54 protein-coding genes (1 of these 54 only partly in view) are annotated in these 57,671 nt (G+C 36.1%); 43 read left to right on the top strand and 11 right to left on the bottom strand.

Annotated features, from left to right (window positions below; all coding sequences use genetic code 11):
* The 4 genes from ACFSO7_RS16870 to ACFSO7_RS16855 form a co-directional block, all read left to right on the top strand.
* On the top strand, window positions 1–1,329 hold the 3' portion of the coding sequence (locus tag ACFSO7_RS16870) for a helix-turn-helix domain-containing protein (RefSeq protein WP_377878506.1). It extends 135 nt beyond the left edge of the window; 1,329 of the gene's 1,464 nt are visible here — the last part of the coding sequence; the start codon falls outside the window, past its left edge; it ends in the stop codon at window positions 1,327–1,329.
* Window positions 1,330–1,569: 240 nt separating this feature from the next.
* Window positions 1,570–3,231, top strand: coding sequence for a urocanate hydratase (gene hutU, locus ACFSO7_RS16865; RefSeq protein ID WP_377878505.1), 1,662 nt, complete (start codon window positions 1,570–1,572; stop codon window positions 3,229–3,231).
* A 12-nt stretch (window positions 3,232–3,243) separates the two neighbouring features.
* The gene (hutI, locus tag ACFSO7_RS16860; RefSeq protein WP_377878504.1) at window positions 3,244–4,521 is read left to right on the top strand and encodes an imidazolonepropionase; all 1,278 of its coding nucleotides are present in this window, start codon (window positions 3,244–3,246) and stop codon (window positions 4,519–4,521) included.
* Window positions 4,515–5,504 carry an agmatinase family protein gene (locus tag ACFSO7_RS16855; RefSeq protein WP_377878503.1) on the top strand — a complete coding sequence of 330 codons (990 nt, stop codon included), beginning with the start codon at window positions 4,515–4,517 and terminating at the stop codon, window positions 5,502–5,504. Before hutI ends, ACFSO7_RS16855 begins: the two co-directional genes overlap by 7 nt.
* A 43-nt stretch (window positions 5,505–5,547) precedes the next feature.
* Here the strand turns inward: ACFSO7_RS16855 and ACFSO7_RS16850 are convergent, their stop codons facing one another.
* Window positions 5,548–5,790 (bottom strand): YkuS family protein, encoded by a 243-nt coding sequence (locus ACFSO7_RS16850; RefSeq protein WP_377878502.1) that lies wholly within the window; start codon window positions 5,788–5,790, stop codon window positions 5,548–5,550.
* A gap of 114 nt (window positions 5,791–5,904) precedes the next feature.
* Here ACFSO7_RS16850 and ACFSO7_RS16845 point away from each other — a divergent pair, with 114 nt between their 5' ends.
* Window positions 5,905–6,039: a YuzL family protein gene (locus tag ACFSO7_RS16845; RefSeq protein ID WP_377878501.1), complete on the top strand. Its 135-nt coding sequence runs from the start codon at window positions 5,905–5,907 to the stop codon at window positions 6,037–6,039.
* 41 nt (window positions 6,040–6,080) lie between these two features.
* Here the strand turns inward: ACFSO7_RS16845 and ACFSO7_RS16840 are convergent, their stop codons facing one another.
* Window positions 6,081–7,700 carry an ABC-F family ATP-binding cassette domain-containing protein gene (locus ACFSO7_RS16840; RefSeq protein WP_377878500.1) on the bottom strand — a complete coding sequence of 540 codons (1,620 nt, stop codon included), beginning with the start codon at window positions 7,698–7,700 and terminating at the stop codon, window positions 6,081–6,083.
* A 203-nt stretch (window positions 7,701–7,903) separates the two neighbouring features.
* Here ACFSO7_RS16840 and ACFSO7_RS16835 point away from each other — a divergent pair, with 203 nt between their 5' ends.
* Both ACFSO7_RS16835 and ACFSO7_RS16830 read left to right on the top strand, forming a co-directional pair.
* Complete coding sequence (locus tag ACFSO7_RS16835) at window positions 7,904–10,261, top strand: penicillin acylase family protein (RefSeq protein WP_377879456.1); 2,358 nt, start codon at window positions 7,904–7,906, stop codon at window positions 10,259–10,261.
* A gap of 318 nt (window positions 10,262–10,579) precedes the next feature.
* The gene (locus tag ACFSO7_RS16830; protein ID WP_377878499.1) at window positions 10,580–10,708 is read left to right on the top strand and encodes a hypothetical protein; all 129 of its coding nucleotides are present in this window, start codon (window positions 10,580–10,582) and stop codon (window positions 10,706–10,708) included.
* 37 nt (window positions 10,709–10,745) lie between these two features.
* Here the strand turns inward: ACFSO7_RS16830 and ACFSO7_RS16825 are convergent, their stop codons facing one another.
* Together ACFSO7_RS16825 and ACFSO7_RS16820 are read right to left on the bottom strand one after the other, a co-directional pair.
* Window positions 10,746–11,348 carry an SCO family protein gene (locus ACFSO7_RS16825; protein ID WP_377878498.1) on the bottom strand — a complete coding sequence of 201 codons (603 nt, stop codon included), beginning with the start codon at window positions 11,346–11,348 and terminating at the stop codon, window positions 10,746–10,748.
* Window positions 11,349–11,438: 90 nt separating this feature from the next.
* A complete protein-coding gene (locus tag ACFSO7_RS16820) occupies window positions 11,439–12,137 on the bottom strand; it encodes a Crp/Fnr family transcriptional regulator (RefSeq protein ID WP_377878497.1) in 699 nt (232 codons plus the stop codon).
* Window positions 12,138–12,645: 508 nt separating this feature from the next.
* On the opposite strand from ACFSO7_RS16820, the gene ACFSO7_RS16815 reads away from it, so the two are divergent.
* Window positions 12,646–14,580, top strand: a complete 1,935-nt coding sequence (locus ACFSO7_RS16815; RefSeq protein WP_377878496.1) for an endonuclease MutS2 — start codon at window positions 12,646–12,648, stop codon at window positions 14,578–14,580.
* Between the two features lie 65 nt (window positions 14,581–14,645).
* Here ACFSO7_RS16815 and ACFSO7_RS16810 read toward each other — a convergent pair whose 3' ends face one another.
* On the bottom strand, window positions 14,646–14,771 hold the full coding sequence (locus ACFSO7_RS16810; protein ID WP_377878495.1) for a hypothetical protein: 126 nt from the start codon (window positions 14,769–14,771) through the stop codon (window positions 14,646–14,648).
* 115 nt (window positions 14,772–14,886) lie between these two features.
* On the opposite strand from ACFSO7_RS16810, the gene ACFSO7_RS16805 reads away from it, so the two are divergent.
* The gene (locus ACFSO7_RS16805) at window positions 14,887–15,033 is read left to right on the top strand and encodes a cold-inducible protein YdjO-related protein (protein ID WP_377878494.1); all 147 of its coding nucleotides are present in this window, start codon (window positions 14,887–14,889) and stop codon (window positions 15,031–15,033) included.
* A gap of 184 nt (window positions 15,034–15,217) precedes the next feature.
* On the opposite strand, the gene ACFSO7_RS16800 is transcribed toward ACFSO7_RS16805, so the two are convergent.
* Entirely contained in the window at window positions 15,218–15,403 is a 186-nt protein-coding gene (locus ACFSO7_RS16800) for a hypothetical protein (protein WP_377878493.1), read from the bottom strand.
* Between the two features lie 155 nt (window positions 15,404–15,558).
* Window positions 15,559–15,693, bottom strand: a complete 135-nt coding sequence (gene yhfH, locus ACFSO7_RS16795; protein ID WP_377878492.1) for a protein YhfH — start codon at window positions 15,691–15,693, stop codon at window positions 15,559–15,561.
* Window positions 15,694–15,978: 285 nt separating this feature from the next.
* On the opposite strand from yhfH, the gene ACFSO7_RS16790 reads away from it, so the two are divergent.
* From ACFSO7_RS16790 to ACFSO7_RS16775, 4 genes are all read left to right on the top strand, one after another.
* Window positions 15,979–18,129 carry a PAS domain S-box protein gene (locus tag ACFSO7_RS16790; protein WP_377879454.1) on the top strand — a complete coding sequence of 717 codons (2,151 nt, stop codon included), beginning with the start codon at window positions 15,979–15,981 and terminating at the stop codon, window positions 18,127–18,129.
* Window positions 18,130–18,272: 143 nt separating this feature from the next.
* Entirely contained in the window at window positions 18,273–20,504 is a 2,232-nt protein-coding gene (gene fdhF, locus ACFSO7_RS16785) for a formate dehydrogenase subunit alpha (RefSeq protein ID WP_377878491.1), read from the top strand.
* Window positions 20,505–20,640: 136 nt separating this feature from the next.
* A complete protein-coding gene (locus tag ACFSO7_RS16780) occupies window positions 20,641–21,183 on the top strand; it encodes a sigma-70 family RNA polymerase sigma factor (RefSeq protein WP_377878490.1) in 543 nt (180 codons plus the stop codon).
* Window positions 21,180–22,250, top strand: a complete 1,071-nt coding sequence (locus ACFSO7_RS16775) for a hypothetical protein (protein WP_377878489.1) — start codon at window positions 21,180–21,182, stop codon at window positions 22,248–22,250. Before ACFSO7_RS16780 ends, ACFSO7_RS16775 begins: the two co-directional genes overlap by 4 nt.
* Before the next feature lie 49 nt (window positions 22,251–22,299).
* On the opposite strand, the gene ACFSO7_RS16770 is transcribed toward ACFSO7_RS16775, so the two are convergent.
* From ACFSO7_RS16770 to ACFSO7_RS16760, 3 genes are all read right to left on the bottom strand, one after another.
* Window positions 22,300–22,485, bottom strand: coding sequence for a hypothetical protein (locus ACFSO7_RS16770; protein ID WP_377878488.1), 186 nt, complete (start codon window positions 22,483–22,485; stop codon window positions 22,300–22,302).
* A 169-nt stretch (window positions 22,486–22,654) separates the two neighbouring features.
* Window positions 22,655–23,941 carry a NarK family nitrate/nitrite MFS transporter gene (locus tag ACFSO7_RS16765; protein WP_377878487.1) on the bottom strand — a complete coding sequence of 429 codons (1,287 nt, stop codon included), beginning with the start codon at window positions 23,939–23,941 and terminating at the stop codon, window positions 22,655–22,657.
* 237 nt (window positions 23,942–24,178) lie between these two features.
* Window positions 24,179–24,958 (bottom strand): hypothetical protein, encoded by a 780-nt coding sequence (locus ACFSO7_RS16760; RefSeq protein WP_377878486.1) that lies wholly within the window; start codon window positions 24,956–24,958, stop codon window positions 24,179–24,181.
* 287 nt (window positions 24,959–25,245) lie between these two features.
* Here ACFSO7_RS16760 and ACFSO7_RS16755 point away from each other — a divergent pair, with 287 nt between their 5' ends.
* The 3 genes from ACFSO7_RS16755 to ACFSO7_RS16745 all read left to right on the top strand — a co-directional run bounded on the left by ACFSO7_RS16755 (window position 25,246) and on the right by ACFSO7_RS16745 (window position 28,629).
* A complete protein-coding gene (locus ACFSO7_RS16755; protein WP_377878485.1) occupies window positions 25,246–25,740 on the top strand; it encodes a hypothetical protein in 495 nt (164 codons plus the stop codon).
* A gap of 83 nt (window positions 25,741–25,823) precedes the next feature.
* On the top strand, window positions 25,824–26,840 hold the full coding sequence (ltaE, locus tag ACFSO7_RS16750; RefSeq protein ID WP_377878484.1) for a low-specificity L-threonine aldolase: 1,017 nt from the start codon (window positions 25,824–25,826) through the stop codon (window positions 26,838–26,840).
* Window positions 26,841–27,051: 211 nt separating this feature from the next.
* On the top strand, window positions 27,052–28,629 hold the full coding sequence (locus tag ACFSO7_RS16745) for a flagellar assembly protein A (protein WP_377878483.1): 1,578 nt from the start codon (window positions 27,052–27,054) through the stop codon (window positions 28,627–28,629).
* A gap of 86 nt (window positions 28,630–28,715) precedes the next feature.
* Here ACFSO7_RS16745 and ACFSO7_RS16740 read toward each other — a convergent pair whose 3' ends face one another.
* A complete protein-coding gene (locus tag ACFSO7_RS16740; protein ID WP_377878482.1) occupies window positions 28,716–29,495 on the bottom strand; it encodes a GNAT family N-acetyltransferase in 780 nt (259 codons plus the stop codon).
* Between the two features lie 92 nt (window positions 29,496–29,587).
* On the opposite strand from ACFSO7_RS16740, the gene ACFSO7_RS16735 reads away from it, so the two are divergent.
* The 27 genes from ACFSO7_RS16735 to ACFSO7_RS16605 all read left to right on the top strand — a co-directional run bounded on the left by ACFSO7_RS16735 (window position 29,588) and on the right by ACFSO7_RS16605 (window position 57,671).
* Window positions 29,588–30,928 carry a Na+/H+ antiporter NhaC family protein gene (locus tag ACFSO7_RS16735; RefSeq protein WP_377879453.1) on the top strand — a complete coding sequence of 447 codons (1,341 nt, stop codon included), beginning with the start codon at window positions 29,588–29,590 and terminating at the stop codon, window positions 30,926–30,928.
* 96 nt (window positions 30,929–31,024) lie between these two features.
* Entirely contained in the window at window positions 31,025–31,591 is a 567-nt protein-coding gene (locus ACFSO7_RS16730) for a peroxiredoxin (protein ID WP_377878481.1), read from the top strand.
* A 305-nt stretch (window positions 31,592–31,896) separates the two neighbouring features.
* Window positions 31,897–32,187 (top strand): hypothetical protein, encoded by a 291-nt coding sequence (locus ACFSO7_RS16725; RefSeq protein WP_377878480.1) that lies wholly within the window; start codon window positions 31,897–31,899, stop codon window positions 32,185–32,187.
* Between the two features lie 88 nt (window positions 32,188–32,275).
* Entirely contained in the window at window positions 32,276–32,431 is a 156-nt protein-coding gene (locus ACFSO7_RS16720) for an RAxF-45 family protein (protein WP_377878479.1), read from the top strand.
* Between the two features lie 128 nt (window positions 32,432–32,559).
* Entirely contained in the window at window positions 32,560–34,449 is a 1,890-nt protein-coding gene (gene abc-f, locus ACFSO7_RS16715; protein WP_377878478.1) for a ribosomal protection-like ABC-F family protein, read from the top strand.
* A gap of 91 nt (window positions 34,450–34,540) precedes the next feature.
* Window positions 34,541–34,909, top strand: coding sequence for a VOC family protein (locus ACFSO7_RS16710; RefSeq protein ID WP_377878477.1), 369 nt, complete (start codon window positions 34,541–34,543; stop codon window positions 34,907–34,909).
* Between the two features lie 134 nt (window positions 34,910–35,043).
* Window positions 35,044–35,238 (top strand): hypothetical protein, encoded by a 195-nt coding sequence (locus tag ACFSO7_RS16705; RefSeq protein ID WP_377878476.1) that lies wholly within the window; start codon window positions 35,044–35,046, stop codon window positions 35,236–35,238.
* 26 nt (window positions 35,239–35,264) lie between these two features.
* Complete coding sequence (locus ACFSO7_RS16700) at window positions 35,265–36,476, top strand: alanyl-tRNA editing protein (RefSeq protein ID WP_377878475.1); 1,212 nt, start codon at window positions 35,265–35,267, stop codon at window positions 36,474–36,476.
* Between the two features lie 162 nt (window positions 36,477–36,638).
* Window positions 36,639–38,147 carry a carboxypeptidase M32 gene (locus ACFSO7_RS16695; protein WP_377878474.1) on the top strand — a complete coding sequence of 503 codons (1,509 nt, stop codon included), beginning with the start codon at window positions 36,639–36,641 and terminating at the stop codon, window positions 38,145–38,147.
* A gap of 502 nt (window positions 38,148–38,649) precedes the next feature.
* Window positions 38,650–40,905 carry an AAA domain-containing protein gene (locus ACFSO7_RS16690; RefSeq protein ID WP_377878473.1) on the top strand — a complete coding sequence of 752 codons (2,256 nt, stop codon included), beginning with the start codon at window positions 38,650–38,652 and terminating at the stop codon, window positions 40,903–40,905.
* A gap of 23 nt (window positions 40,906–40,928) precedes the next feature.
* On the top strand, window positions 40,929–41,447 hold the full coding sequence (gene mug / locus ACFSO7_RS16685; RefSeq protein WP_377878472.1) for a G/U mismatch-specific DNA glycosylase: 519 nt from the start codon (window positions 40,929–40,931) through the stop codon (window positions 41,445–41,447).
* Window positions 41,448–41,521: 74 nt separating this feature from the next.
* Window positions 41,522–41,713: a YbxH family protein gene (locus tag ACFSO7_RS16680; protein WP_377878471.1), complete on the top strand. Its 192-nt coding sequence runs from the start codon at window positions 41,522–41,524 to the stop codon at window positions 41,711–41,713.
* Window positions 41,714–41,822: 109 nt separating this feature from the next.
* The gene (gene mutM / locus ACFSO7_RS16675) at window positions 41,823–42,635 is read left to right on the top strand and encodes a bifunctional DNA-formamidopyrimidine glycosylase/DNA-(apurinic or apyrimidinic site) lyase (RefSeq protein ID WP_377878469.1); all 813 of its coding nucleotides are present in this window, start codon (window positions 41,823–41,825) and stop codon (window positions 42,633–42,635) included.
* A gap of 93 nt (window positions 42,636–42,728) precedes the next feature.
* Window positions 42,729–42,863: a BA3454 family stress response protein gene (locus tag ACFSO7_RS16670; protein WP_377878468.1), complete on the top strand. Its 135-nt coding sequence runs from the start codon at window positions 42,729–42,731 to the stop codon at window positions 42,861–42,863.
* A gap of 202 nt (window positions 42,864–43,065) precedes the next feature.
* Complete coding sequence (gene ccpN / locus ACFSO7_RS16665) at window positions 43,066–43,710, top strand: transcriptional regulator CcpN (RefSeq protein ID WP_377879451.1); 645 nt, start codon at window positions 43,066–43,068, stop codon at window positions 43,708–43,710.
* A 17-nt stretch (window positions 43,711–43,727) separates the two neighbouring features.
* Window positions 43,728–44,540, top strand: a complete 813-nt coding sequence (locus ACFSO7_RS16660) for a pyruvate, water dikinase regulatory protein (RefSeq protein WP_377878467.1) — start codon at window positions 43,728–43,730, stop codon at window positions 44,538–44,540.
* 3 nt (window positions 44,541–44,543) lie between these two features.
* Window positions 44,544–47,225, top strand: a complete 2,682-nt coding sequence (gene ppdK, locus ACFSO7_RS16655) for a pyruvate, phosphate dikinase (RefSeq protein ID WP_377878466.1) — start codon at window positions 44,544–44,546, stop codon at window positions 47,223–47,225.
* 137 nt (window positions 47,226–47,362) lie between these two features.
* On the top strand, window positions 47,363–47,641 hold the full coding sequence (locus tag ACFSO7_RS16650) for a hypothetical protein (RefSeq protein WP_377878465.1): 279 nt from the start codon (window positions 47,363–47,365) through the stop codon (window positions 47,639–47,641).
* Between the two features lie 54 nt (window positions 47,642–47,695).
* Entirely contained in the window at window positions 47,696–48,208 is a 513-nt protein-coding gene (locus ACFSO7_RS16645) for a GrpB family protein (protein WP_377878464.1), read from the top strand.
* 117 nt (window positions 48,209–48,325) lie between these two features.
* Window positions 48,326–49,033 carry a DNA alkylation repair protein gene (locus tag ACFSO7_RS16640; protein WP_377878463.1) on the top strand — a complete coding sequence of 236 codons (708 nt, stop codon included), beginning with the start codon at window positions 48,326–48,328 and terminating at the stop codon, window positions 49,031–49,033.
* A gap of 284 nt (window positions 49,034–49,317) precedes the next feature.
* Window positions 49,318–50,208, top strand: a complete 891-nt coding sequence (locus tag ACFSO7_RS16635; protein WP_377878462.1) for a nitrilase-related carbon-nitrogen hydrolase — start codon at window positions 49,318–49,320, stop codon at window positions 50,206–50,208.
* 82 nt (window positions 50,209–50,290) lie between these two features.
* A complete protein-coding gene (locus ACFSO7_RS16630; protein WP_377879450.1) occupies window positions 50,291–51,643 on the top strand; it encodes an NAD(P)-dependent oxidoreductase in 1,353 nt (450 codons plus the stop codon).
* 24 nt (window positions 51,644–51,667) lie between these two features.
* The gene (gene preA, locus ACFSO7_RS16625; RefSeq protein ID WP_377878461.1) at window positions 51,668–52,951 is read left to right on the top strand and encodes an NAD-dependent dihydropyrimidine dehydrogenase subunit PreA; all 1,284 of its coding nucleotides are present in this window, start codon (window positions 51,668–51,670) and stop codon (window positions 52,949–52,951) included.
* 17 nt (window positions 52,952–52,968) lie between these two features.
* On the top strand, window positions 52,969–54,387 hold the full coding sequence (gene hydA / locus ACFSO7_RS16620; protein ID WP_377878459.1) for a dihydropyrimidinase: 1,419 nt from the start codon (window positions 52,969–52,971) through the stop codon (window positions 54,385–54,387).
* 111 nt (window positions 54,388–54,498) lie between these two features.
* Window positions 54,499–55,947, top strand: coding sequence for an NCS1 family transporter (locus tag ACFSO7_RS16615; RefSeq protein ID WP_377878458.1), 1,449 nt, complete (start codon window positions 54,499–54,501; stop codon window positions 55,945–55,947).
* Window positions 55,948–55,960: 13 nt separating this feature from the next.
* Window positions 55,961–56,182, top strand: coding sequence for a hypothetical protein (locus ACFSO7_RS16610; protein WP_377878457.1), 222 nt, complete (start codon window positions 55,961–55,963; stop codon window positions 56,180–56,182).
* A gap of 22 nt (window positions 56,183–56,204) precedes the next feature.
* Window positions 56,205–57,671, top strand: coding sequence for a CoA-acylating methylmalonate-semialdehyde dehydrogenase (locus ACFSO7_RS16605; protein WP_377878456.1), 1,467 nt, complete (start codon window positions 56,205–56,207; stop codon window positions 57,669–57,671).

Genomic DNA, 57,671 nt, shown 5'->3' with positions numbered 1-57,671 from the left:
TTTCCAGTAGATATTTTAATCCTTGAAATCGAGATATTAGCTCAAAGTGATCAAGAAAAAATTTTGAAATGGATTAAGGTATTAAGACCAAGGGTTATTGGGATAACTTTGGAATCAACATTTGAAACTGCGATGAAGGCAATTGACATAGGGGTGGATCAATTATTGTTAAAACCAGTATCCCCTGAGCAACTGCAACGAAGTGTTCAAACTATAGTAAGGGAAATAAAATCAAATCAGCTTTTTAGTCCAGTGATGAAAAAGCAGAAAAGTAAAATCGAATTAACTCAACTTTTCAATGATGATGAAACAACTGCAAAAGAATTTGTTTTTTTAGGTTTTAAAGTCGAAATACCTTCGGAAATAAATAAATTGTTTTCCTTTTTAAAAGATTACTCCTTTCAAAAGGAAATTGAATTTTTCTCCTTATCCGATTGTATTATTGGGATTGCAATGGAGGAGAAATTGCCCTGGTATGAGGAATGCCAACGATTATTACGGGATTGGCAGTTATATGAGTCCCAACCACTTTCCATCGTCATTTCTCTACCGACAGATAGAAATATAACCATACATGGTCGTTATCTAGAAATAAATAAACTTCTCGACGCAACGTTTTTTACAGGTTTCAACCGGGTAATACAATATGAAGAGGAAATAAAATGGAAGGTGATCGATCCATTTTTAACTCCGAGTGATCAAAAGCTTTGGATTGATTTCCTCAATCAGTCGAATTTATCAGGAATCAAAGAGTGGTTGTATATGGAATTTCTTCATTTGGGAGTGCCGTATCCAGATCCAGGGTTAATTAGAATTCGGTTGACAAGCATTCTAGCGCAAATTCGAAGATACATGAAAGAGAAAACAGTTTTTTTGGAGCTTGAAGAAGATTATTTAAATTTATTTAATCAGGTTTTATATTCAACGATTATTTATCGAAATGTTCAAGAATTAATTTTGTTTACTTCGAAAATTTTTAATTTGAAAGAAATAGTTAGCGATCAAAAAAAGGATTTAATCGAAAATTGTCTTGATTATGTTTATACCCATTTTTGGAACTCCCAATTAACATTAGAAGGGATTGCAGAGATATTTAACCGTAATCCTGCTTATTTAAGTAGTTTATTTGTCCAAAAACAAGGAAAATCTTTTCGCGAAATACTAAATGATGCGAGAATCAATAATGCTAGAAAACTTTTAAGTGAAACAGACTTATCAATAAAAGAAATTTCCAATCTATGCGGATTTTCTAATCAACAATATTTCACACGAGTATTTAAGCAAAAAAATAATCAAACACCGAACCAATACAGAGGTCAAAACACATAAAAACAATTGACCTCTTTTACACTGTAAAGCACTGGGGGACTGACCCCCAGTGCTTTACAGTGTAAAAGTATTAATCTGAGTTTATTCCAAAAACCTTAAATATATATAAAAACACTATGATAATATCTTGTTTATGTACTATCAACCTAATAAAATTATAAAAAATTCAGTAAAAATATTCTACTTTTCTGATAATAGTTTCGGTAGACTATACGTATAAACATATTTGGAGGGATAGAGATGAAAGCGGATACAAAACGGGTTATTGAAAACTACAAAGGTACAGAGCTTCATACGAAAGGTTGGATTCAAGAAGCAGCATTAAGAATGTTAATGAATAATCTTGATCAAGATGTTGCAGAAAATCCAGCAGATTTAGTAGTGTATGGTGGGATCGGTAAGGCAGCACGTAACTGGGATTGCTATGATGCAATTGTTGATACTCTAAAAAATCTAGAAAGTGATGAAACACTTTTAATTCAATCTGGGAAACCAGTTGCGGTATTCCGTACGCATTCAGATGCTCCAAGAGTATTACTAGCAAACTCAAATCTAGTTCCTGCATGGGCTAATTGGGAAACATTCCATGAGTTAGATAAAAAAGGCTTAATGATGTATGGGCAAATGACTGCTGGCAGTTGGATTTATATTGGAAGCCAAGGAATTGTTCAAGGTACTTATGAAACCTTCGCGGAGTTAGCACGCCAACATTTCTCTGGAACTTTGAAGCAAACCATCACATTAACAGCAGGTCTTGGGGGAATGGGTGGAGCTCAGACCCTTGCTGTAACAATGAATGAGGGTGTGTGTATCGCTATTGATGTGAGTGAAACAAGTATTCAACGCCGTTTAGATACGAAATATTTAGATGTGAAAACTGAAAGCTTAGATGAAGCGATATTAATGGCAAAAGAAGCAAAGGCAGCTGGCAAACCTTTATCCATTGGTTTATTAGGAAATGCGGCAGAAATTTTACCACAAATGATTGAAAAAGGATTCATTCCAGATGTACTGACAGATCAAACCTCAGCTCATGATCCGTTAAATGGTTATGTTCCTGTAGGATATAGTTTAGAAAAAGCAGCAGAATTAAGAACGGCAGATCCAACTGAATATGTAAAGTTATCAAAGAAAAGTATGGCTATCCATGTTGAGGCAATGCTTGAAATGCAAAAACGTGGAGCGATTACATTTGATTACGGTAATAACATCCGACAAGTAGCTAAGGATGAAGGGGTAGAAAATGCTTTTGATTTCCCTGGTTTCGTTCCGGCGTATATTCGTCCACTTTTCTGTGAAGGTAAAGGACCATTCCGCTGGGTAGCTTTATCGGGAGACCCAGAAGATATTTATAAAACGGATGAAGTGATTTTAAGAGAATTCGCTGATAATGAGCATTTATGCAAGTGGATCAAAATGGCTCAGGAAAAAATTCAATTCCAAGGTCTACCTTCTCGTATTTGCTGGTTAGGTTATGGAGAGCGTGCTCGTTTTGGGAAGATTATTAATGATATGGTGGCAAGTGGAGAATTGAAAGCGCCAATCGTTATCGGTCGAGACCATTTAGATTCTGGTTCTGTTGCTTCGCCGAACCGTGAAACAGAAGGCATGAAGGACGGCAGTGACGCAGTATCCGATTGGCCGATATTAAATGCAATGATTAATGCAGTTGGAGGAGCAAGCTGGGTATCGGTTCACCATGGTGGTGGTGTAGGAATGGGTTATTCCTTACACGCAGGTATGGTCATCGTTGCTGATGGAACGGAAGCGGCAGAGAAAAGATTAGAGCGAGTGTTAACTTCTGACCCTGGTATGGGAATTGTTCGTCACGTGGATGCTGGCTATGATTTGGCCATTAAGACAGCGAAAGAAAAAGGCGTTCACATTCCGATGATGAAATAAGGAGGGCTAATTGTGCAGACAAAACCAATCTTCATTGAAAACGCAGAACAATTGATCACCTTAAAAGGTCAATCGGAGAAACCTGCAACCAATGATCGGATGAATGAGCTTTCGATCATCGAAAAAGGTGCCATTTGGATAGAAAATGGGAAAATCGTAGATGTTGGATCGAGTGCTGAATTAAGACAAAAATATCAGAGCCAACTAGATTTCGCGGAATACATTGATGCAACTGGAAAAATTGTGCTCCCAGGTCTAGTGGACCCACATACACATGTTGTCTATAAAGGTAGTCGAGAAGAAGAATTTAATATGAGATTAAATGGTGCTACCTACATGGAAATTATGAATGCAGGTGGCGGTATCCACTCCACCACTTCTAAAACGAGAGCTGCTTCAGAAGACGAATTATTTTTTGAAAGTAACCAACGCTTAGATAAATTCCTTCTACACGGTGTAACAACGGTCGAGGCGAAAAGTGGATACGGAATGGACTGGGAGACCGAATATAAGCAATTAAAGGTTGCAAAGCGATTACATGATGAACATCCGATTGACTTAGTTAGCACCTTTATGGGAGCGCACGCAGTTCCAAAGGAATATAAGGAAAATCCAGATGCATTTGTTGATCTTGTAATAAACGAAATGCTGCCAAAAGTTGCCGCAGAAAAACTAGCTGTTTTCAATGATGTTTTCTGTGAAAGAGGTGTATTTACTCCAGAACAGTCACGAAAGATATTGGAAGCCGGCAAACAATATGGTTTGATTCCAAAAATTCATGCGGATGAAATTGAGCCATATGAAGGTGCGGAATTAGCTGCAGAAGTAGGGGCAATAAGTGCAGACCATTTATTAAAAGCGTCTGACAAAGGAATTAAGGCTATGGCAAAAAAAGGCGTGATCGGAGTGTTACTGCCGGGCACTGCATTCTTCTTAATGACAGAAGCAGCTAATGGGCGAAAAATGATTGACATGGGCTTGCCAGTTGCAATCTCAACAGATTGTAATCCAGGCTCGTCGCCAACTGTATCTACACCAGTGATTATGAATTTGGCTTGTCTTCATATGGGTTTAACGCCTGCCGAAGTGATAACGGCTACAACGATCAATGCTGCACATGCCATCAATCGGGCAAGTGAAATTGGTAGTTTAGAAGTTGGTAAGAATGCAGATGTGCTTATTGCCAATGTACCGAATTACATGCAACTTCAATATCACTTTGGTATGAACCATACTGATACAGTCATTAAAAAAGGTAAGGTAGTTGTCCAAGGAGGAAGAAGATGTTAAACCTTCCAGTAGAGTTTCCTTCGTTTTATTGGTCACAAAGTAAAACAGCGGTTGATTTAAAAGTGAAGGATTGGATTGAACAAAGAAAACCACAGGATGAGGAAGAAATTTTACAAAAAGATTGGGATATTTTGTTACTAGGTGCACCACTGTCGAGATCCTCCATAAGTGCTTCGGGGGCTTCTGAATTTCCTGAGCATTTTCGCAAGTCTTGGAAAGGATTCACCACCTACAATATTGAAACTGATCAGGATCTAAGAGATTTACAAGTTCTTGATTTGGGTGACATTGAGATGCATGTAACAGATATTAGTCGATGTCATTCCAATATCAAAAATGCAATGTCTGGACTATGTCAAGCTAAACCTAATGCACTACCTTTTACTATTGGTGGTGACCATTCCATTACGGCTATGCTTGTTTCTGGATTAAAGATGGCTGAGCCAGACAGAAAAATAGGGATTCTTCAGTTTGATACACATTTGGATTTACGGGATTTAAAAGACCAAGGTCCATCAAACGGAACTCCAATTCGAAATTTAATTGAAAATGGAGTGATAGATGGCCGGGATGTGTATAATATCGGATTACATGGTTTTTTCAATGGACCTTCTTTAATTAGCTATGCAAAAGAACAAGGGGTTAATTATATCACATTAAAGCAAGCAAGAATGAAAGGGATGGTTGAAACGGTTCAAAGGGCTGTTGAAGAATTAGAATCAAAAGTGGATTCTATTTATGTAACCATTGATATGGATGTGTTAGACATTTCTTATGCTCCAGGGGTACCTGCCTCTACACCGGGTGGAATGAGAACTGACGAGCTATTTGATGCCATATTTACAGCAGGGATGTCTTCGAAAATAAGGGCAGTCGATATCGTTTGTCTTGATCCCAATCGTGACCTTGCGGCGGCGCCAACGGTAAAGGCGGGCGTTCACACCTTTCTATCTTTTGTCTCAGGTTTTATGAACAAGAAATAAAAGCAGGGGTCTGTACAGTAATGTATCAGACCCTTTAATATTCTTACTGTAATTTACTTTCAACCTGCTGGCATACTTCATCGGCACTTAAGCCGTTTGCATCAATGACTGAACCAGAAGTAAACGTATCGTGCATTCCCATCATATTGGAGTCTAATCCAGTAACTACACAGCACGAGCAATCCTTTGCATCGGATTCATTTTTTAATGCTACAACCTCATGCCCTTTTTCACGTAAAGCCTCTTGAATGTTTGTAAGGGATTGTTCTACACCAATTTTAGCCATTATAAAAACACCTCCTCCAAAGTTTAAGATTTCCATTCAATATGGGGTTTATTCTTTTTTTTACCGAATAAATGCCAAAGCTTTATGAGAGGATATGGATATGGAGGTGACGGCATGGGTAAGAGAAAAAAGGATCCTTCAACCATTGGATTAAATTCTCCTCAAGTAGAAGGACAAGGCACAACAAACCAAGAAACTGGTCGTATGAAAGCATCTTCATCGCGTAAGAAACAGGACAAAAATTTGTAAAATGCAAACAAAAGGAGCCGATCGGATCGGCTCCTAAAAAATTATGCATACATCGCAGAAACTTGTTTTTGTAATTCAGCGTTTTCTAGATACTCATCATAAGTCATGACTTTATCAACTAATCCACTTGGTGTTAGTTCCATAATACGATTCGCAATTGTATGAACAAATTGATGGTCATGCGAAGCAAAGATCATTGAGCCTTTATAGTTAATTAAGCCATTATTTAATGCAGTAATAGATTCTAAATCAAGGTGGTTTGTCGGTTCATCTAGAAGTAAAACGTTCGAACCACTTAACATCGCTTTTGATAGCATGCAACGAACTTTCTCTCCTCCTGAAAGAACGCTTGCTTTTTTCAAAACTTCCTCACCTGAGAAAAGCATTCTTCCTAAGAATCCACGTAAAAAGCTCTCACTATCATCTTTAGGTGAGAATTGACGAAGCCAATCAACTAAATTAAGGTCACAGCCTTCGAAAAACTCTGAATTGTCCTTAGGGAAATACGCTTGTGATGTAGTAATACCCCATTTAAATGTTCCACTATCAGCTTCCATTTCACCCATTAAGATTTTAAATAATGTTGTTTTGGCGATTTCATTTTTTCCGACAAGAGCGATCTTGTCATCTTTGTTCATGATAAAACTGATGTTATCAAGTACTTTCACGCCATCAATCGTTTTCGTTAAGCCATCAACACGCAATAAATCATTTCCGATTTCTCTTTCAAGCGAAAAGCCAACATAAGGGTAGCGGCGGGAAGATGGTCTAATATCATCTAAAGAAATTTTATCTAACAATTTCTTTCTAGATGTTGCCTGCTTTGATTTAGAAGCATTGGCACTAAAGCGGGCAACGAATGCTTGAAGCTCTTTAATTTTTTCTTCCTTTTTCTTATTCGCATCTTGAGCCATTTTTTGCGCAAGTTGGCTAGACTCGTACCAGAAATCATAGTTTCCAACATAAATTTGAATCTTACTGAAATCTAAGTCTGCAATATGTGTACATACTTTATTTAAGAAGTGACGGTCATGGGAAACAACGATGACTGTATTTTCGAAGTTAATCAAAAATTCCTCTAACCATTGAATTGCTTTAATATCTAAATGGTTGGTAGGCTCATCGAGTAATAGTACATCTGGTTTACCAAAGAGCGCTTGAGCAAGCAACACTTTTACTTTTTCTCCACCTGTTAAGTCAGCCATTAATTTCGTATGCAGGTCTTCTGTAATTCCTAAACCTTTTAACAAAATAGCTGCTTCAGATTCAGCTTCCCAACCATTTAATTCGGCGAACTCACCTTCTAGTTCCGCAGCCTTCATTCCGTCTTCGTCTGTGAAATCCTCTTTCATATAAATCGCATCTTTTTCCTGCATCACTTCATATAATCTCGCATGTCCCATAATAACAACTTTTAGGACCTCTAAATCTTCGTATTCGAAGTGATTTTGCTTTAGGACTGCTAAACGTTCGTTTGGTCCTAATGAAACATTTCCAGTCTGTGCTTCGATCTCACCTGAAAGTATTTTTAAAAAGGTTGATTTACCTGCACCATTGGCACCGATTAATCCGTAGCAGTTTCCTGGTGTGAATTTTATATTAACATCTTCAAAAAGCTTGCGGTCACCATATCGTAAACTAACGTTTTGTACTGTAATCATTTTTGCTTTTCCTCCATAACAAATTATCCTTAAAAGTATAGCACATCTATGATGGAATTCCTATTTATCTAATTAGAATCTGTTAAATTGTCTTTGATTTTAAGTATTTATCGGAAATATTTATTTGAAAATTACAAAAGTGAAAAGGAAATTGAAAATGAAAGGAGAAATATATTGGGAAAGGGGTGAATGTATTGCAAACAATAGAAGTAAAAGTGAAACCAAATAATATGAGAAAAAGAAAAATCGTTATTTGGACTGTTGTTTCACTACTGGTATTTATTTATTTAATTGTTTTAGGTTCTAATATTTTTTTAGCAAGATCATTACCAAAAACAAGTGGTGAACTAAAATTATCTAGTTTAATAGAACCTGTATCGGTAGTAAGAGATTCCATGGGCGTTCCGCATATCCAAGCGGAGAACGAGCATGATCTTTATTTAGCCCAAGGTTTTATCCAGGCACAAGACCGCATGTTCCAAATGGATTTAAGTAGAAGGCAAGCTTCAGGAAGATTAAGTGAAGTTATTGGTGAAGCAACAGTCGAAAGGGATAAATATTTTCGAGCATTAGGATTGAGAAGGGCTGCAGAAGCTTCTTTTTCGCAATATTCGGAGCAAGGGAAAGATACATTAAACTGGTTTGCTGAAGGCGTAAATCTGTATATGGAGCAAGCAAAGAAATCGAATAAATTACCGATTGAATTTACGATCCTAGGTTATCAACCGGAGGAATGGGATGCAGTTGATTCGCTAACAATTGGAAAATATATGGCGTTTGATTTAGGTGGGCATTGGGAAGATCAAGCCTTTAGGCAATATTTATTGCAAAAGTTCCCGAAAGAAAAGGCTTACGATTTATTTCCATCGTATCCTAAAGACGCACCTTATATTATTGGTAAGAATGAGATTGATCTAGAAAAGTCTCTTGCTAAAGCAGTTATTCCTCATGAATTTAATGGAAGTAATAACTGGGTGGTTGCAGGTGAAAAAACTAAGTCAGGAAAACCACTTCTTGCAGATGACCCCCATTTATCATTAGGTACACCATCGATCTGGTATCAAATGCATTTAGAAGCACCAACTGTAAATGTAAGTGGCGTCATTTTTGCAGGAATACCGGGAATCATTCTTGGTCATAACGAATCAATCGCTTGGGGTGTAACGAATACTGGCCCAGATGTACAAGATTTATATATTGAAAAAAGAAATCCAGATCATCAGGACGAATTTTTATACATGGACAAATGGGAAAAGGCGAAGGTCATTAAAGAACCGATTAAAGTGAAGAAAGGGAAAACGATTGATTATGAGGTTACTGAAACACGTCATGGTCCAATCATTTCAGAATTCGCTGGTGAGACAGGTAAAGAGTTCGTTTTATCGCTTCAGTGGACCGCATTAGAACCATCATCTGAACTTGAAGCGGTATTGGAAATGAACAAAGCCAAAAATTGGGATGAATTTGAAAAGGCATTGGAAGATTTTCATACACCAACACAAAACTTTGTGTTTGCATCCAATGATGGAACGATCGCTTATAAAGCAAATGGAAAAATACCAATCCGGAAAAAAGGGGATGGCTTATTACCAGTACCTGGATGGACAGGAGAATACGATTGGATCGGCTACATTCCATATAATGAGCTTCCGAGAATCGTTAATCCGAAACAAGGCTTTATCTCAACTGCAAATAATAAAGTGATTAGTGATGAATATCCTTACCACATAAGTCATAATTGGGCACAACCATATCGACAAATGAGAATTCAAGAATTTCTAAAAGAAAAAGATAGCTTAACGCTTAAAGACATGCAAGCATTACAAATGGATCAAAAAAATTTGCAAGCGCAAGAGTTTGTTCCAATGTTATTAAGTAACCTTTCTGGGAATCTAACGGAACAACAAAAACTAATTGTTAACAATTTAAAGGATTGGAACTATCAAGACAATAAGGACATGGCAGAGCCGCTTATTTTTCATTTATGGATGAAAAATATAAAGACAAATTTATTCCAAGGAGATATTCCTGACGAGATGATGGGTTTATTTGGCGGACAAAAACAAGCAGTAGACGAATTATTGCGACGTGCAAATGAAGGAAACCCAGGACCTTGGATCACTGAAAAAGGTGGTTTAAAGGAAATAGTGCAAATTTCCTTTGAAGATACATTGAAAGAAATTAAGAGTTTATTCGGAGATAATATGGAAGATTGGAAGTGGGGGGAATTCCACCAAGTTCAATTTACACATCCGCTTTCTTCTGTAAAACCACTTAACTATTTGTTTAACTTTGATAAAAATATCCCAGTTGGCGGTAGTTCCGTAACAGTCCAAGCTGCATCCTTCCGTGAAGACGGAATCGTGAATCATGGTGGATCATGGCGTTTTGTTATTGATACATCTGACCTAACATCAGGTTATCATCTTGTAGGACCGGGTCAATCTGGCCATGTATTAAGTAAGTGGTATCATAACCAAATGGATGACTGGGCAAAAGGTGAATACCATCTAACAAGTTTAAAGGAGAAAGTAGGGAAGAAGTTAATATTAAAGCCATAAAGTGAAACTTCCATCAGTGAGGGGCTCTTCATCCCCCACTGATGGTTAGTTGAACAAATCACGCTCAGAACGGCACGTCCTGTGCCTTCGCCTGACAAGGACATCCTGTCCGTCGTCGGAACTTTACAGGCAGTTGATCCCCGACTTCTCTTCTTTATCGATCCTGAAACATGAGGTGGGGGTCTTACTGCCCGTTGTGTTGGGATAAATTGTAAATATTCAAAAAATATTCTGTAAAATTAAAAAATCTTCTCAAATTTTTCTTTTAAATCGGTTATAATGAAAATAGTTGGTTTTAAAGAGAAGGGGAAGCTTGCCATGGCAAAAAAGAAAATACTTGATTTGGTCAATCGATTAAAACAGTCTGGAATAAAAGTAAGTTTGACGAAACCAAAATCAAACTACCACTTACCATTACTTACGAATCAACATTGCTCGGCAAAATAGGAAACAGCGGTCATCGTTTATGAATGACCGCTGTTTTTTAATCGATATTTTCCATGATTTCATCAAATACTTCTTTTTTATTAAATTCTGTACCCATTGGAAATTTCTTTATAAACTTATTTTCTTCATCCACTAAGAACGTAAAGGAGCTATGAACGAAATATCCGTCGCCTGGATCACGATATTGAAATTGCAAAGCATCTGAAACTTTCCGAGTGTTTTCATGTGCTTGTTTAATATTTTTGGAATCCCCAGTTAGAAAAAGCCAACTGCCATCGTTTTCTATTTCAAATGTATTCATATATTTTTTCAGAACATCGGGTGTATCACGGTAAGGATCAATGGTAATAGTAATAAATTCGACTTTTTTTCCAAATACACCTTCATCGATTAAGTCTGCTTTTAATTGATTCATTTTTTGTGTAGTGGTAGGGCAAATATCAGGACAGTTCGTGTAAATAAATTCGACTAACTTGACATTTTTATGGTCATCGCCAAAACGGTATTCCTCTCCATTTTGGTTTAATAAAATAACATCTTTTGGGATATGGGCATTGTTATCTCTGATCAAAAAGACTGAGATTCCGGCAGTAATTCCAAATAATATTAATATGGAACTAATAATATATACTTTCTTCATGTTTAAAACCTCCTTACTAACTAAGATAATGAAATTTATAGGAAAAGGAAATGGATAATTTGTGAACAAATAAAAAGGGATAGTTAGGGTTCATTCGATTTTACAGAAAGAAACAGGACAGTTTTCACAAGCAATTTCACTTTTTAAAAAATCAAGATTATGTATTGTAATGGTTTTCCTGTTGATAGAGATTATTTTCATTTTTCTTAATTGAGATATCATTCGGCTAACATTTTCTCTTGCTGATCCAGTATAGCTTGCTAAATCTTCGTTTGTTAATGGAACGGTGATAACAATTCCATTTTCGTGGTGTTCACCATAGCTATTGCTTAAGCGAATTAATGTAGAGTACAAAGCCCCTTTTCTCCCATGTAAAACAAGATCACGAAATCTAGTAATTGTTTTTCGATAATGCGCATTCATCCATTTCATAAATTCAGTAGCTAATTTTGAATTTTTTAACAGTGACTGTTCTAATAATTCAATATTGATAGCTGCAACTTTACAATCCTCAATGGTATACGCATTAAAAAAATATTTAGGATTTTTCGTGAACAAGGTTAATTCTCCGATGATATCATTTTTTTGACATAGTCGTAGACTTAGAGCTCTTCCTTCTGCATTCAGCTTAAAAATTTGAATTTTACCAGATATTATAATAAACAATTCCTCAGCGAATTGACCTTCTCGGAAGAGATATGCCCCTTTTTTAATCGTGATTTCCTTTTGAGCTATTTTTAGGACTTCACTAATTTTATTATTTTGGGGAGAAAATCGGTCTAGCTCCATAATTACCACCCTATCCAGCTTATTAATATTAATTTATAGTTTTAGAACTGATGAGGTCAATGAATGATTTGTGACAGTTTCATAGGAGAAGGCGCAAGTCAAAAAGTATTGGATAAATTTTGTTGACATTTTTTAAATTAATGAGTAAGATATTGGTAAATTCTTTTAATAAAGGGAGTATGTTGTATGTTAGGTGTTGTTCTTAACTAACCGTTAATTAAATACGGACATTCTAGGCTAAGTCTTCCGAAACCGGAGGTCTATTTATCCATTGCCTTGGAATGATTGTTAAGAACAATGGTCATAGCAGACAAAACTATCTCTTCAATTCAAGCTATGCTTCATTTTGCATGGCTTTTTAATTTGATTAGTTAGGTATGTTTTATGTTACTCATAAATTAAACACAGGGATACCTGGGTTTGTTTTTGGGGCCTTAATGACGTTTGTTCATTAAGGCCTTTTTGTTTTTCCATTTTTTATTGATATCAGAAAAAGGAGCTATTAACATTGAATAATCAAACTTTTGAAGTATTGGAATTTACTCGAATTAAGGAAATGATTGCAAGCTATGCATTAACAAATGAAGGGAAAAATCAAGTTCTAGGTTTATTGCCGTCAGTAAATAAAAGACAAATTGAAGGCTGGCTAGCTGAACTTTCGGAAGCTGTCGCTATTTTAAAAATGAGTAGCAGCGTTCCGGTTCATGGATTGGATGGAATGGAACAAATTTTAAAAGGATTGAATAAGGGGGTAGCCTTAAAAACAGATCAATTAATGAAATTACAACATTTTTTAGATTCCTGTAGTAAGATGAGGAGGTTCATGAAAGATAAAGAATATGTTGCACCTACTGTAGCCTCTTATGTTCAATCTATATCGGATTTACCTAATTTAGAGGCGGAAATCATCAGATGCATTCGAAATGGGGCTATTGATGATTATGCGAGCAAAGAATTATTAAAAGTTAGGAAGCAAAAATCTATTCTTGAGGATCGATTGAAAGAAAAAGTAATGCAAGTTTTAAAATCTTCGAAATATAAGACATATTTACAAGAAGCAGTGGTAAGCCAGCGGGAAGGACGATTTGTTATCCCGATTAAAAAAGAATATCGAAATAAAATAAAAGGGAATGTTATTGATACGTCAGCATCCGGTTCGACTATTTTTCTAGAACCAGAGGAAATTGCACTCGGTCAGGAGCAACTGAATTGGGTCATCATGGAAGAGGAGCAAGAAGTAGAAAAAATCCTATATTATTTAACGGGGTTAGTGGAAAGTCACGAAGCAGAGATCCGTTTAGCAATGGAAGTCATGATTCATTATGATTTTTTATTTGCCAAAGCAAAATATAGCCGATTGATTAGTGGTTTACCAGTAGGAATGAATGAAGAACATCATATCCATTTAATTAATGCAAAACATCCTTTATTAGGTTCAAACGCGATTCCATTAAATGTGGAACTAGGAAATGGCTGTCACTCACTGGTCATAACAGGACCAAATACAGGTGGTAAAACAGTTACGATTAAAACAGTTGGATTGCTCACACTGATGTTCCAATCCGGTCTCCATGTACCAGTAGCAGAAGGCTCGCAAATGAGTATTTTTCATAAAATCCTTGTGGATATTGGTGATGGGCAGAGTATTGAACAAAATTTAAGTACATTCAGTTCAAGGATAGTTAACATTGTTGATATTTTAAAAGAAGCGAATGATCGTACACTAGTATTATTAGATGAATTAGGTTCGGGCACAGACCCTGGGGAAGGGATGGGCTTAGCAACAGCTATATTAGAACAATTATATTTGAAGGGCTGTACGATCTTTGCTACCACTCATTATAGTGAGATTAAGGAATTTGCTCACCATCATGATGGGTTTATAAATGGATCAATGGAATTTGATTTAAATACTTTAAGACCTACGTACAGATTAATTATTGGTCGCGGTGGAGATAGTCAAGCATTTGCGATTGCACTTAAGCTCGGCTTACACCCTAAAATAATCGAAAAAGCACATTTTATTACTTACAAAGAGCATAAGACTTTTGATTTTAATGAATGGGATTCTCGGTCTAAATTAGAAATGGATAAGCAAATCATTATTAATCGACATCAAAATCGTTCGAAAAAACAAAAAGAGATATTGAATGTTCAGGTATACTCGATGGGAGATAATGTGCGGGTAAGTCCTTCGGATGAAATAGGGATCGTCTATACAGGACCAGATTCCAAGGGAAACTATATTGTACAGGTAAAAGGAATAAAACATGAGGTTAACCATAGAAGGCTAAAACTATATATTTCGAAAGAAGAATTATATCCAGCTGATTACGATTTCGACATCGTGTTCGACACAAAAGATAATCGCAAGAAAAAGAAACTAATGGATAAAAGACATATCGATGGACTTACTATCCAACGCGACAATGAGAAAGCTTAATAGTTACTTTAACACACTAACGCACTGGGGGACTGACCCCCGGTGCGTTAGTGTGTTAAAGGGTTTTATTTTTTTAGATGTTTTTCCGCTAGTAATCTTTTTACTTCATTGTATGATAATCCGGATGAGGCATTTAATCTTTTTACTTCTTCAATATCCGTTCCAACTATGGTTTTCTTTTTGCTGTTCATCTAATCACTCCATTTTGAATTTTTATGTTAAAAAAGCCTAGTTTCGTTCATACTATGGTAAAAGGAGGCGATTATTATATTTTTTGGTAAGAAGTCACTTGAAGATAAAGAAGAAATGGTTTATATGAGTACAGATGTTTATTCATGTGTTGATGAAAACTGCAAAGGTTGGATGCGTAAAGAGTATGCGACCGATGATCTATTATGTCCTATTTGTGGAAATCAAACGGCCCACGAACTGAGAGAGCTGCCAAAAATCTGACCCATTTTAATGGGTCAGAGCTTTTTTAAAAGATAAGAAAACATTTTCAGACTTTGTGTATTGTCCAGCTCCAGCGCCTAGCCCCTCGAGGTCAAATGTTCGCCAGCCAAAAGTCAAAGAACGACTTTCCGGCTGGCGAAGCATTTGCTTGTCGGGGCTGATCAAGGCGCTTACGCTTTTCTCATTAAAGATTCTCATTTTGTTGTTGAATTTCATCTCCAGCAACGATGGTGTTGGCAAGTTCTAATTCCTTGTGCTGATCAACCGAATTCCCTGGAATGTTTTTTGCATTTGGAAAGGTATCTCCCGTTTGAATCGTTACTTGTTGCTTGACTGGGCTATTTGTTAAATACTGTCTATCATTCACCATTTTAACCACTCCTTCTACTAATAATTTACTGATATCAGTTTGATTATTCATCCACTTTAATCAAGTAATGAAGGTTTTTCATCCATTCATCTATAAATGCAAAAAATCTCACTGACTATTTCAGTGAGATGAATAAATCAAATTCCTTCCTAACATTATTCCTGTTTTTTAGATAAGCAACGATCACATTCCAATAAATAGGATTCTGCTTGTTCAGCAATGTGTTGCCCGCATTCAGCACAAACCTTTTTTGGTAAATTTCTAAAAAACTCAACTGGACTTTGCAACAAAATAATCCCCTCCATTTTTATAAAACAGATTTATTATTTTCGTTTTGTTATAGTACAGTATAAGCGGTTTTTTTCAATTTGTGTAGACTTTTTTCACTTTTTTATTAAATAATTAAAATTGGGTAAAATATATCATATTAACATAATCACTATAAACATTAAAGAGTTATTATCAAAAAAATATGGACATTATAAGACAATTTACTATTCCCTAGTTATATAGTTTCCTTTACAATCATCATAGGCACTTAAATTTAAATAGGGAGGCTGATTCCCGATTTGACTATGACAGTCCTAAGTTCTAATCCAGTCATGCTTTTAATTTCAATTATTTTAACAGTGATGTCCACCTACACAGCTTTAGATTTATTTACATTAATAGGAAATTCAAAAAAAAATAAGCGATTTTTATTTTTAGGTGGTACCTTCACATTTGGTATTGGAATTTGGGTTATGAATTTTATAGGCTTACTTGCTATAGATATTGACCGTTCTGCTCATTTCGATGTATTACTTACAATTTTATCGATCGTTATTGGAATATCGATTACCGGCTTTGCTTTTATTTTTCTAATTGGATCAAATGCTAGATATACCCAACTAATTTTGGGGAGTATATTTTTGACCATTTCTGTATTTTCTGTTCATTTAATTGGTATGAATTCCATGGATTTGTTGATTAAATATGATTGGCTTGTTTTATCCCTTTCATTGGCACTTATTTTTGTTTCCTTCCTTTTTTCACTTTGGATGTTATTTTTTTCAAAAAGTCTTTCGAACAGCAGCCTAGTTTGGTTAAAACCAATTAGTGCACTTATAATGACTGGTGCCATCGTTGAAGGACATTTTTTATTAATGAGAGCTTCCACGATTATTGAGAAAAAGAATTTTGAGGCATCTAATTCCCCAGACTTATTTATTTTGTATTTAATTCTACTTGTTTCTGTCGTTATTCTTACTGGATTAATTGGGACGAGTGCTTTAATCAGTAAGAGGTTGGCTAAGAGTGATTTGAATCTAAAAGATATTACAGCGGCTCTTGATGCTTCTTCAATTGTGGCGATCACAGATGAAAAAGGAATTATTACATTCGTTAATCATAAATTTGTTGAAATCTCTGGATTTGAAGAAAATGAGCTACTAGGGAAAAATCATAATATCCTTAATTCTGGATTTCATTCCCCAGCCTTTTTTAAAAATCTTTGGAAAACAATCGGTCAGGGAGAGATCTGGAAAGGTGAGATTAGGAATCGAGCTAAAGATGGATCCTACTACTGGGTTGATACAACAATTGTTCCGTTTCTAAATAGAAAAGGAAAACCATATCAATATGTTTCGATAAGAAGTGATATTACTGATCGTAAGTTAGCAGAGGAGAAAGTAACCCAAACATTAAAAGACATTAAAGATTTTAAATTCGCTTTAGATCAATCTTCAATTGTGGCGATTACGAATTCAAAAGGAATCATTACTTATGTAAATGATAAGTTTTGTGAAATCTCGAAATACTCTGAAGAAGAATTAATCGGTGAAGACCATCGGATATTGAATTCTGGGGTTCATTCCAAGGAATTTTTTAAAAACTTTTGGCGGAAGATTGGCCAAGGGGAAGTATGGAAGGGAGAAATTTGTAACCGAGCCAAGGATGGTACTCTCTATTGGGTCGATACAACAATTGTTCCTTTTTTAAATGATCAAGGAAAACCATATCAATATTTAGCGATACGAAATGATATTACAGAGCGTAAACGAACAGAAGAAATTATTCATCGACAAGATAAATTAGCAGCTGTCGGACAATTAGCGGCTGGAGTTGCTCATGAAATTAGAAATCCCTTAACCTCAATGAAAGGCTATACTGAATTTCTTACTTTAGATGAAACAGACCCGCAGCGAAAAGAGTTTTTGGATATAATTCTTGATGAAATTGAGCGGGTAAATAATATTGTTGAGGAATTTATGGTGTTAGCTAAACCGAAAATCATTGAGCTAGAGGAGAAAAATATTATTCCTGTTATTAAAAATGTTGTATCATTACTGGAATTTGAAGCGAGAAAGAAGAATGTACGTCTTCAATTAGAATGCCAGGAAGAAATCATTCAGGTCGAATGTGATGAAAATCGCCTGAAACAAGTTTTCCTCAACTTTATTAAAAACGGTATTGAAGCGATGCCTAATGGTGGAGATTTAATAGTAAGGACTTCCATTAATAAGAATAATGTACAAATTTCCATCCGAGATACTGGAATTGGTATTTCAGAAGAAAAGTTAAAAAAATTAGGTGAACCGTTTTATACAACAAAGAAAAACGGGAATGGACTAGGTCTCATGGTAAGCTTTAAAATTATTGAAAGTCATAACGGAAAAGTTTATGTGGAAAGTGAATTAAATAAAGGAACGACCTTTAATATAGTATTACCAGCAAAAATAGCATAACGTACGTAAATCAAACGAGAAGAATAGGCTTCTCGTTTTTCTTTTTAAAATTTTCTAAAAAGTTTAACATTCTTTTATCAATTTGTACTAATATGAAAGTATAAGTATTTTTTTTATGGCTAAGTAATTTTTTATTAAACAAGATGTGGTTAACTCTGGAGAAGTTTATCGTAATCCAGCTCCAGCGCCTAGCCCCTCGAGGTCAAATGTTCGAAACCCAAAAAGTCAAAGAACGACTTTCCGGGTTTCGAAGCATTTGCTTGTCGGGGCTGATCAAGGCGCTTCCGCATTTTGTTATGGGAGGGGACCTAATGGAAAATACAAAGCATGTAAAAACGGTTTGTGGGTATTGCGGGACAGGTTGTGGACTTATCGTTGAAGTGAATAATAATCGAATAACGAAAATCCGTGGCGATAAAGATGCCCCAGTAAATACTGGACAAACTTGTGTGAAAGGTGCATTTGCTTACGAATATGTTCATGCAGAAAAGAGACTGACTCATCCACTTATTCGAAAAGCTGGACAACTCGTACAAGCGACTTGGGAAGAAGCATATGAATTAATTGTGGGAAAATTAACTCATATTAAAACTCAATGGGGAACGGACGCGATTTCTTTATTTGCTTGTGCAAGGAGCACGAATGAATCGAACTATGTTACGCAGAAATTTATGAGAACGGTAATCGGAAATAATCATATTGATGGTTGTAATCGAACGTGACACGCTCCTAGTGTTGCCGGTCTGGCAACTATGTTTGGAAGCGGCTTTCCTACAAATACATTGGATGATTTTTATGAGGCAAAAGTTTTACTATTGATGGGTTCAAATACAACGGAAGCCCACCCGATTATTGCGAATCGGATCAAAAAAGCGGCAAAAGCAGGATTAAAAGTTATTGTCATCGATCCCCGAAAAATTGATATGGCAAAAATGGCCCATCGCCATTTACAAATTCAAGTTGGATCAGATATCGCACTTATTAACGCCATGATTCACGTAATCATCAAAGAAAAATTATATAACGAAAATTTTATCGAACAATTCACAGTTGATTTTGATTCGCTACAAAAGCAAGTAGAAAAATACACTCCTGATTTTGCTTCGTTGATTACGGGGTTAGCTCCAGAGGATATTATAGAAACGGCAAGGGAATATGCCACCTCAGGTAATTCCATGATTGCTTATACATTAGGAATAACAGAACATCATTGTGGGGTAAATAATGTTTTTGATATTGCCAATTTAGCTTTATTAACAGGAAATATTGGAAAAAAAGGTACTGGTATCATGCCACTTCGAGGTCAAAATAATGTTCAAGGTGCGGGTGATATGGGGTGTCTTCCAAATCAACTGCCTGGTGCGAAAAGTATTACGGATGATGACTATCGAGGCCGATTTGAAGCCGAATGGGGAGTTGAAATACCTTCTAAAGTAGGCGACACGCAAACTCGAACATTTGAGAAAATGGAAATGGGTGAAGTGAAAGCGCTTTATTGTATCGGAGAAAATCCATTACTTGCAGATGTAAATATGAATCATACCCGCAGGATCTTTGAAAATTTAGAGTTGTTAATCGTTCAAGATATTTTTCTAACAGACACAGCAGAAATTGCTGATGTTGTTTTACCTGCAAAATCATGGGGCGAAGTAGATGGAACCTATACAAATACAGATCGACGGATTCAAAGGGCTAGAAAAGCAGTCGAACCACATCCCAACACGAAAGAGGATTGGGAAATCTTATGTGAACTTTCAACTAGAATGGGATATCCATTAAGCTATGAAAATAGTGAAGAAATTTGGAATGAATTAAGAAGACTAGCACCTGAAATGTATGGTGGAATCTCATACGCTCGCTTGGAAAAGGAATATGCAATCCATTATCCTTGTCCAAGTGAAGATCATCCGGGAACACTTATTCTTCATGAGAAATTTCACCAAGAAAATAACCCATCTGGATGGAAATCTAAATTTGTTCCGGTAACCTATACCGAACCGATTGAAATGCCAGATGAGGAGTACCCATTCGTTTTGACAACGGGGAGACGTTATGAATCTTATAATACTCATTTTCAAACAAGGTACTATGCGCCTGGTGTAAAGGTGAAACAAACAGAAGAAACAATTGATATACATCCTGAAGATGCCCTGAATTTAGGCATAGAAAATGGAAGTTTAGTTGAGGTTACGTCTAGACGTGGATCGTTAAGAGTAAAAGCGAAGGTGACGGAACAGGTCGTTCCAGGTCTTGTTTTTATGAGTTTCCACTGGAGAGAAGTGCCAACGAATGTGTTAACTTTAAATGAATTTGACCCCATTTCTGGTACTGCTGAATTTAAAGCTTGTGCTGTGAAGGTTTCGATTGCTAATTAGTTAAACAAGTAGGGCTTGCTCATTCATTATGACAAGTCCTACTTTTTTTGGATTTTTTTATTAATATATCATCCAATTTCGTTTTTGCTTCGTCTAAGTAGTAATGATAAAAGATGAAAAGAGTGAAGGTGAGAAAATGACCGTTCCAATAATAAAACCGCAAGAAATCGATAAGGAAGAATTTTTGGAAAAAATTATGGTTGAGCATGGGAATGATGTATTGTATTTAGCCTATTCCTATGTGAAAGATCGTTCCATTGCAGAGGATTTAGCCCAAGAAGTGTTCTTGAGTGCGTACACCCATCTCGATGGATTTAATTGGCAATCGTCTATTAAAACATGGCTTTACCGCATCACTGTTAATCGCTGCAAAGACTATTTAAAAAGTTGGAACTATCGTAGTACTATTCTAAGTAATGTCATCGATATAGCAGTAGGATCAAGGGAAAAGGACACAGAAGTGCTTGTTATAAAAAAAGATGAGCAAGCTAAATTAGCGGAGTTAATATTTAAATTACCTTTAAAATATAGGGAAGTCATCTATTTATTTTATTTTGAAGAAATGAGTTTGAATGACATGACTCTATTATTAAATCAAAACGTCAATACATTAAAATCGCGTCTGAAAAGGGCGAAGGAAATGTTGAAAAAAGAAATCACGAAAGGGGGGTTAGAATGATGGAAGACCAATTAAAGAATATGAAATCTGAAATCAAAGAAACCACCTTTAAAGATTTTCAATTTGATGCTTCCATGCGCCAAGCTGTTTTTCAAAAAATAAAAGAAAATGACATGAATGGAAACCAAAAAGTTACGAAAAAGCGAAATCACCATCGATTTCGAGGATTTTTAACAGCAGCTGCATATGGTGGTATGTTGACGTTGATTGTTTCAATAGTCGTTAATTATATGGATGAACCTTCGAAGCTTGAGCCAGGACACGGTAAAGTAATTGACAAACCAGTTGAATCAGAAGAACAAGGAATCCTTTTAACAAAAAATGAATATGAGAGTAAACCGTACTCCTTTAAATTGTCTTTTCCTGAAAATTGGCTTAATAAAGTAAGTATCCAAAAATTAGATTACGGGGTTAGGTTCTTTTATACAGGAATAGATGGATACCAACAGGATCTATTTACAATTGGGGTTCAAAAAGTGGAAGATCACCTTAAATTCATCTATGAAGGTGGTCCGGATACTTCAAAAGATATAGGTGTGTTAGGTGAGAACGTTTATCGTCACCTTCGACCGTTGGATAATGCATTATCTTTAGAAGAAGACATTAAAAATTATGGGGAATTAATGACAGAAATTCCTTCCGTAATCGAAAGCTTTAGTTTTACGAAAAAAAATAGTGGATTAATAGAAGATACTCCTTTTCTATATGGGTTTACACCACATTACAATCAAAAGTATGGATTTGAAGTTAATCTGCCAAAAAAATGGCAAAATTTATATGAAATAACAGAATCAAATAAAGAAATGAAATTTATATTCCAAAAAGAAGGCGCTGAGTCGACGGAGTTTTTAACTATCAAGTTTTTCTCTACACAGGAATGGGAGGAAATTCAATCCAGTAGCAATGAAAAAAATGAATATGGTGAAATAGCTAGGAAAGATGGCACTATATTTGCTGCTAAAATTATCAAGGAAAATCCTTTTGAGGCTCCTGAATTATTTTATCCACTTGATATGTTAATAATAGAATCGAATGCTGTTCTTGAATCCTTTCAATTTCTAGATTAAATGAAAACACACCTAATGATAAATTGGGTGTGTTTTCATTTAGCGTTATTTATTTCAACTCTTTAAAAAGAGCTTTGACTCCCATATATAGTAAAGTAAGAGAAAAAATGATCATAGCTAAAACGCCAATAATATCAAATAAATTACCTAAACCTGATAAAAATGAGACATTTGGTAATTTAGTAAGAGTAAAACCAGAAAATATACAAGCTAAGAAAAGCGCTACAAGATGCATAACGTATCCCTCCCTTCTTTCCTTGTATAAATAATATATGAAGAGAAGGGAAGATTGCACAGTAAAATAAACAGAATATTCAATAAGTATTAAAAATGATCATAAATTACTACTTTTTAGCTAAAAAAATAAAAGACCGGAAGACCGGTCTTTTTGGAGTATAAATGAATTAACACTTTACTGCAGCATTCTTTCTTTGATAATAGAACCAGTTTAATAGTATGGAAACAAGATAAATCGCAATAAAGAAGTAAAATGCTGTAACTGGGGTACCAGTTGTTTTAACTGACCATCCAAATAGTTTTGGAATAAAGAATGATCCGTATGCTGCAAAGGCAGCTGTGAAACCTAATACGGGTGCTGCTTCTTTTGCAATAAAGATATTTGGAATCATTTGGAATGTAGATCCTGAACCAATACCAGCAGCTAGGAATAATACTAAAAATGAAAGTAAGAAACCTGAGAACTGGTGCTGGTTAATAAAGAATATAACAGATGATGCTCCAGCAATCATTACTATTAATACAAAGAACGTAACGCGTGAGCCCCCGATTTTATCAGAAATCCATCCACCAACTGGTCTTGCTGCAGCAGCAACTAATGCTCCTAAAAAAGCTAGAGAAATATGTTCAGGGAACTGTGACTTTAACAATAACGGGAATGCGGCAGAATATCCGATAAATGATCCGAAAGTTGCAACATAAAGTACAGACATGATCCAAGTATGTTTTCGTTTAACAATGACAAATTGATCTTTAACTGATTGTGTAGCGTTTGGTAGATTATCCATTCCAAATAGTGCGATGACAGATAAAAGAATAATAGGTATAACCCAAATGAAAGCAGCGTTTTGCAACCATACTTGTGTACCATCTGGTAAAACTTGACCTTTTCCACCAATAAAAGCAAAAGTTCCAGTAGTAATAATTAAAGGGGTTACAAATTGGACGACAGATACACCCATATTACCTAAACCGCCATTAATCCCTAAAGCTGTACCTTTTTCCTTCTTCGGAAAGAAAAAGCTAATATTAGCAACAGAAGATGAGAAGTTTCCGCCACCTAAACCACAAAGTGCAGCAAGCAGTAACATAATTGAATATGGAGTATCAGGATTTTGAACAGCTAGCCCGATACCAGTTGCAGGAATAGCTAGAATCGCTGTAGAAAAGACTGTCCAGTTACGCCCACCAAATTTACCTACACCAAATGTATAGACAAATCGTAAAGTTGCTCCAACTAATCCAGGAATGGCTGCTAAAGTAAACAATTGTTCCTCTGTAAATTGAAAGCCAATATCATTTAATCGAATCGCTACAACTGACCAAATTTGCCAGACAATAAATGCAAGCATTAGTGACGGGACAGAGATCCAGAGATTTCTTCTTGCATGCTTTTTACCTTCAGAGTTCCAAAACTTTTCATCTTCGGGGTTCCAATTACTAATTCGTGCCATGATGGTTTCCTCCATTTATAATACTAAATTCATTCATTTGTTAATTTTCTTTACACTGCTAATATATAAATTTATCTTCTTTAAAAGTGTGAAGTTCGTCACAAAAATGGTGAAGGAAATGTGAACACCGAAGGAAAGACATAAATTTGTAAAATTTCACAATCAAAATGTAAAAAAATAGTAAGTAAAACACAGAAAAATAAAAAATACCTCCTAAAAAGGAGGTAAAGGTACATATTAATCATTATTGTTTTTTTCGCTTTTTTCTTTCGGTCTACTAGATAGAAGGAAAGGTTTCATAAATCCCGTTTTGCTGACCAATCCATTTAGATAATCGGTAGTAGATTGATATGAGTTTTCCACCTTCTCGATAACTAAATTTACTCTTTCAAAAACTAATGACTTTAAGAAATCTAATTGACGGATTATTTTTTCATTGAATGCTTCCTGCTTATCTAATCGCTCCATCACCGTGTTATGGTATACATCATGAAGTTGTAGCTTTTGGTCCATTTCCTGTACCATTTTTTCTTGCAATTGTAATTGGGTAGTAAGTTCCATTGCTAAATCCACATAATTTGTTAATAAGGAGTTTGTATTTTTAAGTTGCTGATCTTGAAAACTGAGTTGATCCAATATCGCTTGATTGATTAATTGCTCTTTACCAATATTTTCACTTAATTGTTTGTTCTGATCTTGTAATTCTTGTAGGGAATTGGAAATATCAGCTGTTGTCTTTCCCTGGTTTTCAAATTTTTCAAGAAATTGAGTGGATATTTCTGTTTGTTCTTTATTCACTTTTAATATTTGTTCGATTTTTACTTCCTGAGTATGCTGTGTTTGATGGACGGTTGAAAGTACTTTATCGATCGATTCATTGATTGCTTCATTTTGATTAATCTGTTGTGATAAGAATTCTGTAAGATAATTTAGTCGAAAACTTTGCTGGTTTGGATTTGGTAATGGTTGTTTAGGAGTAAAGACTTTTGAACGAATACTCCGTTCATCTCTATACATCATTTACACCCTTTCTTTGTGTTGCCTTTTTACTATCGTATGAAGTATTAGGGGGTATAGGTGATAATAAATTTGGATTTTTGCAACATATTGTTTAAAAAATATAATATTTTCAAGTATTTTCTAACTATTTCTAAAAGTTTTTACTTGCAAAAAATTACAATAATAGATAAATTATAAATTGTCAGGAAAATGACACACTCTTTAGGTTTAGAAAGACTGTAAAAAAAATAAAAGGGAGTCAGTCGGTTTTTTCTCTAAAGAGAAGATAAAGGGGAGGAAACAAAATGAAAAAGACAGGAACATTATTGGTATCTTCATTATTACTTTTAGGCTTAACTGCTTGTTCAAGTGATAGTGGTAAATCGGAAGACAAAGGTAAAGAAGAAAAAACAGAGGTTGTTGAAAAAGAAAAAGTAGATCAAAATAAAGAATTACGATCTGCTCTTTTAACTTATCAAGGTGCTGTAACGAAGGTCATTCGTGGTGCAGAAGATGGAATTGCTGGAGGAGAACTTGATCCAACAGAAGTGGCAAATACTTTCTCAACTGACCTTACAGCAGTTGAAATCCCAGATACATTAAAAGAATATGCAAGTGATTTAGAAAAGGCAAATCAAGATTTAACACAATATTATACAAAGAAGGCTGAGTTACTAAAAGCTAAGTCTGAAGATTTTACAGAGGCAGATACTCTTAAACAATCTTATATTGATGCTGTAACTGGTGTTTTCGAAAAAGTTGAATTATCTGCTCCTGCATTTAAAGGATTATTCCAATAAACTTTATTAACCCAAGATTTTGAAAGTGGAATCTTGGGTTTTTTCATGATAAATTCAAATTAATGAAGGGGGGAGTTTTAATAATGATTGATCTAAGAAGTGATACAGTAACAAAACCGACAGAGGAAATGAGAAAAGCGGCTTATTTAGCGGAAGTTGGCGATGACGTCTATGGGGAAGATCCAACAGTAAATAAATTGGAGGAAACAGCAGCTGAATTACTTGGAAAAGAAGCCGCCCTTTTTGTAACGAGCGGAACTCAAGGAAATCAAATTGCCGTTCTCACCCATTGCCGACCAGGAAATGAAATTATTTTAGAAGCGGAGTCGCACATCTTTTATTATGAATCGGGGGCAGTATCTGCATTAGCTGGTGTTCAAACGAGAACAATCAAAGGTGAAAGAGGGGCAATGGATCCGACATTAATAGCAGAAGCGATAAGAGGGGTTGACGTCCATTTTCCCGAAACAGGATTAATTTGTTTAGAAAACTCCCATAATCGTGCTGGAGGTGCAGTTCTGCCTCTAGAAAATATGAAAGAAATATATCGTATCTCGAAGGACAATCATATACCTGTACATATGGATGGCGCACGTCTATTTAATGCTGCTGTTTCCTCACGAGTGGACGTAACTGGATTTACAGAGTTATGTGATACTGTACAGATTTGTTTATCAAAAGGACTGGGTGCTCCTGTGGGCTCTATTTTAGCAGGAAGTAATGAATTTATTAAAGCCGCAAGAAAATGGAGAAAAAAGCTTGGTGGAGGCTTGAGACAGGCTGGTATTATTGCCGCGCCTGGGCTTGTTGCTTTAACTTCGATGAGAGAGAGATTAGAAGAGGATCATGCTAATTCGAAAGTATTAGCGGAAGGGTTAGCGAACATTAAAGGTCTTAGAGTGGTTAATCAGGTGGACACCAATATCGTAGTAGTCGACATTAGCGGTTTCCAATTGAATTCAACCGAGTTTGTCGATAAGTTAAAAGAAAAGGGTGTTCTTTCTGGGACGTTCGGATCTAATCTAGTCCGTTTTGTCACACATTATGATGTCTCAACTGATGATATAAAGCAAACATTAAAGGCAATTTCAATGATGTAAAAAATAGATGAGAAAGGTAGCCAAATGGATGGTTACCTTTTTTAATCATTTTCTGTCGTATTATGCGCTTACCTAGGAAATAAATAATGATTTTATTCAATTTTTGTTCAATTATTATGGAATAATTCGTAATTTTCTTGCATAACTCTACCAACAATGACAACCTTTTAGGTATAATAAGATAAATATTACATTGTTTGGAATGGTGAATATGGAAATATACAGTGATGAGAATATTCTAATAGAAGAAGAGAATAAATCTGTTTTCTTAACTGTTCCTAAAACAGGTTGTAAAATAAAAGATTTTGAGAAAATTATAGGATTATTTCCAAGGATCACAATTACTAAGTTTACAAATTTAAAAGATGCACTAGAACTAGGGGAAAATAAAAGGGTTCAAATAGGAGAGTTACGCCCAATTATCAATCTTAATATTTCTCCAGATAAAATGTCAGCTAATATACGATTAAATTGTACAATCGAAGATTTCATTAATAATCGGGAAAGCTTTATCAAAAAAATTCTTGATATTTTATACCAGAGTGGCATTTCAGAAGGAATTTTATCGACAGTGATCCATGAACAATTAGATGTTCAGAAAGATATTTTAGTTGCTTCTGGAATTCAACCAATTGATGGTGATCATGCAAAGATAAAATATTATCAATTTGCTGATCGAAAACCAACGATAAAATCCGATGGGAAAGCGGATTTCTATGATATGAATTTTATCGATGAAGTAAAAATAGGTGATTGGCTTGGTGAAAAAATACTGCCAACTGACGGAACTCCCGGTAGAACGATAACAGGTGAAATCATTCCTCCCAAGAAAGGTAAAAATATAAACCTTCTTTATGATCGTAAAACTGTTGAAGAGCTCGAAGAAGATGGGAAAGTAGTTTTACGGGCTCTTGTCGATGGTGTGGTAGAAATTAATGGATGTAAAATTTCTGTTGGAAAGCATTTACTAATCAATGAGGATGTTGGTGTTGCAACAGGAAATATTGATTTTAATGGCAGCATTACTATAACAGGAATTGTACAAGACGGATATAGTGTTGTGGCTACTAAGGATATAGCTATACAAGGTGAAATGGGAATCAGTGGTGTGGAAAAAATTATCTCTTATCATGGCGATGTTTTTATCAAAGGAGGCGTTTTTGGTAAGGGGGATAGTTTGATAAAAGCCGGAAAAAATATTTTCGTCAAGCATGCAAATGAATGTTTGATTGAAGCAGGGGAAAGTATTCATATCGGAATCTATTCAATTGGAAGTACCTTAAAAGCAAATAATATCTTTACTCATCCTACAAAGGGTAAAATTATAGGTGGAATGATTGAAGCAAAAGGGAGAGTTATTGCAGGGACGATTGGAAATCATTTTGAAAGAAAAACGATTATACAGGTTGAAGGAATTAATAGAGGAAAGATTTTAAATGAAATTAAAGAAATTGTGAAAAAGTATGAAGAACATGCTATTTTAATAGAAAAGTTAAAATCTCAAATTGTTATACTTGAAAAGAATATCGACCTGTTGAACGAACAACAATTAGAGAATTTAAACGAATTTAAGAATCACATTGACCAGTATCTTCTAGATATTTCCATTTATGAGGAAAGAAAAAAATCGCTTGAATATCTTCTAGAAACGAAAGGTGATGGACAAGTATCCATCGTTCAAGTCGCTTTTCCTGAGACATTTGTTCAGATTAAACATTCAAAAAAAAGACTAGATTCTTCGGTTAAAGGTACTTTTTATTCTTTACAAAATAATCTCCTTTTTGAATAGAAATACCCTCGGGGAATGATGATTTCCTGGAGGGTATTTCTATTATTAATGGTTTGCTACAGGATCTAAATCAGGAGTTTTTCTTCTTATCTGTACATTGTCCACATTCCAATGTCAACAAATCCAAGTCTTTTATATATCTTTCCAGCTTCTGGGTTATCATAAAATAAACAAAGAATTTTTCCTTCATTTAACACTTCTTGGAAAAGTCTTTCCATTATTCCGGTTGCAAGCCCCTGACGTCGATACTCTTTTCGAGTACAAACACCAACAATCATGGCTGAGAGTGAATTTTCCGCAGTCGTGGAAACAGTAGCAGTCATGAGACCATTTTCTTCAGTATAATATGTTCTTGCAGTATTTGATTCCATTGATTTTTGTAGCATATTACGCGAATCGGAAGTAAGGGTAAACTCTTCTATTGTATTTCTAATTTCCATGATTCGATCAATATCTTCCAACATTGCTTGTTTTACTTCTAACAGGTTCCCTCCAGTTAATGTAAGATTTGTGCATTCTGCAAAATAGGTGGCCTGTTTTTTTCCTAAAGGTAGTCCTTGATTTTCAAATTGCTCAACAACCTCAGTTTTCCCTGAAAGTGTGATACTCTCACTTTGTTTTTTAATAATTTGGACAAGTCCATCCAAATTAAATTCACCTTTTGCGTAAGGAATAAACGAATTATAAAAACGAAGTAGAATGGCTTTTATTTCTCCATTTATATTGAACTCAGCCCATAATTCTTGAAAGTCTGTATCATATCCAAAGGCTTCGATATCGCCGATAATAAAAAGATTAATGGATGGCTCTTCACTTAAATATGCAATGACTTTTTCATGATCGTTCATAGATAATTTCCTAATCATTGTTTTTCCCCCTAGTAGAAAAGTTTTTACAGAATATAATAAACAATTAGATTAATAGATACAAGCTTTTACCTAAAAAAATGGTACACTAAATAAGTATTTTCACCGAGGGAGGGGCTACTCTGAAGTTTTCTATTTTACAAATAATTGGTCTTTTTACAATCACTTTAGCAGGTGTTTTACTTGCCGTTACTTTTCAAAAACCATTAGTGATAGGCTTTTTACCAGGGTTTTTAGTGTTGATAGTACTTGCTCAATTGAGAGGATACTCTCTCCAACAGATTTTTAATATTTGTAAAGATGGAGTTAGACGAACAAGTGGAGTAATTTGGATATTGTTTCTAGTAGGCTTTTTATTGCCTTCATGGTATCTATCAGGGACGATTGATCAAATGGTTTCTATCTCTTTAAAGTTCATCACGACAGAACATTTTTTCACGTTAACTTTTATCATTGCGCTATTTTTTTCAATGATCTTAGGTACTTCGGTTGGAACGCTAAGTGCGATAGGTATTCCAATCATGGGTTCTGCGCTCACTTTAGATCTACCAACTGGAATGGTCGCAGGTGCCTTAATTTCTGGTGCATTTGTAGGTGACCGAACATCTCCATTTTCTAGTGCTCATCAGCTACTAGCACATACTTTAGAAATACCAGTTAGAAAACAATTCAGGTCAATGGCGATCACAACTTTTCTTACTGTAATAAGCGGAGTTATTTTTTATTGTTTTTTTGATTATCAGTTACTTAATGATCGTCCTTATATTGAAGCAAACGGAAAAATTACTTTTTCATTGTTTACATTGATCCCACCAGCAATTTTAATCATTATGGTTCTTTTTAGGTTGAAAATCCTTCATTCCTTTATTGTTAGTATTAGTTCTGCCAGTCTCATTTCAATTCTTAATGGAGTGGAAATAAAGAATCTAATTTTATCACTGTGGTATGGGATTGAAGGGCTTGGTGGTGGTTTAGCAAATATGTATTTGTTACTTTTATTCCTTGGTCTTGCCGGAGCATATAATGGGTTACTAGAAGAGTTAAAGGTAGTTCAATCGATCTTAGATCAGTGGCTTAAAAGCTCTCGAACGTTAGTAAGTGATACAACGAAGGTAATGTTAGCTTCTTTCGGCATTACACTTATCGCAGCAAACCAAACCTTACCAATCATTTTAACAGGGAGATCCTTTTTATCACATTGGACTTCTAAGTATAGTAATGCAGAGCTTGCTCGGGTAATGGGGGATACGACGATGATTTTTCCAGGTATTGTTCCGTGGAGTATATTAACAATCATGTGTAGCACAATTGTTGGAGTTTCAATTTTCGATTACATCCCTTATGCCATTTTTTTATGGCTACTTCCGATAGTAACCATTTTTGTTTCAGTTTATAAAAATAAAAAAGAAAAGCGAGCCGTTTTCAATCGTTAAATCCATTCCATTTAATTGAGATTCCACCTAATTTTTCTATAACCAATTTAATGTTTATGAATACGTTAAATAACAAAAGGAATCGGAGGTGGGATAATGGATCATTCCTTTATAAAAGATGACAAACAACCTTTTTGTGCGCAACCAAATGATACTGCGCCATTATTTAGCGCACAGTCATATAATAATCTTGAAAAAAAAATAGAGCAAATTCGTTTAGAAGATTTTCGTGAAAAGTGGGTCGTATTATTTTTTTATCCAAGTGACTTTACTTTCGTTTGACATACTGAATTAGCAGCGGTCGCTGCTCTTCATCAAGATTTTAAAAGATTAAATACTGAGGTTTTGGCAATTAGTACCGATAGTGTATATTCTCACAAAGTTTTTACTGAAGTGTCAAAGCCTCTTACCCATTTTCCTTTTCCGCTCGTAAGTGACCGAACACATTTGATTAGTAAATCATATCGGGTACTAAATGAAAATACAGGTGCTACATTCAGAGCAACATTTATTATTGATCCAAGTGGAATGATTTCGGCAAAATTAGTAAATCCACCAGAGGTAGGGAGAAATATTTATGAAATCCTACGACTATTAGAAGGTATTCAGTATGGGAAGACAACAGGTGAAGCTGTTCCAGCTAATTGGATTCCCGGTCAATAGGGAATGAAAAGGGATTAAGTAATAGATTAGCCTTTAAATAATTATTTTATTCATGAAAAAAGCCCCCAAAAATTGGGGGCTTGCGTATTGAGGCGAAGACTGCACGCCACATCGTGCATTGTCTTACGACGTGTCTTCGACTTACACAATTCAGCTCATCGCTTTAATAATATAACATGAATGCGAAAGATAAACAAGGGAAAATGAAATCGATAATTTTGCCAAGTATGTGGTTTCTGTAAAAGGTAAACCTAATGAGAGAGAAGGTTTTCCCTTCCAAACTTTATTTTTAAAGGAGTGTTCTCATGAATAAGCAAAATTGGATTTCAATATTTTCGCGAAAAAAGCAAAGTAATGGGATGGGAATGCTGTTAGCTTCTTTACTAAGTATAGTGGTTAGTGCTATTGCACTATTTTTCTTGAAAAAAGATGAAAAGGGTAATCCGTTTATAACTGAAACAAATAAAATACCAAAAAATAGTAGTAAAACAGATATTCAAAAGTTTTTAACAATGAATGATCGTGCAGTTCTAGCAGAATTTGCCAGCGAACTTGAACCGAAAACCAATATAATTGAATATAAAAGTAATCAGTAAAAATTAACAACAGAAGTAGTTCGAGACTTTTTGCATTATTATCACTTGCATAAATATTTCAAGAAATTTATAATGGAATTATCTTGTAATGAAACGGAGGTGGGGAGAGATGGTACGTTCTATTTTGTTTCGCGCGCAATGGTTAGATGTTTTATACTTTTGCCGTGCGATTTTTCATGATGAAGCCCTCAAAGGGGGAAGTATGCCCTTTTTTCGAAACTTCATACAAAAAATAGAACGGTAACACATCTCTTTTCCCACAATACTTTGGTATTTGAGAGTGCTATTTAGCACTCTTTTTTGATAAGCCTTGGGGAAAGTTTCCATGGCTTATTTTTTATGGAGTTGTGTTCATTATAAGGAGAATGAAAAATGATTATTTGTAGCATTAATGATATAGAAAAATCGTATGGTGGAAATACAATTTTCCAAAATTTATCTTTTGAAATTCATGAAGGTAGCCGTTTGGGGATTGTCGGTAGAAACGGATCAGGAAAAACAACTTTATTAAAGTTAATTGCCAATGAAGAAGCTGTTGATATGGGAGTTATTCATTGGAAAAAGGGTCTAAAAATAGGATACCTTGCTCAAATCCCTCAATTTGAACAACTTAATGTATTTGAAGTGTTAAAATCAGCATTTAAAGAGGTTTTAGAGACAGAAGCGAAACTGAAAGAATTAGAAAACCAAATGGGAATAGAAATGGATCCAGATAATATGCAGCCATTAATAAACTTGTATGGAAAACTGCAAGATGAATTTCTTCAAAATGGTGGATACGAGATTGACGCTAATATCGATCGAGTAGTAAATGGATTGCATATAATGGATTTAGTGGAGAAGCCATTTTCCTTATTAAGTGGTGGAGAAAAAACAAAGGTTTGTTTAGCTTTAAATATTTTGAAGAAACCTGAACTATTACTCCTTGATGAACCTACCAATCATTTAGATTTACATGCGGTTGAGTGGTTGGAATCTTTCCTTAAAGACTATGAAGGTTCAGTTGTCATGATATCACATGATCGTTATTTTCTTGATCAAGTGGCAACAAAGATTGTAGACATGGAAGACGGGGAAATCGAAGTGTATCACACCAATTTCTCAGGTTATGTAAAAGAAAAGGAAGAACGATTATTAAGAGAATTTCAGGAATATCAGGAGCAACAAAGGAAAATCAAAAAAATGAAGGAAGCAATTAAACGTTTACGAGATTGGGCTAATCGTTCAAATCCTCCAAGTGCTGCACTTCACAAACGGGCAACGAATATGGAACGCGCGCTTGAAAGAATGGAGAAAAAGGAGCGTCCCAAAATAGATGTCAAGAAAATGGCTATTGATTTCGAAGCGAAAGACCGTAGCGGAAAAGATGTCATTTATCTAAAGGATGTATCAAAAAGTTTCGATAATCGATTGTTATTTAACGAAGTAAATATGTTGGTGCAATATAAAGAGCGTGTTGCGATTGTTGGGGAGAATGGGACGGGAAAGTCCACTCTCGTAAAAATGATGTTAAATGAATTGTCAGCAGATTCAGGTGAAATCCGGGTCGGAAGCAATGTGAAGATTGGTTATTTGTCGCAGCATGTTTTTAATCAAATAAGCGATGAATCATTAATTGACGTGTTCAGGTCTGAGGTTAGTGTGAATGAAGGGGAAGCAAGACATATTTTAGCGAAATTTTTATTTTATGGACCAGTGGTTTTTCGAAAGGTGAATCAATTAAGTGGAGGAGAACGAATGCGTCTTCGCTTAGCTCAGTTAATGCATCAGGATGTAAATCTGTTGGTTTTAGATGAACCAACAAATCATCTAGATATTGATTCCTGTGAAGTTCTAGAAGAAGCACTTGAAGGGTTTAATGGAACAATTTTAGCCGTATCCCATGACCGATATTTTCTTAATAAACTATTTTCAAAAATTTATTGGTTAGAAAATGGAAAGATACACTCTTTTAATGGAGACTATAATTGGGCTAAAGATAAATTATCAACTAAAAAAATGGATGAGGCGAAAAAACCTATTCAAGTGATTAAAACAACAGATTCAATCACTTATAAACCAAAAAAGGGTAAAGATGAAAGTGGAAAAAGTATTGAAGTCTTGGAAAAACAATTAGAAGAGCTAGAATCTACAATCCACTCTTTACATCAGAAAATGAATTCATTAAAAGAACTAGAAGATCTCCAAAAGCTTCATAAGGAAATAGAAGAAATGGAAAAACTCCGTGAGAAATTATATGATGAATTAGATCAAGTTTGTTAATAAAAAATCATTGAAACTTTTAATAATAAAAGGATTGAGAGTTAAATAAAGAGAATATAAAAACGGATAAAAGAACTTAGGGGGATATGTAATGAATTTTCAATTTATCGGTATTGACCATATTCAGTTGGCTGCGCCTAATGGATGCGAAACAGAAGCTAGGGAGTTTTGGGGTAATAAAATGGGATTGCATGAGATTCCTAAACCCGAAAGTCTTCAAGGAAGAGGTGGTTGCTGGTTTAAAATAGGCAACCAGCAGCTTCATATCGGCGTGGAAGAGGATTTTCAACCAGCTAAAAAAGCGCATCCAGCTTTTATTATCCGGCATTTAGAAACCTTTAAAGCACATCTCGAAGAACAAGGTGTTAAAACAAAAGATGATGCACCCATTGATGGAAGATCTCGTTTTTTTGTGAGTGATCCATTTGGAAATCGAGTCGAATTTTTAGAATATAAATAAAAACTCATATTCAGAAAGCCTTCTGTTCTTATATTAGAATCAGGAGGCTTTTAAATTTAAATAGCATGATGATAGAAATTATCTATTAATTTGCTAGCAGTTTGATATACTAGTGATAGAGAGGTGTGAAATGTATGACAGACTTAAATAGGATCCAATTTAATGTGAGGATTTCAAAGGAAACAGCTCAAAAGCTAGACGAAATTGTCGAATACTATCAAGATAACACAAAACTTGGAAGAATTTATAAAGCGGATGTATTAACTGATATTATTGATAAATCTTACGAGTTAATGAAAAAACAAAAGAGTGTAACTAAAAAATATTAAGTTCTTCAATTAAAGGGGCATTAATTATGACTGATAAATTGTATTATCAAGATTCATACATTCAAACTTTTTCGACAAATCTTATAAAACAGTCTAAAGATGAAGATGGTCATTGGTATGTTATTATAGAAAAAACAGCCTTTTATCCAACTGGTGGAGGACAACCTTTTGATCAAGGTACAATCAATGAACATAAAGTGTTAAATGTTGAAGAAGTAGACGGTGAAATTCGTCATTACCTTGAGCAGCCATTACCAGAATCGATGGAACAATTAAATGGTCAAATTGATTGGGAGAGAAGATTTGACCATATGCAGCAGCATGCTGGCCAGCATATACTTTCAGCTGCTTTTGAGGAGTTATTTGGCTATTCTACCGTTGGTTTTCATTTAGGAAATGAAGTTTTAACGATTGATTTGGACACTGAAACTTTTTCAGAAAAAGAAGCGTTAGATGCTGAAAAACTTGCTAATCAAATCATATTAGAAAGTCGGCCGATCGAGACAAAATGGGTTTCTTTAGAGGAAGTATCCGATTACCCGCTTCGAAAACAACTTTCGGTCTCGGAAAATATCCGGTTGGTGATCATCCCTGAATTTGATTATAACGGCTGTGGAGGAACCCATCCTAATTCTACTGGTGAGGTTGGGATGATTAAAATATTGGATTGGTCAAGGCAAAGTAAAAAGACTCGCATTCAATTTGTCTGTGGAAACAGAGTATGGCATCAGCTTCACAGGAAGCAACATATTATTCTAGAGCTTTCAAAACTGTTAAACTCTCCAGAGGAAGGGATGGTTCAGTCATTAAACCGTCTTCTGGATCAAGTAAAAAGCGTTGATAAACGATCTGATGAATTGTCAAAAATGATACTTCAATACGAAGCAAAGGAACTTCAAGAAAATTCAACAATGGATAATGGTATAGCTTTAATAACCAAAGTATTTCAAGATCGTTCCATGAAAGAGATGCAAATGCTTGCACGTATGATTGTAACTGAAGCAAAGGATGTTATTGTCTTACTTATTTCGGAAAATGAATCTCAGCTGCAGGTTGTTGCTGCACGAGGTGAGGCTTTAAAAGTAAGTATGAAAGATTTGTTAGCTAGTTTGTTGCCGAGCATCAATGGAAAAGGTGGAGGTAATGATTCCTTTGCACAAGGTGGCGGAGAAGGTATCATATCCGGACAACAATTACTGGAAAGTGGTTTAAACCTTTTTAAGGAAAAGGATAAATAGTATAAAAATAAGAATCCCCAAGATAGGGGTTTTTATTTTGAAAAATTGTCAGATTAGTTTAAAATGTATAATAAAGATATTGATATGTTTAAAAACATATGATTTAATTAAATAAACTGAATAGTCGGTTAAAGTGAAATTGAATCTTTTGGGGGAATGAACATGATTATGACAAAAACCGCTTTAGAGCAATTTAAAGAATTAGATGAAAAAATAACTCATCTTTCAACGGTTTCCGCTTTAGTAGGCTGGGACCAAAAAGTAATGGCACCTAAAAAAGGAAGAATGCTATTTTCAAAAGCTTATTCAGCATTAGAAACGGAAATCTTCAAATTAATGGTTTCTAGTGAGATGGGAGAGCTATTAGAGGAATTATCTTCACAAGTGGCAAGCTTTGATGAAGAGACGAAGGCAAGAATTCGTTTGCGAAAACAATTTTATGATAAATCAAAATCAATTCCTGCAGAGCTATATCAAGAGTATGCGACCTTAACTTCTGAGGCAAATCATATTTGGGAAGAAGCAAGAGAAAATAATGATTTTAATCATTACTTACCATATCTAGAGAAAATTGTTGAAATGAAACGGAAATTTGCGGATATTTTCGGCTATAGTGGGCATCCATATAATGCATTATTAGATGAATATGAACCAGGCCTTACTGTGGAGAAATTAGACCCAATCTTATCTGAATTAAGATCAGTAAGTGTAGAATTACTAAAGAGAATTCAACAATCTCCAAATAAAACACCTGATGAGATTTTTAATCAATCTTTCTCAGTTGATAAACAAAAGGAATTTAACCAATACATCCTTCCGATCATAGGGTTTGATATGGCGGCAGGGCGTTTAGACGAAACAGTTCATCCATTCGCTCAATCAATGAACACAGGTGACGTACGTATTACAACAAGATATTTGGAAAATAATGTTCGTTCAGCGCTGTTTGGTACCATTCATGAAGCTGGTCACGGGATCTATGAGCAAAATATTAACCCAGCGTATGAAGGGACAGTACTTAGAAACGGAACTTCATTTGGTATTCATGAATCACAATCCAGATTTTTAGAAAATATGGTTGGCAGAAGTAAGGAATTTTGGAATTATTTCTACCCTACATTACAGGAATACTTCCCAGAACAATTAGAGAATCTCTCAGTAGAAGAATTTTATAGAGCGATTAATACGGTAAAACCTTCATTTATTAGAGTAGAAGCCGATGAATTAACATATAATCTTCATATTATGATCCGTTATGAAATTGAGAAAGGATTAATTGCTGGCGAACTTAAAGCCAAAGACTTACCTACAATTTGGAACAATAAAATGGAAGAGTATTTAGGAGTCGTTCCAACTACAGATAGTGATGGTGTTCTACAAGACGTACATTGGTCTTTCGGAGGACTTGGCTACTTCCCTTCCTATACATTAGGAAATTTATATGCGGCTCAAATATTAAACACAATTCAACAAGAATTGCCTAATTTTTATCAAAATATTGAAAAGGGTAATTTTACAGAAGTGAATGAGTGGCTAAAAGCTAAGGTTCACCAATATGGAAGTCTGATTCCTCCAAATGAATTAATTGTGAAAATAACTGGAGAAGAGTTGGATGCAAAGTATCTAGTAAACTATCTAGAAACGAAATATTCAGAGGTTTATGGTTTGTAATAATTAGTAATACTTTCGGTTTAAAAAATATTTTGCATAATTCTAACGTCTATCGACATTCGATAGGCGTTTTTTTATTAAATTAAGAAGGTATATTCTGACTTCGAAAATTGTCCAGCGCAAGCGTCCTACCCCCGGCGTACAGGATGTACTAGTGTCGACAATGCTTTAGGACGTTGCGCCTTTGTCGACCTCGAGGTCAAATGTTCGCCAGCCAAAAAGTCAAAGAACGACTTTCCGGCTGGCGAAGCATTTTCTTGTCGGGGCTGAGCAAGACGCCCCGCGCTTTTCTAATAACAAAAGCGCCTGACATGTCAGACGCCTTGCCTCTTCTAGTCCGAACTGGTTAAGTGTCCCGCAACAAGCGAATGTTCTAGAAGAGGCAATATTATTATATACAGGAAGTTGTTCGAATATGTATTCCCCTTTTTCATTATGAATTGAACTTAAAAAATGATATCCTTAGAAAGCTGAAAACGGTTATATATAAAGGAAGATAGTGATGAATAAAAAGATTAGCGAATTAATAATTGAATGGCAGAAGGCGCTTCAAGCCGAAATCCAATTTTTAAAGAAGTATGGTAGTACGAAGTATCTTCTCTCAAATGGAAGACAAATTTCAAATGTCAACTCATTTAATTATTATTTTGAAACGAATCAAAGCATTCGTATTCCGAACGGAACAAATATAAAAATACAATGGGGTTCGATGAATGTAAATGGGAGAAATCTTTCTACAGAAAATAAAAATGTTATTGTTTCATTGGAGAAAAATATCGGCGAAATAATATCAGAAGTATTTCTTATACATGATCCTTGGGAGCTTCTCGAGCAACTGATTGAAAGGCTGGAAGAAATAAAGAAAAGTAAGAAAAAGCGAGGAAGGATAAAACGATTAATGAACCCTTCTGAGCCCGCCAAGCATCCTACAAATGATATAAAGTCAAATGTACATGAACTAATCCTTCGTTCTCAATTTAATCCAGTTACCTTTGTTTGGGGACCACCTGGAACAGGAAAGACATATACGTTGGCTCGGGTTGCAGCGAATAAATATAATAATGGGAAAAGAATACTCGTATTAGCTCATAGTAATCAAGCGGTCGATGTATTAATGGGTGAGATCTCATCTTTTCTTCAGAAAAAAGGAAGATTCAAAGAAGGTGACGTACTCCGCTACAGTTCACATATGAATCAAATAGAAATGGCACCAATCACTACTTTTCATTTACTACAAGCATTCCACCCTAATTTGGCGAAGGAAAAGGAACAGTTAACAGAAAAGCGCCATTTAATTAATAAAGACCTGTCCTGGTCCTTTAGTAAAAGGGATTCAGAAAGCTTGTTAGAGCTTGAAGGTAAGCTAGCTAGTTTATTAGAAAAAATTCGTCAAAAGGAAATTCAATTTGTTAAGGAGGCGAAGATTGTCGGTGCCACTTTAGCAAAAGTAGCTAGTGATCCAACATTATTTGAAGATGAATTCGATCTAGTCATTGTCGATGAAGCAAGTATGGCGTACACACCGCAAATGGCCTTTTCAGCAAGTTTAGGAAAACGATTAATTGTATGTGGAGATTTTAAACAACTTCCACCTATTGCTGCTGGAAGACATCCACTTATTAATGAGTGGTTAAAGGAAGATATTTTCCATCAATCAGGTGTGGCTAGGTCTGTTCATGAAGGTGAACTTCATCCACATTTGCTTTTACTCAGTGAACAAAGGAGAATGCATCCAGACATTTCGGCTTTTACAAATAAATTTATTTATCATTCGTTAGTAAATGACCATCATTCAGTAAGAAAATCACGCGAAGAGATGGTCGCTAGGACTCCCTTTTCTGGTAAAGCCGCAATCCTCCTATCTGTAAGTTATACAGGGGAGCATTGTATGAACGAGCGTAGCTCTAATTCTAGAATAAACCTTTGGCAATTATTGATATCTTTTCAGCTCATTTATGAATCTTTTTTAGCTGGTTCAAGATCAATTGGTTTCATCACACCATATCGGGCTCAGGCGAAGCTTATGGAGATGTTACTTGCCGATTTTCTTCAAAAAGAACTAGGCGAAGCTGACATCATTGCTGCTACAGTTCACCGTTTTCAGGGTAGTGAACGAGATGTGATGATTTTTGATACAGTAGATAGCTATCCTTATGAACGACCTGGAATGCTTTTAATCGGTCATGATAGTGAAAGATTAATAAATGTAGCGATTACAAGAACAAGAGGGAAATTTATTCAAGTAAGTGATACAGATTATATTCAAAATAAAGTTGGGAAAGGGAAAACTTTAAGGAAATTAGTTGACCATCAACTGGAGCACGATCAAATTATTTATCCTAAAGATATCGGGAAATGGATTCTTCATCAGCATCCCTTTCTAAGTTGGATTCATGCAAGAAAGCTTGATAAAGTACTGGAAGATATTCGTCAAGCTAAAAAGTCGATCGTACTTTCTTTTCCAAAAATGGGCCAGCTAAATATTGATTGGCTTAATGCATTGAATTCACGTAATAAAGGTGTCGAGCTCACCATTATTTCTAAAGGAAAAATAGCTGGCTTAAAAATAGACAATCTATTTACGGAAATATTCTCTTTTCCGTTTGTTCTTATTGATCAAAGGATATTATGGCTAGGACTTCCGCTTGAAGGAGCTAACCGAGTGCAACCACCATATGTAGCAGCTAGGCTAGAGTCCGAAATGATTGGGCAGTTTCTAGTCTCGCAATTTTCAAACAATCCAGAGAAAATTTATTAAAATATAAAAAAGGAAGTAGAAACTTGAATACGATTCCAGATCATATGAAAGAAAATTTAAATATTTTGTTTGTTGGATTTAATCCGAGCTTACGTTCTGCTGAAATAGGACATCATTATGCGAATCCGAATAATCGATTTTGGACTATTCTTCATAATGCTGGATTGACCCCTCGTAAATATGCAACCACTGAAGACAATCAATTATTGCAGTTAGGTTATGGCCTTACTAATATTGTTGCTAGACCAACTAAGACTGCCGAAGAGATCACAAAAGAAGAATATAGAAACGGAAAAGAAGAATTAAAGAAAAAAATTGAAAAGTATAAGCCAAAAGTGGTTTGTTTTGTTGGTAAAGGTGTTTATCAAGAATATAGCGGGAAAAAGAATGTGCCTTGGGGTGTACAGGAAAATCCAGTTGTATTAGGAACAATTGACTTTATTGCTCCGTCATCAAGTGGCCTCGTTCGAATGAAAATAGATGAGATTGTAAGTATTTATCAGGAACTTACTGAAATCATAAGAACAAACGATGATAGGTAGAGTGAAAAAAGGAAAAATTGTATAGGCTAATAGTAGTATTTTAAATTTATTATTACAAATAGGAGTTGTCATTTTTGGGAGCAGTTGAACGAAATGGGTATGTTTTTGAACCGGAATATAGTGTAATCAATCAAAAAGGAGCTATTCATGTTTACAATAATGGTTCTTTCGTAGAAGAAATTCAGTTTAATTTTACTGGTGAATTTCCTGAACTCGATTTTATCGAAGGTTTAATTGATTCATATTGTCAAAATCACAATATTTAAACGAATCATCCAATAAAATTAATCGACAATAAGATAAAAAATAATACTTTGGGCGTTCTTGAAGACACTAAAATAAAGTGTCTTTTTATTTTGGGTTGGAGGTTATTTTATGCCTGAGTTACCAGAGATGGAAAACTATAAAAATTTACTGATGCAAAAAATTGCTGGGTCAGTTATTTCTAATGTGCAAGTTAATCGTGAAAAATCAATAAATGTGTTACCTGAAATCTTAATTCAAAATGTTCAAGGTTCCAAAGTAATTTCTGTTCAGAGAAGAGCAAAGCATCTGCTTTTTCTCCTTGACAATGGCCATGTATTGTTACTTCATCTTATGCTTGGAGGCTGGATGTTTTTCGGAAAGGAAGCGGATAAGCCGAATCGGACGATACAAATACAATTGACATTTGGACTCGAGCATTTATTCTTTATCGGATTACGCCTTGGATATTTACATTTTTACGAATCAAAAGAAGAGGTGAATAAAGAATTAGCTGATTTGGGACCAGAGCCATTAGAGAGAAACTTTACGTTCGAAGTTTTTAGATCCTTGACAGAAAATAAAAGAGGACGATTAAAAACAAAATTAGTTGATCAAAAATTCATTTCTGGAATTGGGAATTGTTATTCTGATGAGATTTGTTTTCAAGCTAAAGTTCTTCCTACTCGATCTATAGAAGAGATAAATACTTCAGAAATGAATCTATTATATCAGTCGACTCAACAAGTTCTTAAAGAAGCAACAAGCTATGGTGGTTATTTGGAAAACCCATTTTACAAAGGGGATACGTTAACTGGTGGTTATAATGAAAAATGTAAAGTTTATGATCGTGTAGGAGAAAACTGCATTAGATGTGGAACTAAAATTATCAAAGAAATGATCGCATCAAGAAAAACCTTTTATTGTCCAAATTGTCAAAAGTAAATGATGACAGGAGTGTCCCAACTATTGGATGGAATAAATGTTGAGTTGAACTAATATACTTGTTTTATATTAACAATGAAGGGAACTATAAATATGCTACAGTATACGGTTGATGTTGTATATCAAGGGAAAAAGTATCAAACGAATGTGATTGTAGATAGGGAAACAAGTGAAGAAGAGATTCTCCGTGTTGCCATCGAGCAGGTCCGCAAACAATGGATAAACTAAAAAAAGACCGTTCCAAGGTAAGAAGCCTTAGGAAGGGTCTTTTTTAATGGTGAAAACCTAATGAAAAACGATATTTTGCTTTTTTAACATAAAATATGAAACTCATTGTTTCGTAATTTAAATTAATGTTATATACTATATATAAAATAAGTATAACACAATTAAAGATTATCAAGAGAAGTATAACATAATTGTGTTTAGGATAAAGGCGGTGATTCCTATTAAACTAACAAAACGTCAGGAAGAAATTCTAGAAATCGTTAAATCAGCAGGTCCAATTACAGGGAATGATATTGCTAAAAAACTCTCATTAACGAGAGCAACATTAAGACCAGACTTAACTATTCTAACGATGTCTGGAAACTTAGAAGCAAGGCCCCGTGTCGGTTACTATTTAAATGAAGAAACGGAATTGAATCTTCAAGTATCAAAGTTTACTAATCATATAGTTAAGGATTACAAAGCACATCCTATAGTGATACAAAAATCTGCATCGGTTTACGATGGAATTGTTCAAATATTTTTAGAGGATGTAGGGACATTATACGCTGTTGATGAGCACGGGCATTTAGCTGGTGTCATTTCTAGAAAAGACTTATTAAGAGCAGCAATTGGCAATAAGAACTTGGATGATTTACCAGTTAGTGTCATTATGACAAGAATGCCTAATATCGTTACCATAACCCAAGAGGATACATTATTAAATGCAGCAAAAAAATTGATTCAAAACCGAATTGATTCTTTACCAGTAGTGAGAGAAATTGATAACGGCTCACATACATATGAAGTCATTGGTCGGATTACAAAGACGACGATTACAAAAGCTTTTCTTGAAATGATTGAATGATAGGATGTGAAAACAAATTGAATCGAAAAGAAGTAGTTTATATCGTATCAGATTCAGTAGGGGAAACAGCTGAATTAGTTGTTAAAGCAGTAGCGACTCAATTTAATGGTGGCCATGTAGATATTCGTCGTAGCTCATATGTGGAGGATATAGAAGATATAGAAGATGTTATTTTACTAGCAAAACAAAGCCATTCGGTCATTGCTTATACAATAGTTGTCCCTTCTTTAAAAGAGTACCTTGATCGTCGCGCGAAAGAGGAACATCTCATCGCTGTTGATTTAATGAATCCACTAATGGAAGCATTTATACAAAAGTTCAATAAGGAACCCAATCATCAACCAGGGATGATGCGCAAACTGGATGATGATTATTTTCGAAAAATTGAAGCCATAGAATTTGCGGTAAAATACGATGATGGTCGCGATCCGCGTGGGATTCTCCGTGCAGACATCGTATTAATCGGTGTATCGCGTACTTCAAAAACACCACTTTCCATGTATTTAGCACACAAACGATTAAAAGTAGCCAATGTTCCTCTCGTACCAGAGGTGCCTGCACCAGATGAATTGTTTGAAGTTCCTAGAAGTAAATGTGTTGGTTTGATTATCTCGCCAGATAAATTAAATGATATTCGGAAAGAACGTTTAAAAGCTTTAGGTTTAACCTCTCAAGCAAATTATGCAAGCTTTGAACGGATTTTAGAAGAACTCGATTATGCTGAAAAAATTATGAAGCGAGTAGGATGCCCAGTGATCAATGTTTCCAATAAAGCAATTGAAGAAACGGCAAACCAAATTATGGATTATCTAAAAAGTGAGAGGAGCTAATATATGAGTAAATTTGTTTATTTGTTTAACGAAGGTCATAGTGGAATGAAGGATATTTTAGGTGGAAAAGGTGCAAACTTAGCGGAAATGACGCGGATTGGTTTACCTGTTCCTTTCGGATTTACGATTTCTACAGAAGCTTGTCATGCTTATTACCAAGAAGATAAAACAATTCCATCAGAAGTGACTGCTCAAGTTTTAGAAGCTCTTCATGCTCTAGAAGATAAAACAGGTAAACAATTTGGTCATCCAGAAAATCCACTTTTAGTCTCGGTTCGGTCAGGGTCCGTATTTTCAATGCCAGGGATGATGGACACAATTTTGAATCTTGGAATGAATGATGAAACGGTAGAGGGAATGGCAATTTTAACTGATAATTCACGTTTTGCTTATGATTCCTACCGACGCTTCATTCAAATGTTTAGTAATGTCGTTTTAGATATTAATGTCTTCTTTTTTGAGCAATATTTAGAGGAGGTACGTGATCATAAAGGTTATTCATCTGACCCAGAAATGACTGCTCAAGATTGGCAAGAGGTTATTAAGGGTTATAAAGAAATTGTTAAAAAACATACGCGAAAAAATTTTCCACAAGACCCGAAGGAGCAGTTATTTTTAGCGATTAATGCTGTATTTGATTCATGGAATAATCAACGTGCGATCGTATATCGCCGTTTGAATAAAATTCCTGATCACCTCGGAACTGCTGTTAATATCCAAAGCATGGTGTTCGGAAATATGGGTAATGATTCAGGGACAGGTGTTGCTTTTACTCGTAATCCTTCTACAGGAGAGCATCTATTATATGGTGAGTATTTAATTAATGCTCAAGGTGAAGATGTGGTCGCAGGAATTCGGACACCACAGCCAATCCGTACTTTAAAAGATGAGATGCCAGACGTGTTCGAGCAATTCGTAGAAACAAGTAAACGTCTTGAACAACACTACCAAGACATGCAAGATATTGAATTCACTGTGGAACGTGGAGAGTTATTTATTTTACAAACACGTACTGGGAAAAGAACGGCCCAAGCTGCGATTCGAATTGCTGTTGAAATGGTTGAGGAAGGCATTATTGATAAAAAGGCGGCACTTCTTCGTGTCGACCCAGACCAATTAAATCAGCTCCTTCATCGTCGAATTGATGAAAAATTTGAGCGAAATATTTTAGCAAAGGGTTTACCAGCTTCACCAGGAGCGGCAACGGGAATAGTCGTCTTTGATGCTGATGAGGCAGAAAGCTTAACAAATGATGGGAAGAAGGTCATTCTCGTTAGACCAGAAACGACTCCAGATGATATTCATGGAATTGTTGCTGCACAAGCCGTTGTGACAAGTCGCGGTGGAATGACAAGTCATGCTGCAGTAGTTGCCCGGGGGATGGGGAAAGCTTGTATTTGTGGCTGTGAAGCTCTTAAAATTGATTTGAAAGCTAAGCAATTCTTTATCGGAAATACGATTGTGAGTTATGGAGATACCATTACGATTGACGGAGCAACTGGAGAAATTATGCTTGGTGAGATTCCGATGATTGAACCAGAGCTTTCCGATGAGTTTCAGTTATTGCTTGCTTGGGCAGACGGGGAGCGAAAGCTTGGAGTAAGAGCAAATGCGGATAATCCAGAGGATGCAAAGAAAGCATACGAATTTGGTGCGGGCGGGATTGGGTTATGTCGCACTGAACATATGTTTATGGATTTAAAACGAATTCCAATTGTCCAAAGCATGATTTTAGCAGAGAGCTATGATGAGCGTAAAGAAGCACTGGCTAAGCTTTTACCAATGCAGCAAGATGATTTTGAAGGTATTTTTGAAGCGATGCAAGGTCATCCGGTTACGATTCGATTATTAGATCCACCTCTTCATGAGTTTTTACCAGATAAAGAAGAGTTACTTGTTGAAGTCACAAAACTGCAAATCCTTCAACCAGATTCACCTGAATTAAAGGAGAAAGAACTTCTTCTTAAAAAGGTTCGTCAATTAGATGAGTTTAACCCGATGCTTGGACATCGTGGCTGTCGTTTAGGAATGATTCATCCTGAAATTTATGAAATGCAAGCAAAGGCAATTTTCTATGCGGTGGCGAATTTAGCTAATAAAGGCCAAGAAGTTCAACCTGAAATTATGATTCCACTTGTTGGCCATGTCAATGAATTAAAGGAAATGCGTCAATTAGTGATCAATGCGGCGGTAATGGTAAATGAAGAAACAGGAAAAGATTTTGAATATTTAATTGGAACGATGATTGAAATACCTAGAGCCGCGTTAACAGCTGATCAAATTGCCGAAGAGGCGGACTTCTTCTCGTTCGGAACGAATGACCTAACACAAACAACCTTCGGATTCAGCCGCGACGATGCGGAAGGGAAATTTTTACAAACATATATCGAAAATAAAGTCCTCCCCGATAATCCATTTGCTGTGCTTGATCAGGAAGGTGTTGGCAAGCTAGTAGAAATGGGTGTTAAACTTGGTCGTGAAACAAAGCCTGAATTAAAAACAGGTATTTGCGGTGAGCACGGTGGGGAAAAGAGTTCGATTGATTTTTGCTATCGAACAGGACTGGATTATGTAAGTTGTTCCCCATACAGGGTTCCATTGGCTCGATTAGCAGCTGCTCAGGCTACGATTCGTTATGAGAAAAGTGAAAATGAGTTTTTAGTGAATGTGAAGGCTCAAAAATAAATAGTATGCAAGTCTATTTAGAGGTGGAAATCGTATTTAAACGATTCCACCTCCTGTTTTTTTCGAGATGTTCGGTAAATAATTCCATGATATAATAGGGTAATTAATTTGATAACATAGATAAGTTGGTGATAACTATGTATCTAGTTTTATCGATTGTTTTATCTACAATCTTGGGTTTCCTACTTCTTATGTTTGAACCTTTAGTCGGTGGGTTTCTTGCTTTTGGAATTGTTGTGGGCTGTTTATTTAGAGGGATATATTTACTTAATGATATTAGAAAAAAGCTCTCTAACTTTGAAGTTATATCGCAGTCAGAGGATAAAACAATTGAAGATGTAAATCATCTGAAAGATAAGGATATGTATTTGAATTATTTGAAGGAAAAGGAAAATAAGACTCAAGATATTTTATAATGACTGAAAAATCACTGGATCCCGAAAAAAGGTAATCAAAGAGAGGTTTCATACATGAAGGTACGACTTTCTAATTTTAACGAAAATTGGGCTCAAATGTTTCAAGATGAGTCTCATTATCTAAAATCAATATTTGGCGATGAAATAATCAGATTTGAACATTTTGGAAGTACATCAGTTTATGGTCTAAAGGCAAAACCTGTAATAGATATGATGTGTATTGTAAAAGACATACAAAAGATAGATTCATATAACGATAAAATGGATTCTTTAGGATATGATGTTGCTGGAGAATGGGGCATTGAAGGTAGGCGATTGTTTCGAAAAGGCGGGGAAAACAGAACTCATCATATTCATTTCTATCAATTAGATAACCCTCAAATTGAACGTCATTTAATATTTCGAGATTATCTACGATCCCATCCTGAAGAAGTTGCTAAGTACAGTCGTTTTAAAGAAGAATTGGCTGAGCGTTTTGAGAACACAAGTGAATATAGCCCAGCCAAAAAAACATTTGTGAAGAAACTGGAAGAGCAAGCAATCCTTTGGTACACAAAAAGTCACTGAAATGAAGTATCTAATTAAATTAGTTCTCCTATGTATCTTGTTGAAATATTGATAAAGAATAAAATTTAGATGGTTAAAATGAAATGAATAAGTTTACTGAGGAAGGAAGGGCACACAATGGATTTCGAAATGGTTATGCAGGAATTAGAAGCACTTGGCAAGGAACGCATGAAAAAGATGTACATTGGTAGTGGTGCACAAGAACCAGTTTTTGGTGTGGCTACGGGAGCGATGAAGCCAATGTCAAAGATAATCAAGAAAAATCAGCCATTGGCAGAACAACTTTATGCCACCGGGAACTACGATGCCATGTATTTTGCTGGGGTCATTGCGGACCCTACGGCAATGACGGAGGCGGATTTTGATCGTTGGATAGATGGAGCGTATTTTTATATGCTGTCCGATTATGTGGTTGCAGTCACTTTAGCAGAAACGGATATAGCGCAAGATGTTGCTGATAAATGGATTGCAAGCGGTGAAGAACTTAAAATGTCGGCAGGCTGGAGCTGTTACTGCTGGTTATTGGGAAGCCGCAAGGACGTAGAATTTAGCGAAAGCAAGATTGCGAGTATGCTTGATCAGGTGCAAGATACGATTCACGATTCCCCGGAACGAACGAAATCCGCGATGAATAATTTTATTTTCACAGTCGGAATTCACTATGTACCGCTCCATGATAAAGCGGTTGCAACTGCAAAGGCTGTTGGACCAGTCGAAATAAAAAAAGACAAGAAAAAAAGCAGTACTCTCCTTGCTTCCGAAAGTATTCAAAAAGAAGTAGAAAGAGGGAGACTTGGGTTCAAACGCAAATATGTCAGGTGTTAGCAAAGTTTGTCATATAAATGAACAATGGACCTTAAATAAGAGCCTAATTCTCTAATCACTTAAGAGGATTAGGCTTTTTGTATTTATTGAGTTTCATTTTGGTTAAATTTTCAGCAAAAGAAATATATTCTTAAACAAAGTTTTCGTTAATTATCCCAATTTAAAATTCAAATAGTACGAGGTGGTATACATACGAAATAGCTTCATAAGCTGATAGTAGTAATACTAGCGTTAACAAGCAATCTAGGTAAGTTTTATGTATCTATTTAAAGGGGGCTTTAGGGATGTCAGATAATGTGAAGATTGGATTGATTCAAGCGACGCATGATGTGGATGGCAATGAACCAGTAGAGGTTCATAAGGAAAAATCTATTGAGAAGCATGTAAAGCTAGTAAGAGAGGCTGCTAGTAAAGGGGCACAAATCATTTGTTTGCAGGAGATTTTTTATGGTCCTTATTTTTGTTCGGAACAAAATACGAAATGGTATGATGCCGCTGAGGAAATTCCAAATGGACCAACAACTACACTGTTTCAAGAACTTGCAAAGGAATTAGGTGTCGTTATCGTTCTTCCTATCTATGAAAGAGAAGGAATTGCTACTTACTATAATACGGCAGCTGTTATCGATGCGGATGGCTCGTATCTAGGAAAATATCGAAAGCAGCATATCCCACATGTTGGGGTAGGTAATGATGGATACGGTTTTTGGGAGAAGTTTTATTTTAAACCAGGAAATCTCGGCTATCCTGTTTTCGATACGGCCTTCGCTAAGGTTGGAGTTTACATTTGTTATGACCGACATTTCCCAGAGGGTGCCAGATTACTAGGTTTAAATGGAGCTGAAGTCGTCTTTAACCCTTCGGCTACGGTTGCGGGATTGTCAGAGTATTTATGGAAGCTGGAGCAACCCGCCCATGCAGTGGCAAATGGTTACTACTTAGGGGCAATTAACCGAGTTGGATATGAATCACCATGGAAAATGGGAGAATTTTACGGACAATCTTATTTAGTGGATCCACGTGGTAATTTTGTTGCCATGGCTAGCAGGGATAAAGATGAGGTTATTATCGGTGAAATGAATAAAAAAATGATTCGGGAAGTTCGTGATACTTGGCAGTTCTATCGTGACCGACGTCCGGAAACGTACGGTGAGATGACGGCATTATTGCCATAAAAACGAATGAGGGGGCATGATATTAGCCTCCTTCATTTTTGAAAAATGTGAAAAGGAGGGTTTTTCGTTGACAAATACGAAAATGCAGCGTATTTCTCCAAATAATCTTGAACTGAACTTCCAAGAAGTAGACCAAGGATTCACTAATCAAGAAGCTTTAGAAGAATCCAATCGATGCCTTTATTGTTATGATGCCCCTTGTATTAAAGCTTGTCCAACTGGAATTGATATCCCTACATTTATTAAAAAAATAGCCTCAGGAAATTTATTAGGTTCAGCAAAAACGATTATGTCTTCAAATCCCGTTGGTGCTAGTTGTTCACGAGTTTGTCCAACAGAAGAGCTATGTGAGGGCGCATGTGTATTAAACCATTCGACTTCCCCAATTTTTATTGGAAAACTGCAAAGGTATGCAACGGATTGGGCGATCAAAAATGAACAGGCTTTATTTGCCCCAGGTAAAAAGAACGGTAAATCTGTTGCAATTGTAGGAGGAGGACCCGCTGGATTATCTGCTGCCAGAGAATTAGCAAGATTCGGATATGAGGTTACTATTTTTGAAGCTTCAGAGAAGGCTGGCGGATTAAACACTTTTGGAATTGTCTCTTTTCGCCTCCCACAATCTATTTCGTTTTGGGAAGTTGAGCAGGTGCAGGAATTAGGTGTGACAATTAAAACGAACACGATTGTCGGTAAAGATGTTTCTGTCGAGTTTTTAAATGAAAATTTCGACTGTATTGTGTTAGCGGTAGGGATGGCAAAAGTTCCAAACCTCGGTATTGAGGGAGAAGAATTGGATGGTGTATATGATGCCATTGAATTCGTTAAGGAGACAAAAAGTGGTCAACTATCAAACAAACTAGTTGGAAAACGCGTGGTTGTGATTGGCGCTGGGAATACAGCCATTGACGGGGCAACATGTTCGGTTCGTTTAGGAGCGGAGAATGTAAAGATTCTCTACCGGAGAACAGAAGATGAAATGACGGCTTATGACTTCGAATATGAATTTGCCAAGCAAGATGGGGTCGAGTTTCGCTGGTTAACCGCACCAACAAGAATCATTGGTGATGCGGATGGAAAGGTAACAGGCATTGAATGCATTAAGATGAAATTAGGAGAACCTGGCAAAGATGGACGTCGCAGCCCGATTCCAAATGAGGGCTCCGAGCATGTTATTCCTGTGGATGCCGTTATAAAAGCAATCGGTCAAACTAGGCATTTAGAATTAATCGAGTCTTTTGGTCTACACCATGAAAACGGAGTCGTTCAAGTGAATAAAGAAACATTCCAAACTTCCGACCCAAAAATATTCGCCTGTGGGGATGTTGTTTTTGGTAAGGGAAAAGGAGATGCAATGGTCGTTACAGCAGCCCAGCAAGGGAAATTAACTGCGTATTCGATTCATAAGCAATTTTCACCAGTGGAAATTAAATAAACTCGCGAAAGGAGAAAAGAAGCAATGGCTGATTTAAGTATAAATCTTGCTGGAATTAAATCTCCCAATCCGTTTTGGTTAGCTTCAGCCCCACCTACCAACTCAGGGTATCAAGTTCAACGTGCCTTTGAAGCAGGTTGGGGAGGAGCGGTTTGGAAAACGCTAGGCGATCCGATATTAAATGTTTCATCCCGGTTTGCAGCTGTTAGTTTTAATGGGCAAAGAGTGGCTGGTTTTAACAATATCGAGCTCATTACCGATCGTCCATTAGAAGTAAATTTAAAAGAAATTTACGAAACGAAAAAGCGCTTTCCGAATCACGCCATCATCGCATCGTTAATGGTTGAACCGAAGCAAGAGAAATGGCATGAAATTGTCAAACGTGTGGAGGATGTTGGTGTTGATGGATTAGAGTTGAATTTTGGCTGTCCACATGGAATGGCAGAACGGGGAATGGGGTCTGCGTCAGGTCAGGTACCTGCTTTAGTAGAAAAGCAAACGTATTGGGTGAAGGAAGTAGCCAGGACACCTGTCATTGTAAAATTAACACCGAATATTACGGACATAACGGCTACAGCCGAAGCGGCTGCAAATGGTGGAGCAGATGCCATTAGTATGATTAATACAATTAATAGTTTAGCTGGAGTGGATCTTGAAACATGGAATACGATCCCACATGTAGGTGGCAAAGGGGCACATGGAGGATATTGTGGTCCTGCAGTGAAACCGATTGCTTTAAATATGGTAGCAGAATGTGCAAGGAATCCTAGAATCAATGTGCCAATTTCGGGAATTGGAGGTATCTCTAATTGGCAAGATGCGGTTGAATTTTTATTAATGGGGGCAACGGGTGTCCAAGTATGTACAGCAGCAATGCACCATGGATTCCGTATTGTTGAAGATATGATTGAAGGATTAAGCCATTATTTAGATCGCAAGGGAATTTCTTCTGTTTCGGAAATCATCGGTAAATCTGTACCAAAGTATTCGGATTGGGGGAATTTGGACCTTAATTACAATATTGTTGCTCAAATTAATCCAGATGTATGTATTAACTGTAATAAATGCCATATCGCTTGTGAAGATACTTCTCATCAATGTATAGATATGCTAACAGACACAAACGGAAAAAGTTATTTAAAAGTAAGAGAAGAAGACTGTGTAGGTTGTAATTTATGTTCGATTGTTTGTCCTGTCGATGGTGCAATTGAGATGATAGAAGTTCCTAGTGAGCTCCCGCCTATGTCATGGAATGAACGTCAGGCTGCACTTAGTTTTAACTCGGGGAATGTAAATTTTTCAAAGTAAGTGAGGAGAGAAAAGCCATGAAAAAACTAATTAGAAATGGAACGATTGTCACAGCAACCGATACATTTCAGGCAGATCTTTTATTAGAGAACGGAAAAATTTCAGCAATAGGCTCTGACTTTAACTCTCAAGGAGCGGAAATCATTGATGCGAAAGGCTGTTACGTTTTTCCGGGAGGGATTGATCCTCACACTCATCTTGACATGCCATTTGGCGGTACAGTGACGAAAGACGATTTTGAATCAGGAACGATAGCTGCGGCATTTGGTGGCACCACAACGATTATTGATTTTTGTTTAACCAATAAAGGGGAACCATTACAAAATTCGATTCAAACATGGCATGAGAAATCGAAAGAAAAAGCGGTCATCGATTATGGATTCCATTTAATGATTGGGGAAATCAATGAAGATGTCTTAAATGAACTTCCTGAGGTCATTGAAAAGGAAGGAATCACATCGTTTAAGGTATTTATGGCTTATAAAAATGTGTTCCAAGCAGATGACGCCACTTTGTTCCGAACGCTTCTTGCCGCGAAAGAACATGGGGCATTGGTCATGGTTCATGCTGAAAATGGAGATGTCATCGATTTTTTAACAAAAAAAGCAATTGCCGAAGGAAACACTGAACCCATTTATCATGCATTAACGAGACCACCTGAAGTGGAAGGTGAAGCAACAGGTAGAGCCGCACAGTTAACGGGTCTTGCTCATTCTCAATTATATGTCGTACACGTTTCTTGTGCAGAAGCAGTGGAGAGAATCGCAGAAGCTAGAAGTAAAGGCTACACCGTTTTTGGTGAAACATGCCCGCAATACTTAGTACTTGATCAAAGCTATTTAGAAAAACCAGACTTTGAAGGAGCAAAATATGTGTGGTCACCTCCTTTAAGGGAGAAATGGAATCAAGATGTGTTATGGAATGCTTTAAAAACTGGACAGTTGCAAACGATCGGTTCGGATCAGTGTTCGTTCGATTTTAATGGACAAAAGGATTTAGGAAGAGATGATTTTACAAAAATTCCTAATGGTGGTCCAATCATTGAAGATCGAGTCTCGCTCCTATTCTCTGAAGGGGTGAAAAAGGGAAGAATTGATTTGAATCAGTTTGTGGACATTACATCCACTAGAAGCGCAAAGCTTTTTGGATTATATCCGAAAAAGGGAACGATTGCGGTTGGATCTGATGCTGATATCGTCATTTTCGATCCAAAGGTAGAGCGAACGATTTCTGCCAAAACTCATCATATGGCAGTGGATTATAACGCGTTTGAGGGAATGAAAGTATACGGAGAGCCGGTTTCAGTCCTTGTGCGAGGAGAGTTTGTGATTCAAAATAAACAATTTGTTGGAACTCCTGGATCTGGTAATTATTTAAAGCGAGCGAAATTCAATACCTACAATCAATTAGAGCAATATGAAAGGCAATCGATCTAACTAGTCCTATTTATTTCTTCACTCTATTCATTGATCTAAAAAAGCATTAATTATTTCGGTTACCTAAAAAATGTAGAGGCTTCACATTTTAAACCGAGGAGAAGAGATCATATGAAAAAAAATCACTTGAAATCACCAGATTTATTTCCGATTCACCAAAAGGATCGGAAAATTACATCGCTAGGCTTCTCATTTATGTGGGTAGGGATGGTTGTTGTACTCGCTACATTTGCGATTGGTGGGGCAGGTGTTATGTCTTTACCATTGCCGCTTGTCATTCTAGCAACTGTCATTGGCTGTCTCGCCATCGGATTATTTATCTCTTTAATAGCAGATATTGGGATTGAACACGGGCTGTCCTTTCCCGTTTACATGAGGGCTCCTTTCGGAACAATCGGTACTCATATTCCGTCAATTACAAGAGGGGTAACCGCTTCGATGTGGTTTGGTATTAATACTTATTTTGGTTCAACCGCGATGAATGGGATATTAACTATCTTATTCGGATTCGATAATTGGTTTGTCTGTTATCTTATCTTTGCAATCGTACAGCTTGTCAATACTTCATTAGGAATTAAATCGATCGAACGTTTTGCCGATTTAGCTGCTCCTATTATTCTGTTAATCTCTGTTTGGATGTATATGTCTTTATCAGATACTGCTGTTTCACAAGGAAGAGATGTTTGGAGCTGGGCGGAGAATCCAGTTTCAGGAAGTGCTGCTTTTACTGCCTTCTTAGTTGTTATTTTCAGTAATATGGGCTTTTGGGCGACTTTAGGTGCAGATATCCCGTCTATTTCTCGTTTTATTAAAGCTCCAAGAAATGAAAAGAACTGGTTTAAGCGAAATAAAGGTTCATTATTTGGGAATATGGTAGCGATGCCATTAACACAAACTTTTATGATCATTATCGGAGCTGTTGCTTATATTGCTGTGTTAAACGCTGATCCTGTTGTTGCACTTCAAAAGTCTGCAAGCGGATTTTTCTTAGGTGTTTTACTATTGATGATTGTCTTGGCTCAATGGTCTACAAACACAGCAGCTAATGTCGTGCCTGCTGCAACGATTTTCTCTAATGTTGGTGGTCCAAAGTTCCCATTTTGGGCAGGTGTCATAACAGCTGGTATTGTGGGAACAATCGTACAACCTTGGAATTTGTTCGATGTGATTATACCCGTATTATTATTTGTCGGCGGTATTTTATCAGCCATTGTTGGTATACTCTTTGCCGACTATTATTTAATTCGAAAAAGAAGAGTTAACGTTCCTGCGTTGTACGAAACTGATGGTCAGTTTAAATATATGGGCGGCGTAAATTTAGCTGGATTTATTGCTTGGATTATTGGTGCAACAGCTTCCTATTTTGTTCCAAGCTACGGATTTCTCGTCGGCTTTGTTGTTGGTGCAGTGATTTATTATGTCCTAGCAAAATATTGGTGGTTCAAGAAATATAAACAAGCAGAACTATTAGACCCAAGTGATGAAAAATATTTAGGCATCTCAGTTGGTCGAGATTGGGTAATCGGAGACGATGAACAAAGCGAAATTGAAGCGAGCTGATAGGAGGGATAGTATGTCTGACTACAAACAATTCCTTACTGAAAAAGAAAAAATTGATGAACTTCTTCAAAAGGGCTATGTTTTTCTCAGTGTAGTGGAAAATTTAAATGGCTCCACTGTCGATTTTTATCTTAAGGCTGAAAATAAAATAGAAACCGTTCAACTTGGTACAGCAAATGGAAGAAAATATTTCTCCACACTTCTTATGGTGCATAGTAAAAATAAAACTCAATGAATGTTTAGTTGGAGGTAGAAATATGTCAGTGACACGAAATGATACTACGATTCTTAAAAATTATATTAACGGTGAATGGATTAGTTCAAAAGGTCAGCAAACATTGGATGTTCCAAATCCAGCAACGAATGAGCTACTAACAAGGGTACCAATTTCCACAAAAGAAGATGTAGCATTAGCGGTAGAAGCAGCGAAGAATGCTTTTAAGTTATGGAAGGATGTTCCCGTTCCTAAGAGAGCTAGGATTCTATTTAAATATCATTATCTTTTAACAGAAAACCACGAAGAATTGGCTAAGCTGATCGTTCAGGAAAATGGCAAGGCTTATAAAGAAGCATATGGAGAAGTACAGCGAGGCATTGAGTGCTTAGAATTTGCGGCAGGTGCCCCGACGTTAATGATGGGGGAAACATTGTCAGGTATTGCGGAAGACATTGATTCGGAAATGTTTCGATATCCTTTAGGAGTTGTAGGGGGAATCACACCTTTTAATTTTCCAATGATGGTGCCGCTTTGGATGTTTCCTTTAGCGATTGCATGCGGGAATACATTTGTTTTAAAGCCTTCAGAACGAACGCCGATCTTGGCCAATAGATTGGTAGAGTTATTCTCCGAAGCTGGTGCACCAAAAGGAGTGCTAAATATTGTTCATGGGGCACATGATGTGGTGAATGGCTTGCTTGAACATAAGGATATCGCTGCGATTTCCTTTGTAGGCTCACAACCCGTCGCGAAATATGTATATGAGCGTGCTGCTGCAGAAGGGAAGAGAGTTCAGGCTCTTTCTGGAGCAAAAAATCACCATTTTGTTATGCCAGATGCTGATATAGAAAAAAGCGTCCAACACGTCATAAGTTCAACATTTGGTAGTGCAGGGCAACGTTGTATGGCCTGTAGCGTCGTGGTTGTTGTTGGCGAAAATGAACCATTTGTAAAGGCATTGAAGAAAAAAGCAGATGAATTAATTATTGGCAATGGGATGGACAATGAGGTGTTATTAACTCCTGTCATTCGAAAAGAACACCGAGATAAAGTTCTTGGATATATTGAAAAAGGCTTAGAGGAGGGGGCTGATTTAATTCGTGATGGACGAAAAGAAATCGATGATCTTCCTGAAGGGAATTTTTTAGGTCCAACTATTTTTGATCATGTAACACCTGAAATGACAATCGCAAAGGATGAGATTTTTGCTCCAGTCCTAAGCCTTCTTCGAGCGAATGATTTAGATGAGGGATTGGAATTTCTTCGTCAATCAAGATACGGAAACGGTGCAACGATCTACACCAATAATGCAAAAGCAATTCGAAAATTCCGCGAAGAAGCTGACGCTGGAATGCTCGGCATCAATGTAGGAGTGCCAGCAACAATGGCCTTTTTCCCTTTCTCTGGATGGAAAGATTCATTTTACGGTGACCTACATGTTAATGGCAAAGATGGCTTGAATTTTTTCACTAGAAAGAAAATGATCACATCACGGTTTGATGCTTAG

Source organism: Bacillus sp. CGMCC 1.16607, assembly GCF_042683745.1.
Classification (GTDB): domain Bacteria; phylum Bacillota; class Bacilli; order Bacillales; family Cytobacillaceae; genus Pseudoneobacillus.
This window is presented reverse-complemented; position numbering and strand designations above follow the sequence as displayed.

Excerpts from the sequence above, each read along its gene's own strand:
- ACFSO7_RS16800 (WP_377878493.1), bottom strand. The coding sequence starts at position 15,403 with ATGGTGAATGATAGACAGTATTTAACAAATAGCCCAGTCAAGCAACAA.
- mutM (WP_377878469.1), top strand. The coding sequence starts at position 41,823 with ATGCCTGAGTTACCAGAGATGGAAAACTATAAAAATTTACTGATGCAA.
- ACFSO7_RS16690 (WP_377878473.1), top strand. The coding sequence starts at position 38,650 with ATGAATAAAAAGATTAGCGAATTAATAATTGAATGGCAGAAGGCGCTT.
- ACFSO7_RS16845 (WP_377878501.1), top strand. The coding sequence starts at position 5,905 with ATGGGTAAGAGAAAAAAGGATCCTTCAACCATTGGATTAAATTCTCCT.
- ACFSO7_RS16605 (WP_377878456.1), top strand. The coding sequence starts at position 56,205 with ATGTCAGTGACACGAAATGATACTACGATTCTTAAAAATTATATTAAC.
- ACFSO7_RS16810 (WP_377878495.1), bottom strand. The coding sequence starts at position 14,771 with ATGAACAGCAAAAAGAAAACCATAGTTGGAACGGATATTGAAGAAGTA.
- ACFSO7_RS16830 (WP_377878499.1), top strand. The coding sequence starts at position 10,580 with ATGGCAAAAAAGAAAATACTTGATTTGGTCAATCGATTAAAACAGTCT.
- hutU (WP_377878505.1), top strand. The coding sequence starts at position 1,570 with ATGAAAGCGGATACAAAACGGGTTATTGAAAACTACAAAGGTACAGAG.
- ACFSO7_RS16670 (WP_377878468.1), top strand. The coding sequence starts at position 42,729 with ATGCTACAGTATACGGTTGATGTTGTATATCAAGGGAAAAAGTATCAA.
- ppdK (WP_377878466.1), top strand. The coding sequence starts at position 44,544 with ATGAGTAAATTTGTTTATTTGTTTAACGAAGGTCATAGTGGAATGAAG.
- ACFSO7_RS16840 (WP_377878500.1), bottom strand. The coding sequence starts at position 7,700 with ATGATTACAGTACAAAACGTTAGTTTACGATATGGTGACCGCAAGCTT.
- ACFSO7_RS16755 (WP_377878485.1), top strand. The coding sequence starts at position 25,246 with ATGAAAAAGACAGGAACATTATTGGTATCTTCATTATTACTTTTAGGC.
- ACFSO7_RS16760 (WP_377878486.1), bottom strand. The coding sequence starts at position 24,958 with ATGTATAGAGATGAACGGAGTATTCGTTCAAAAGTCTTTACTCCTAAA.
- ACFSO7_RS16725 (WP_377878480.1), top strand. The coding sequence starts at position 31,897 with ATGAATAAGCAAAATTGGATTTCAATATTTTCGCGAAAAAAGCAAAGT.
- ACFSO7_RS16745 (WP_377878483.1), top strand. The coding sequence starts at position 27,052 with ATGGAAATATACAGTGATGAGAATATTCTAATAGAAGAAGAGAATAAA.
- preA (WP_377878461.1), top strand. The coding sequence starts at position 51,668 with ATGGCTGATTTAAGTATAAATCTTGCTGGAATTAAATCTCCCAATCCG.
- ACFSO7_RS16850 (WP_377878502.1), bottom strand. The coding sequence starts at position 5,790 with ATGGCTAAAATTGGTGTAGAACAATCCCTTACAAACATTCAAGAGGCT.
- ACFSO7_RS16700 (WP_377878475.1), top strand. The coding sequence starts at position 35,265 with ATGACTGATAAATTGTATTATCAAGATTCATACATTCAAACTTTTTCG.
- ACFSO7_RS16615 (WP_377878458.1), top strand. The coding sequence starts at position 54,499 with ATGAAAAAAAATCACTTGAAATCACCAGATTTATTTCCGATTCACCAA.
- ACFSO7_RS16780 (WP_377878490.1), top strand. The coding sequence starts at position 20,641 with ATGACCGTTCCAATAATAAAACCGCAAGAAATCGATAAGGAAGAATTT.
- ACFSO7_RS16645 (WP_377878464.1), top strand. The coding sequence starts at position 47,696 with ATGAAGGTACGACTTTCTAATTTTAACGAAAATTGGGCTCAAATGTTT.
- ACFSO7_RS16640 (WP_377878463.1), top strand. The coding sequence starts at position 48,326 with ATGGATTTCGAAATGGTTATGCAGGAATTAGAAGCACTTGGCAAGGAA.
- ACFSO7_RS16805 (WP_377878494.1), top strand. The coding sequence starts at position 14,887 with ATGGTTTATATGAGTACAGATGTTTATTCATGTGTTGATGAAAACTGC.
- ACFSO7_RS16610 (WP_377878457.1), top strand. The coding sequence starts at position 55,961 with ATGTCTGACTACAAACAATTCCTTACTGAAAAAGAAAAAATTGATGAA.
- ACFSO7_RS16635 (WP_377878462.1), top strand. The coding sequence starts at position 49,318 with ATGTCAGATAATGTGAAGATTGGATTGATTCAAGCGACGCATGATGTG.
- ACFSO7_RS16855 (WP_377878503.1), top strand. The coding sequence starts at position 4,515 with ATGTTAAACCTTCCAGTAGAGTTTCCTTCGTTTTATTGGTCACAAAGT.
- ACFSO7_RS16705 (WP_377878476.1), top strand. The coding sequence starts at position 35,044 with ATGACAGACTTAAATAGGATCCAATTTAATGTGAGGATTTCAAAGGAA.
- ACFSO7_RS16765 (WP_377878487.1), bottom strand. The coding sequence starts at position 23,941 with ATGGCACGAATTAGTAATTGGAACCCCGAAGATGAAAAGTTTTGGAAC.
- ACFSO7_RS16740 (WP_377878482.1), bottom strand. The coding sequence starts at position 29,495 with ATGATTAGGAAATTATCTATGAACGATCATGAAAAAGTCATTGCATAT.
- ltaE (WP_377878484.1), top strand. The coding sequence starts at position 25,824 with ATGATTGATCTAAGAAGTGATACAGTAACAAAACCGACAGAGGAAATG.
- ACFSO7_RS16720 (WP_377878479.1), top strand. The coding sequence starts at position 32,276 with ATGAAACGGAGGTGGGGAGAGATGGTACGTTCTATTTTGTTTCGCGCG.
- ACFSO7_RS16710 (WP_377878477.1), top strand. The coding sequence starts at position 34,541 with ATGAATTTTCAATTTATCGGTATTGACCATATTCAGTTGGCTGCGCCT.
- hydA (WP_377878459.1), top strand. The coding sequence starts at position 52,969 with ATGAAAAAACTAATTAGAAATGGAACGATTGTCACAGCAACCGATACA.
- ACFSO7_RS16825 (WP_377878498.1), bottom strand. The coding sequence starts at position 11,348 with ATGAAGAAAGTATATATTATTAGTTCCATATTAATATTATTTGGAATT.
- ACFSO7_RS16775 (WP_377878489.1), top strand. The coding sequence starts at position 21,180 with ATGATGGAAGACCAATTAAAGAATATGAAATCTGAAATCAAAGAAACC.
- ACFSO7_RS16630 (WP_377879450.1), top strand. The coding sequence starts at position 50,291 with ATGCAGCGTATTTCTCCAAATAATCTTGAACTGAACTTCCAAGAAGTA.
- ACFSO7_RS16770 (WP_377878488.1), bottom strand. The coding sequence starts at position 22,485 with ATGCATCTTGTAGCGCTTTTCTTAGCTTGTATATTTTCTGGTTTTACT.
- ACFSO7_RS16650 (WP_377878465.1), top strand. The coding sequence starts at position 47,363 with ATGTATCTAGTTTTATCGATTGTTTTATCTACAATCTTGGGTTTCCTA.
- ACFSO7_RS16820 (WP_377878497.1), bottom strand. The coding sequence starts at position 12,137 with ATGGAGCTAGACCGATTTTCTCCCCAAAATAATAAAATTAGTGAAGTC.
- abc-f (WP_377878478.1), top strand. The coding sequence starts at position 32,560 with ATGATTATTTGTAGCATTAATGATATAGAAAAATCGTATGGTGGAAAT.
- ACFSO7_RS16790 (WP_377879454.1), top strand. The coding sequence starts at position 15,979 with ATGACAGTCCTAAGTTCTAATCCAGTCATGCTTTTAATTTCAATTATT.
- ACFSO7_RS16695 (WP_377878474.1), top strand. The coding sequence starts at position 36,639 with ATGATTATGACAAAAACCGCTTTAGAGCAATTTAAAGAATTAGATGAA.